General features: G+C 64.6%; 58 protein-coding genes and 1 tRNA gene (2 of these 59 cut by a window edge). 32 read left to right on the top strand and 27 right to left on the bottom strand.

Annotated elements, in window-relative coordinates:
- Together CHB90_RS05935 and CHB90_RS05930 are read right to left on the bottom strand one after the other, a co-directional pair.
- A protein-coding gene (locus CHB90_RS05935; protein WP_089276933.1) for an SDR family oxidoreductase crosses the window boundary here: on the bottom strand, positions 1-642 show its 5' portion. It extends 96 nt beyond the left edge of the window; 642 of the gene's 738 nt are visible here — the first part of the coding sequence; the start codon lies at positions 640-642; its stop codon lies beyond the left edge, outside the window.
- A 94-nt stretch (positions 643-736) separates the two neighbouring features.
- Positions 737-2,518 carry an IlvD/Edd family dehydratase gene (locus CHB90_RS05930; RefSeq protein WP_089276956.1) on the bottom strand — a complete coding sequence of 594 codons (1,782 nt, stop codon included), beginning with the start codon at positions 2,516-2,518 and terminating at the stop codon, positions 737-739.
- 150 nt (positions 2,519-2,668) lie between these two features.
- Here CHB90_RS05930 and CHB90_RS05925 point away from each other — a divergent pair, with 150 nt between their 5' ends.
- Both CHB90_RS05925 and CHB90_RS05920 read left to right on the top strand, forming a co-directional pair.
- Complete coding sequence (locus CHB90_RS05925) at positions 2,669-3,193, top strand: hypothetical protein (protein WP_141135808.1); 525 nt, start codon at positions 2,669-2,671, stop codon at positions 3,191-3,193.
- Positions 3,190-3,888 carry an RraA family protein gene (locus CHB90_RS05920; protein WP_089276931.1) on the top strand — a complete coding sequence of 233 codons (699 nt, stop codon included), beginning with the start codon at positions 3,190-3,192 and terminating at the stop codon, positions 3,886-3,888. Before CHB90_RS05925 ends, CHB90_RS05920 begins: the two co-directional genes overlap by 4 nt.
- A gap of 152 nt (positions 3,889-4,040) precedes the next feature.
- Here CHB90_RS05920 and CHB90_RS05915 read toward each other — a convergent pair whose 3' ends face one another.
- A complete protein-coding gene (locus CHB90_RS05915) occupies positions 4,041-4,931 on the bottom strand; it encodes a phytanoyl-CoA dioxygenase family protein (RefSeq protein ID WP_089276955.1) in 891 nt (296 codons plus the stop codon).
- 90 nt (positions 4,932-5,021) lie between these two features.
- On the opposite strand from CHB90_RS05915, the gene CHB90_RS05910 reads away from it, so the two are divergent.
- Complete coding sequence (locus CHB90_RS05910; RefSeq protein ID WP_170940990.1) at positions 5,022-6,032, top strand: LacI family DNA-binding transcriptional regulator; 1,011 nt, start codon at positions 5,022-5,024, stop codon at positions 6,030-6,032.
- On the opposite strand, the gene CHB90_RS05905 is transcribed toward CHB90_RS05910, so the two are convergent.
- The gene (locus CHB90_RS05905) at positions 6,029-6,952 is read right to left on the bottom strand and encodes an NAD(P)-dependent oxidoreductase (RefSeq protein WP_089276929.1); all 924 of its coding nucleotides are present in this window, start codon (positions 6,950-6,952) and stop codon (positions 6,029-6,031) included. The two genes, CHB90_RS05910 and CHB90_RS05905, sit on opposite strands and share 4 nt — an antisense overlap.
- Before the next feature lie 216 nt (positions 6,953-7,168).
- On the opposite strand from CHB90_RS05905, the gene CHB90_RS05900 reads away from it, so the two are divergent.
- The 18 genes from CHB90_RS05900 (at position 7,169) to CHB90_RS05810 (ending at position 24,696) form a co-directional block, all read left to right on the top strand.
- On the top strand, positions 7,169-7,777 hold the full coding sequence (locus CHB90_RS05900; RefSeq protein WP_089276928.1) for a LysE family translocator: 609 nt from the start codon (positions 7,169-7,171) through the stop codon (positions 7,775-7,777).
- Positions 7,767-9,161 carry an FAD-binding oxidoreductase gene (locus tag CHB90_RS05895; protein ID WP_089276927.1) on the top strand — a complete coding sequence of 465 codons (1,395 nt, stop codon included), beginning with the start codon at positions 7,767-7,769 and terminating at the stop codon, positions 9,159-9,161. The genes CHB90_RS05900 and CHB90_RS05895 overlap by 11 nt, the downstream gene beginning before the upstream one ends.
- Complete coding sequence (locus tag CHB90_RS05890) at positions 9,158-10,084, top strand: sugar kinase (RefSeq protein ID WP_089276926.1); 927 nt, start codon at positions 9,158-9,160, stop codon at positions 10,082-10,084. Before CHB90_RS05895 ends, CHB90_RS05890 begins: the two co-directional genes overlap by 4 nt.
- Positions 10,081-11,043: a D-erythronate dehydrogenase gene (denD, locus tag CHB90_RS05885; RefSeq protein WP_089276925.1), complete on the top strand. Its 963-nt coding sequence runs from the start codon at positions 10,081-10,083 to the stop codon at positions 11,041-11,043. Before CHB90_RS05890 ends, denD begins: the two co-directional genes overlap by 4 nt.
- 897 nt (positions 11,044-11,940) lie before the next feature.
- The gene (locus CHB90_RS05875) at positions 11,941-12,723 is read left to right on the top strand and encodes a 23S rRNA (adenine(2030)-N(6))-methyltransferase RlmJ (protein ID WP_089276923.1); all 783 of its coding nucleotides are present in this window, start codon (positions 11,941-11,943) and stop codon (positions 12,721-12,723) included.
- A gap of 61 nt (positions 12,724-12,784) precedes the next feature.
- Positions 12,785-13,228 carry a tellurite resistance TerB family protein gene (locus CHB90_RS05870; RefSeq protein ID WP_089276922.1) on the top strand — a complete coding sequence of 148 codons (444 nt, stop codon included), beginning with the start codon at positions 12,785-12,787 and terminating at the stop codon, positions 13,226-13,228.
- A gap of 39 nt (positions 13,229-13,267) precedes the next feature.
- Entirely contained in the window at positions 13,268-13,708 is a 441-nt protein-coding gene (locus CHB90_RS05865) for a tellurite resistance TerB family protein (RefSeq protein ID WP_089276954.1), read from the top strand.
- Complete coding sequence (locus CHB90_RS05860; protein WP_089276921.1) at positions 13,705-14,445, top strand: phosphate/phosphite/phosphonate ABC transporter substrate-binding protein; 741 nt, start codon at positions 13,705-13,707, stop codon at positions 14,443-14,445. The genes CHB90_RS05865 and CHB90_RS05860 overlap by 4 nt, the downstream gene beginning before the upstream one ends.
- A 108-nt stretch (positions 14,446-14,553) precedes the next feature.
- Positions 14,554-15,327: an ABC transporter ATP-binding protein gene (locus tag CHB90_RS05855; RefSeq protein WP_089276920.1), complete on the top strand. Its 774-nt coding sequence runs from the start codon at positions 14,554-14,556 to the stop codon at positions 15,325-15,327.
- 61 nt (positions 15,328-15,388) lie between these two features.
- Positions 15,389-16,114, top strand: coding sequence for a transporter substrate-binding domain-containing protein (locus tag CHB90_RS05850; RefSeq protein ID WP_089276919.1), 726 nt, complete (start codon positions 15,389-15,391; stop codon positions 16,112-16,114).
- Positions 16,115-16,154: 40 nt separating this feature from the next.
- The gene (locus CHB90_RS05845; RefSeq protein WP_089276918.1) at positions 16,155-17,036 is read left to right on the top strand and encodes an ABC transporter permease; all 882 of its coding nucleotides are present in this window, start codon (positions 16,155-16,157) and stop codon (positions 17,034-17,036) included.
- A complete protein-coding gene (locus CHB90_RS05840; RefSeq protein ID WP_089276917.1) occupies positions 17,033-17,839 on the top strand; it encodes an ABC transporter permease in 807 nt (268 codons plus the stop codon). The genes CHB90_RS05845 and CHB90_RS05840 overlap by 4 nt, the downstream gene beginning before the upstream one ends.
- Positions 17,840-17,954: 115 nt before the next feature.
- On the top strand, positions 17,955-18,374 hold the full coding sequence (locus tag CHB90_RS05835; protein WP_089276916.1) for an acyl-CoA thioesterase: 420 nt from the start codon (positions 17,955-17,957) through the stop codon (positions 18,372-18,374).
- Positions 18,375-18,511: 137 nt separating this feature from the next.
- Positions 18,512-19,858: a glutamine synthetase family protein gene (locus CHB90_RS05830; protein WP_089276953.1), complete on the top strand. Its 1,347-nt coding sequence runs from the start codon at positions 18,512-18,514 to the stop codon at positions 19,856-19,858.
- A 41-nt stretch (positions 19,859-19,899) separates the two neighbouring features.
- On the top strand, positions 19,900-20,598 hold the full coding sequence (locus CHB90_RS05825; RefSeq protein WP_089276915.1) for a type 1 glutamine amidotransferase: 699 nt from the start codon (positions 19,900-19,902) through the stop codon (positions 20,596-20,598).
- Positions 20,599-20,615: 17 nt separating this feature from the next.
- Positions 20,616-21,998, top strand: a complete 1,383-nt coding sequence (locus CHB90_RS05820) for a glutamine synthetase family protein (protein ID WP_089276914.1) — start codon at positions 20,616-20,618, stop codon at positions 21,996-21,998.
- 15 nt (positions 21,999-22,013) lie between these two features.
- Positions 22,014-23,315, top strand: coding sequence for an NAD(P)/FAD-dependent oxidoreductase (locus CHB90_RS05815; RefSeq protein WP_089276913.1), 1,302 nt, complete (start codon positions 22,014-22,016; stop codon positions 23,313-23,315).
- Positions 23,316-23,490: 175 nt separating this feature from the next.
- Positions 23,491-24,696: a DegT/DnrJ/EryC1/StrS family aminotransferase gene (locus CHB90_RS05810; RefSeq protein ID WP_089276912.1), complete on the top strand. Its 1,206-nt coding sequence runs from the start codon at positions 23,491-23,493 to the stop codon at positions 24,694-24,696.
- 234 nt (positions 24,697-24,930) lie between these two features.
- Here the strand turns inward: CHB90_RS05810 and phaR are convergent, their stop codons facing one another.
- From phaR to CHB90_RS05795, 3 genes are all read right to left on the bottom strand, one after another.
- The gene (gene phaR, locus CHB90_RS05805) at positions 24,931-25,467 is read right to left on the bottom strand and encodes a polyhydroxyalkanoate synthesis repressor PhaR (RefSeq protein WP_089276911.1); all 537 of its coding nucleotides are present in this window, start codon (positions 25,465-25,467) and stop codon (positions 24,931-24,933) included.
- Between the two features lie 102 nt (positions 25,468-25,569).
- Positions 25,570-27,114, bottom strand: a complete 1,545-nt coding sequence (xseA, locus tag CHB90_RS05800; protein WP_089276910.1) for an exodeoxyribonuclease VII large subunit — start codon at positions 27,112-27,114, stop codon at positions 25,570-25,572.
- Positions 27,115-27,180: 66 nt separating this feature from the next.
- Complete coding sequence (locus CHB90_RS05795; RefSeq protein WP_089276909.1) at positions 27,181-27,765, bottom strand: hypothetical protein; 585 nt, start codon at positions 27,763-27,765, stop codon at positions 27,181-27,183.
- A 63-nt stretch (positions 27,766-27,828) separates the two neighbouring features.
- Here CHB90_RS05795 and purD point away from each other — a divergent pair, with 63 nt between their 5' ends.
- From purD to CHB90_RS05780, 3 genes are read left to right on the top strand one after another with little or no spacing between them, the layout of a single operon-like run.
- On the top strand, positions 27,829-29,094 hold the full coding sequence (purD, locus tag CHB90_RS05790; protein WP_089276908.1) for a phosphoribosylamine--glycine ligase: 1,266 nt from the start codon (positions 27,829-27,831) through the stop codon (positions 29,092-29,094).
- Positions 29,087-29,677: a hypothetical protein gene (locus CHB90_RS05785; RefSeq protein WP_089276907.1), complete on the top strand. Its 591-nt coding sequence runs from the start codon at positions 29,087-29,089 to the stop codon at positions 29,675-29,677. The genes purD and CHB90_RS05785 overlap by 8 nt, the downstream gene beginning before the upstream one ends.
- Positions 29,678-29,714: 37 nt before the next feature.
- Entirely contained in the window at positions 29,715-30,665 is a 951-nt protein-coding gene (locus CHB90_RS05780) for a DMT family transporter (protein ID WP_089276906.1), read from the top strand.
- Here the strand turns inward: CHB90_RS05780 and CHB90_RS05775 are convergent.
- A complete protein-coding gene (locus CHB90_RS05775) occupies positions 30,586-31,272 on the bottom strand; it encodes a thiamine diphosphokinase (protein ID WP_089276905.1) in 687 nt (228 codons plus the stop codon). The two genes, CHB90_RS05780 and CHB90_RS05775, sit on opposite strands and share 80 nt — an antisense overlap.
- A 138-nt stretch (positions 31,273-31,410) precedes the next feature.
- Between CHB90_RS05775 and CHB90_RS05770 the strand changes: the two genes are divergently transcribed.
- Complete coding sequence (locus CHB90_RS05770) at positions 31,411-33,723, top strand: hypothetical protein (protein ID WP_089276904.1); 2,313 nt, start codon at positions 31,411-31,413, stop codon at positions 33,721-33,723.
- Positions 33,724-33,799: 76 nt separating this feature from the next.
- Here CHB90_RS05770 and CHB90_RS05765 read toward each other — a convergent pair whose 3' ends face one another.
- Positions 33,800-34,027 (bottom strand): DUF2842 domain-containing protein, encoded by a 228-nt coding sequence (locus CHB90_RS05765; RefSeq protein WP_089276903.1) that lies wholly within the window; start codon positions 34,025-34,027, stop codon positions 33,800-33,802.
- 55 nt (positions 34,028-34,082) lie between these two features.
- On the bottom strand, positions 34,083-35,378 hold the full coding sequence (locus CHB90_RS05760; RefSeq protein ID WP_089276902.1) for an adenylosuccinate synthase: 1,296 nt from the start codon (positions 35,376-35,378) through the stop codon (positions 34,083-34,085).
- A 142-nt stretch (positions 35,379-35,520) separates the two neighbouring features.
- Here CHB90_RS05760 and CHB90_RS05755 point away from each other — a divergent pair, with 142 nt between their 5' ends.
- Positions 35,521-35,916 carry a DUF6524 family protein gene (locus CHB90_RS05755; RefSeq protein WP_089276952.1) on the top strand — a complete coding sequence of 132 codons (396 nt, stop codon included), beginning with the start codon at positions 35,521-35,523 and terminating at the stop codon, positions 35,914-35,916.
- 4 nt (positions 35,917-35,920) lie between these two features.
- Here CHB90_RS05755 and CHB90_RS05750 read toward each other — a convergent pair whose 3' ends face one another.
- The 4 genes from CHB90_RS05750 to CHB90_RS05735 form a co-directional block, all read right to left on the bottom strand.
- The gene (locus CHB90_RS05750; RefSeq protein WP_245823176.1) at positions 35,921-36,442 is read right to left on the bottom strand and encodes a CAP domain-containing protein; all 522 of its coding nucleotides are present in this window, start codon (positions 36,440-36,442) and stop codon (positions 35,921-35,923) included.
- 77 nt (positions 36,443-36,519) lie between these two features.
- Positions 36,520-37,866, bottom strand: coding sequence for an 8-oxoguanine deaminase (locus CHB90_RS05745; protein WP_089276901.1), 1,347 nt, complete (start codon positions 37,864-37,866; stop codon positions 36,520-36,522).
- A gap of 86 nt (positions 37,867-37,952) precedes the next feature.
- Positions 37,953-38,762, bottom strand: coding sequence for a histidinol-phosphatase (gene hisN / locus CHB90_RS05740; protein WP_089276900.1), 810 nt, complete (start codon positions 38,760-38,762; stop codon positions 37,953-37,955).
- 48 nt (positions 38,763-38,810) lie between these two features.
- Positions 38,811-39,182 (bottom strand): helix-turn-helix domain-containing protein, encoded by a 372-nt coding sequence (locus CHB90_RS05735; RefSeq protein ID WP_089276899.1) that lies wholly within the window; start codon positions 39,180-39,182, stop codon positions 38,811-38,813.
- Positions 39,183-39,470: 288 nt separating this feature from the next.
- Here CHB90_RS05735 and CHB90_RS05730 point away from each other — a divergent pair, with 288 nt between their 5' ends.
- Positions 39,471-40,436, top strand: coding sequence for an NADPH:quinone oxidoreductase family protein (locus CHB90_RS05730; protein WP_089276898.1), 966 nt, complete (start codon positions 39,471-39,473; stop codon positions 40,434-40,436).
- A gap of 81 nt (positions 40,437-40,517) precedes the next feature.
- Positions 40,518-42,257, top strand: a complete 1,740-nt coding sequence (locus CHB90_RS05725; protein WP_089276897.1) for a hypothetical protein — start codon at positions 40,518-40,520, stop codon at positions 42,255-42,257.
- Here CHB90_RS05725 and CHB90_RS05720 read toward each other — a convergent pair.
- On the bottom strand, positions 42,254-43,231 hold the full coding sequence (locus CHB90_RS05720; protein ID WP_089276896.1) for a Gfo/Idh/MocA family protein: 978 nt from the start codon (positions 43,229-43,231) through the stop codon (positions 42,254-42,256). The genes CHB90_RS05725 and CHB90_RS05720 overlap by 4 nt on opposite strands.
- A 125-nt stretch (positions 43,232-43,356) precedes the next feature.
- On the opposite strand from CHB90_RS05720, the gene CHB90_RS05715 reads away from it, so the two are divergent.
- The gene (locus CHB90_RS05715) at positions 43,357-44,424 is read left to right on the top strand and encodes a leucine-rich repeat domain-containing protein (protein ID WP_089276895.1); all 1,068 of its coding nucleotides are present in this window, start codon (positions 43,357-43,359) and stop codon (positions 44,422-44,424) included.
- 113 nt (positions 44,425-44,537) lie between these two features.
- Here CHB90_RS05715 and rpoH read toward each other — a convergent pair whose 3' ends face one another.
- The gene (gene rpoH, locus CHB90_RS05710) at positions 44,538-45,434 is read right to left on the bottom strand and encodes an RNA polymerase sigma factor RpoH (RefSeq protein WP_089276894.1); all 897 of its coding nucleotides are present in this window, start codon (positions 45,432-45,434) and stop codon (positions 44,538-44,540) included.
- 288 nt (positions 45,435-45,722) lie between these two features.
- Between rpoH and CHB90_RS05705 the strand changes: the two genes are divergently transcribed.
- Positions 45,723-46,376, top strand: a complete 654-nt coding sequence (locus CHB90_RS05705) for a DUF4386 domain-containing protein (protein ID WP_089276893.1) — start codon at positions 45,723-45,725, stop codon at positions 46,374-46,376.
- Between the two features lie 19 nt (positions 46,377-46,395).
- On the opposite strand, the gene CHB90_RS05700 is transcribed toward CHB90_RS05705, so the two are convergent.
- Positions 46,396-46,761 (bottom strand): cupin domain-containing protein, encoded by a 366-nt coding sequence (locus CHB90_RS05700; protein WP_089276892.1) that lies wholly within the window; start codon positions 46,759-46,761, stop codon positions 46,396-46,398.
- Between the two features lie 57 nt (positions 46,762-46,818).
- On the bottom strand, positions 46,819-47,841 hold the full coding sequence (locus CHB90_RS05695) for an RluA family pseudouridine synthase (RefSeq protein ID WP_089276891.1): 1,023 nt from the start codon (positions 47,839-47,841) through the stop codon (positions 46,819-46,821).
- On the opposite strand from CHB90_RS05695, the gene CHB90_RS05690 reads away from it, so the two are divergent.
- A complete protein-coding gene (locus tag CHB90_RS05690; protein WP_089276890.1) occupies positions 47,840-48,154 on the top strand; it encodes a DUF6476 family protein in 315 nt (104 codons plus the stop codon). The genes CHB90_RS05695 and CHB90_RS05690 overlap by 2 nt on opposite strands.
- 111 nt (positions 48,155-48,265) lie before the next feature.
- Here the strand turns inward: CHB90_RS05690 and hpaH are convergent, their stop codons facing one another.
- From hpaH to CHB90_RS05675, 3 genes are read right to left on the bottom strand one after another with little or no spacing between them, the layout of a single operon-like run.
- Positions 48,266-49,063: a 2-oxo-hept-4-ene-1,7-dioate hydratase gene (gene hpaH, locus CHB90_RS05685; RefSeq protein ID WP_089276889.1), complete on the bottom strand. Its 798-nt coding sequence runs from the start codon at positions 49,061-49,063 to the stop codon at positions 48,266-48,268.
- On the bottom strand, positions 49,060-49,923 hold the full coding sequence (locus CHB90_RS05680) for a fumarylacetoacetate hydrolase family protein (protein ID WP_212591568.1): 864 nt from the start codon (positions 49,921-49,923) through the stop codon (positions 49,060-49,062). Before CHB90_RS05680 ends, hpaH begins: the two co-directional genes overlap by 4 nt.
- Positions 49,923-51,326, bottom strand: coding sequence for a pyridoxal phosphate-dependent decarboxylase family protein (locus CHB90_RS05675; protein ID WP_089276887.1), 1,404 nt, complete (start codon positions 51,324-51,326; stop codon positions 49,923-49,925). The genes CHB90_RS05680 and CHB90_RS05675 overlap by 1 nt, the downstream gene beginning before the upstream one ends.
- A gap of 265 nt (positions 51,327-51,591) precedes the next feature.
- Here CHB90_RS05675 and hpaR point away from each other — a divergent pair, with 265 nt between their 5' ends.
- Positions 51,592-52,080, top strand: coding sequence for a homoprotocatechuate degradation operon regulator HpaR (hpaR, locus tag CHB90_RS05670; RefSeq protein WP_245823175.1), 489 nt, complete (start codon positions 51,592-51,594; stop codon positions 52,078-52,080).
- 50 nt (positions 52,081-52,130) lie between these two features.
- Here hpaR and CHB90_RS05665 read toward each other — a convergent pair.
- From CHB90_RS05665 to boxC, 6 genes are all read right to left on the bottom strand, one after another.
- Positions 52,131-52,207 (bottom strand) — tRNA-His (locus CHB90_RS05665).
- A 126-nt stretch (positions 52,208-52,333) separates the two neighbouring features.
- Positions 52,334-52,771 (bottom strand): acyl-CoA thioesterase, encoded by a 438-nt coding sequence (locus tag CHB90_RS05660; protein ID WP_089276886.1) that lies wholly within the window; start codon positions 52,769-52,771, stop codon positions 52,334-52,336.
- The gene (gene boxA / locus CHB90_RS05655; protein WP_089276885.1) at positions 52,772-53,965 is read right to left on the bottom strand and encodes a benzoyl-CoA 2,3-epoxidase subunit BoxA; all 1,194 of its coding nucleotides are present in this window, start codon (positions 53,963-53,965) and stop codon (positions 52,772-52,774) included.
- The gene (locus tag CHB90_RS26490; protein ID WP_170940989.1) at positions 53,962-54,129 is read right to left on the bottom strand and encodes a hypothetical protein; all 168 of its coding nucleotides are present in this window, start codon (positions 54,127-54,129) and stop codon (positions 53,962-53,964) included. The genes boxA and CHB90_RS26490 overlap by 4 nt, the downstream gene beginning before the upstream one ends.
- Before the next feature lie 63 nt (positions 54,130-54,192).
- On the bottom strand, positions 54,193-55,644 hold the full coding sequence (gene boxB, locus CHB90_RS05650) for a benzoyl-CoA 2,3-epoxidase subunit BoxB (protein ID WP_089276884.1): 1,452 nt from the start codon (positions 55,642-55,644) through the stop codon (positions 54,193-54,195).
- A gap of 111 nt (positions 55,645-55,755) precedes the next feature.
- On the bottom strand, positions 55,756-55,826 hold the final stretch of the coding sequence (gene boxC / locus CHB90_RS05645; RefSeq protein WP_089276883.1) for a 2,3-epoxybenzoyl-CoA dihydrolase. 1,588 nt of this gene lie beyond the right edge of the window; 71 of the gene's 1,659 nt are visible here — the last part of the coding sequence; its start codon lies off the right edge, out of view — the gene reads right to left on this strand; the stop codon is at positions 55,756-55,758.

The following is a 55,826-nucleotide window of genomic DNA, read 5'->3' as shown; positions in this document are numbered from 1 at the left end:
CGCCACGTTGGACACGTCCATCATGGCCTCAGGCTTGATCGAGCCATCAGCCTGCGGCACGCCCTTCTTCATCCGCTCGGACATGTCCGTGACGGCGTTGCCAATGTCGATCTGCCCGCAAGCAATCCCAAATGGCCGCCCGTCCAGCGAAATCGACCGCGTCAGCCCGGTGATCGCGTGTTTCGAGGCCGTATAGGGGGTCGACCCCCAGCGCGGCACATAGGCCGACACTGACCCGTTGTTGATGATCCGCCCGCCTTGCGGTTCCTGCGCCCGCATCCGCGCAAAAGCCGCCCGCGCACAGATGAACGACCCGGTCAGGTTGATGTCTATGGCCCGCCGGAAATCCGCAACCGAGGTCTCGTCGATAGTGCCGCCCATGACCGAAACACCGGCATTGTTGAACAGCGCATCAATCCGCCCCCACTCCGCCATCGCTGTGTCAAAGGCCGCGCCGACCGCCGCCTCATCCACAACATCACACGGCAGTGCCAGCGCATTCGCATGACTGTCGGCCATGGCCTGCACACTCTCTGCCGTCCGGCCCACGATCCCGACGCGCCAGCCCGCATCCAGAAAAACCTGCGCGCAGGCCTTGCCGATTCCGCGCGCGCCGCCGGTTATGATAATCGTCTTGGACATCCGCCCCTCCTTGATTTTCTTCTGTCCGAAAATATCCCGGGGGGTGCCGAAGGCGGGGGGCAGCGCCCCCCTCCAACCTCACCTCCCGCGCCTGTCAGTGATTGTCGCGCGGCAGATCCTTGGCAATCCGCTGATAGGCGGTGGCCAGCTCCAGACACCCGCCCTCGGCCAACTGCCCCACATGGGTGCGATAGATCTCTTCCCATGGCGTCTGATGTACGATCTCCGGTGCCTCCCAGGCATCGACCCGGGCCTGCCAGTCTGCGTCATCCACCAAGGCGTTCAAGGTGCCCGCGTTCAGGTCCAGCCGCACCCGGTCGCCGGTGTGCAAATGCGCCAACCCGCCACCAACCACCGATTCCGGTGAGGCGTTCAGGATCGACGGCGACTCGGACGTGCCCGATTGCCGCCCGTCGCCCACGGTCGGCAAGTGGTTGATCCCGGCACGGATCAGCGCATCGGGCGGCTGCATGTTGACCACCTCGGCAGAGCCGGGATAGCCCACGCACCCGACGCCGCGAATGAACAGGATGGTCTTTTCGTCGATGTCCAACGACGCGTCGTTGATCCGGTCGTGGTAATCCTCCGGTCCCTCGAACACCACGGCCTTCGCCTCGAACACGCCCTCGTTGCCCGGCTCTGACAGGAACCGCGCGCGGAAATCCGGTGAAATTACGCTGGTCTTCATCAGTGCGCTGTCAAAAAGGTTGCCGGACAAGACCTTGAACCCCGCCTTTTCCCGCATCGGCGCATCGTAGCGGCGGATCACATCCGTATCCAGACTGTCGACCCCGGCCAGGTTCGCCCCCATTGTGTTGCCCGTGGCCGTCATCGCCTCGCCGTGCAGACGCCCCGCTGACATCAATTCGCCCATGACCGCGGGCACCCCGCCCGCGCGGAAAAAGCTCTCGCCCAGGTACTCACCCGCAGGCTGCATATTGACCAGCAGCGGCACGTCAAACCCGACGGTCTCCCAGTCCTTGACGTTCAGATCCACACCCGCATGACGGGCCACCGCCTGCAAATGCGGCGGCGCGTTGGTCGACCCGCCAATGGCGGTGTTGACCACGATGGCGTTCTCAAAGGCTTCGCGGGTCAGGATATCCGAAGGCTTCAGATCCTCATGAACCATTTCGACGATACGCTGGCCAGTCTCATAGGCCATGGCCATACGCTCGCGGAACGGCGCGGGAATGGCGCTGTTGCCGGTCAGGGACATGCCCAACGCCTCTGCCATGGCGTTCATGGTGCTGGCGGTGCCCATGGTGTTGCAATGGCCAAGGCTGGGTGCGCTGGAACAGACCCGCGCCATGAATTCCTCATAGTCGATCTTGCCTTCGGCCAGCAGACGGCGGCTTTCCCAAACGATGGTGCCGGACCCGGCGCGTTTGCCCTGCCACCAGCCGTCCAGCATTGGGCCGCCGTTCAACGCAATGGCCGGCAGGTCCACCGTGGCCGCCCCCATCAGCATGGCGGGCGTGGTCTTGTCACAGCCCGTGGTCAGCACCACCCCGTCGATCGGATAGCCGTGCAGCACCTCGACCAGCGACAGATAGGCAAGGTTGCGGTCCAGCGCCGCCGTGGGCCGCTTGCCGGTTTCCTGGATCGGATGCACCGGAAACTTCATCGGCACGCCCCCGGCCTCACGGATACCCGCCTTGATGCGGTCCATCAGGAAAACGTGGATCTTGTTGCAAGGGGCCAGATCGCTGCCGGTGTTGGCGATGCCGATGATCGGCCGCTCGCCCTGCAATTCCTCACGGGTGAACGTGCTGTTCTGATAACGCTCGACATAGAGCGCGGTCATCCCCGGATTGTTCGGATTGTCGAACCACTCTTGTGAGCGAAAGCGCTTGTTCGCGCGGGTATCGGACATGACCATTCTCCCCCTCTGGTGCCCGCCGATTCTGACGGGTCTCAACTCTTGTGTGAGCATTTCAATTTGGTATACCAAATGCAAGCAACCTCGCACGAGACCACAAACGACAGCAAGGGCGCAGACCGCCCTGCCCCGGGAGGAATGATCATGAAATGGCCCCCCGCCACGCGCCGCGCGGCGTCCCTGATGCTGGTGCTGGCCTGCGCCGCACCCGCCAGCGCCGAAGACCGGCTGGATCTGGACACGGTGCGCAGCTGCATCGCAACCGCCATTGATCTGGGTAAGAAACCCACCGGCTGCATCGATGGCGCCCATGCCATCTGTCTGCAAGACGCGACAGAGACACCGGCGGTGGCGACACTTTGTTTTGAGGACGCGCGCGCGCAATGGTCCGCTGCGATCGCAGCGCGCATGGACCATCTGCGCGACGCCGCTCCAGAGCGCATTGCCGCACTGGCAGGGATCGAATTGAAATACGATCTGCTGTCCTCCCTGGTACAATGCGACCGGATGGAGGAACTGGCCATCCTGCGTGAGATCCCCGCCGAAGAGATCCGCACCCAGAAAAGCCGCTGCACCGCCACGGCCTCGGGGCTGGCCTATATCCGTCTGCTGTGGCGGCTGCCCGACCCCGACCCCGACCCGATCACCCCGGAGGACAAACAACCATGATCGAAGAACCGCCCAAGCTGACGCTGGTCAAAGGTGCGCCGCGCCCGACTGCCGAACAGATCGCCGCCTTTCAGGGGGTCGAAACCGCCTTTCTCTGCGATGCCATGGGCGGCCTGGGCGCGATGGATACAAACATCGCGCCGCTGGGCTTTGGCCGGGATCTCGCCTGCGCGGTCGCCGGACCCGCCCTGGTCGCTGACAGCGGACCCGGCGACATCATCGCCACGCTGGCGGCGGTCAACCTGCTGACACCGGGCGACGTGCTGGTGCATGCGGGGCACGGGTATCAGGGCAGCGCGACCATCGGCGACCAATTGTCGGGAATGCTCAAGAATGCAGGCGCTGCGGGCTTTGTCACCGACGGCCCGATGCGCGATTACGAAGGCATTGTCGCGGCGGGTCTGCCGTCGTGGTGCACCGGACTGAACCCGAATTCGCCATGCGTCTCCGGGCCGGGATCACTGGGCGCGTCGGCCAATGTGGGCGGTCGCCACGTCGCGACCGGCGACATGATCGTTGCCGACCGCAACGGCGTGGTGGTGATCCCCTTTGCGCAGATCGACACGGTGATTGGCAAACTGGGAGAGGTCGCCCGGCTGGAGGCCGAGCTGGAGGCCAAGGTCAAGGACGGTTTCTGCACGCCCATGGACATCGACGCCATGCTGGCCGATGGCAGCGCAGTGGAGATCGGGTAAAAGAGGGGGCGCTGCCCCCGTCTCCCTTCGGTTGACTCCCCCGGGATATTTTTTGCCAGAAGAAACGCAGGATTGTCGCTTCTTCTGGCCAGAAACATCCCGGGGTGAATGCGCGCAGCGCAGAGGGGCAGCGCCCCTTTTTTTGCTCGAAATCAGGCGAAGGCGCTTTTGGCGCCGCCGCTTTCCTGCGTCTTGAAGATGGAACTGTTGTCCGGTGCAGGTGGCAGCGGCATCCGAACCGGGACTTGCGCAAGGCGCGGCTCCAGGCAAGGCGTGCCGGTGATCATGCGGTCCTGCAGGTCTTGCCAGAACAGGCGTTGCCCCAGAGAGTGGATGTAGCTTGACGCGCCCAGCAACGGCCAGGCGTCGGCGCTGGCGCATTCGTAAAACAGGATCTGCCGCGCCCGATCCGACACATTTGGGGCCGAGCCGTGCAGGATGCGGACATGATGCACGGTCATGTCCCCGGCGCGTCCGGTCAGGGTCACTGCCTTGTCGCGTTCGAATTGCGGGTCGTCCGGATTGACCGCGCCGCAAAACACGCCGCCTGCATGGTGGCTCAACACAGGCCCCTTGTGGGAACCGGGGATCACCAGAAGCGGGCCGTTGTCCGGGGTGACATCCCGCAGCATCAGGCCAAAGGCCAGCAACGAGTCATTGGTGGCCGGGTAGAACGCCCAGTCCTGGTGCCATTCCACGGCTGCCCCGCCGCCGGGCGCCTTGGTGTTCAGCTTGGAGGTATTGAGAAAGGTGTCCGGCCCCAGCAGATCGGTCAGCACCTCGGTCACTTTCGACTGCTTCAGGATCCGGTCGTAAATCGCGTGCCGCTTGTGTGGCAGCTTGATCCGGGTCAGGCGCGGCTCTTGTGGTCCGTGGCCGCGATCGAGGTCGTAAACCTCGTTGCTTTGCGTCACTTGCCGCGACTCGTCGATCAAACCGTCTGTCACCGCCTGCAATTCGGCCAGTTCCAAAGGTGTCACAACCTGTTCGACCTTCAGATAGCCGTTTGTTTCGTAGAACTCCCGCTGTTCATGGCTCAGCATCCGCGTTTCCCTCCCGCTTGCGTGGTATCGATACCATACTTTTCATGGCACCGATACCACGGCATTCTGGCGCCTGTCAAAGGGGGCAACATGAGCGATCCGCGAAAATGGGTGACGATGGGGGATGTGGCCCGCGCCGCCGGGGTGGGCAAGATCACCGTCAGCCGGGCTTTGCGCACGCCCGCCAAGGTCAGCCCGGACACCCTTGCCAAGGTGCACAAGGCCGTGGACGCGTTGGGATATGTCCGGGACGAAACCGCAGGTGCCCTGTCGTCTCAGCGCTCACGCGTGGTGGGGGCGCTGGTATCGACGCTGGATCGTCCGGTCTTTGCCACCACGATCCGCGGTCTGGAAGAGGGGTTGAGCGCCGGGGGACTGCAACTGCTGCTGGGCAGCACGCGCTACGCACCGGACAAGGAGGCGCGCATGGTTTCGACCCTGTTGGGCCGCCGCCCCGATGCGCTGGTTCTGACCAGCACCGACCACACCCCGCAAACCCGTCGCCTGCTGGAAAACGCCGGGCTGCCGGTGATCGAGCTATGGGAGTTGCCCGATGACCCGATCTTTGCCGCGGTCGGGTTTTCCAACCGGGCGGCGGGGCGCGACATGACACGCCACCTGATCGGCTCGGGACGCAAACACCCGGTGTTTTTGCGGGTTGCCAATGCCAACGACACGCGTGCCGATCTGCGCGAAGCGGGCTATCGCGGCGCACTGGAGGGGTTTGAGCCGCGCATTCTGTCCCTGCCCCCGGATGACGCCCTGAGCGGGCCGGATTTTGGCGCGCAGGGGTTGGCGCAGGCCCTGGCTCGCTGGCCCGATACCGATGCGGTGATCTGCGTCAGCGACGCGCTGGCCGTCGGCGCCTGGTGTGAGGCGATGCGGCGCGGGCTGGACGTGCCGGGCCTGCTGGCGATCACCGGCTTTGGCGACATCGATGTGGCGGGCGACGCGGGCCTCGCGCTGACCACCATCCGCATCGACGGAGAGGCCATCGGGCGCGAGGCCGCACGCCTGACGCTGGCCGCCACAGCCGGAGAGCCGCTGGCCGACAGGATCATCGACCTTGGCTATACACTGGTGCGGCGGGCGACCGGCTAGTCGCGGCCCTTTTTCGCCTCTTCTTCCAGATCAAGCCCGTTCATCCGCGCCACATGGTCGGACAGGAAGGGGACATAGTCCTCGGCAAAGCCCTGCGCCTCGACCTGTGCGAAATACTGCCGCGTGGCAGAGGCCATCGGCGACAGCGCCCCCGCCTCGGCGGCCATGGCCAGCGCATAGCGCACGTCCTTGGACGCATTGGCGATCGAGAACTTGTGCGCGTCCCGATCCCGGTCCACCGCGTAGCTCATGAAGGTATCGAAGAACCCGTTGCCCAGCCGGGACGATCCGATCACCCGCTGGATTGTCACCGGCGGAATGCCCACCTTGGCCCCCAGCGCCGTCACCTCGGAGTAGAGGGCGGCATAGCTCATTGCGATGGTGTTCATGATCAGTTTCATCTTGTGACCCGCGCCGACCGGGCCAACGTGATTGATATTGCCCGCCCAGCATTCCATCACCGGCAGGATGCGTTGGAAAACCTCTGCATCTGCGCCGACCATCGCGTCCAGCGTTCCGGCCTCGGCCTCTTTTGGGGTGCGGCCCAGCGGCGCGTCCACCATGTGCCCGCCGCGCTCTGCCAGTTCTGCCGCCAAGGCCAGCGTCACGTTGGGATCGGAGGTCGAGCAATCCACCACGATCAGCCCGTCGCGCATCCCCGTCAGAATGCCGTCGGGGCCGCGAAAGACGCTTTCGACCTGCGGCGCGTTGGACAGGCAGATGTGAATGACATCGCACTCTGCCGCCATCTCACGCGGGGTTGCGACCTCGGTCGCGCCGCGTGCCAGCAGATCCTCAACCGGCGCGCGGTTGCGGTTGCCCTTGACCACCAGCGGATGCCCCTTTTCCAGCAGGTTCTTCGCCATTCCATGACCCATCAACCCGACGCCGATGAACCCCACCTTGACCTTGTCAGACATGCGCGACCTCCCCTGTTGCGCGCCAAAGACAGGACCGCGCGCGGGACGATGCGGCCCCCGGCCGCAAGCGGCGTCTTGCCGTCCCCCGCACGCCGTTGACTTCCCGTCCCGGCTGGTTTTGACTGCGGATGGTATACCAAATGGACCGCCATGCAAGCGGGTCCAGACACCACGTCCCGGGAGGAACACCATGCATGCACCACGGGGGCCCACCCCATGTTGACCTTTGCGCTTGCGGTGTTTTTCCTGATCATCACCCCCGGTCCCGGCGTGCTGTCGACTGCCGGACTGGGCGCGGCTTATGGCTTTCGTCCGGGTCTGACCTATGTTCTGGGGCTGTTCATCGGCACCAACCTTGTGGCGCTGGCGGTGATCTCGGGGGTGGCGGCGATTGTCCTGTCGGTCCCGGTCATCCGCACGGTCCTGATGGCCGCCTCCATCGGCTATCTGCTGTACCTTGCCGCGCGCATCGCCTTTGCCGGCAGCAAGATCGCCTTTGTCGAGGCCAAGGCCCCGCCTGCCGTCCTGTCCGGTATTCTGTTGCAGGCGATCAACCCCAAGGCCTACGCCGTCAACACCACGCTGTTTGCCGGTTTCCCGTTTGCGCCTGACAGCCTTGTCTTTGAAACCGCCGCCAAGCTGCTGATCGTAAACGCAATCTGGATTCCCATCCACCTTGCCTGGCTCTACGCCGGGGCATCGCTGCACCGGCTGAACCTGTCACAGGCCGCGCATCGCGGTATCAATTATGCCATGGCGGCCTCTATGCTGGCGGTCGTCGTCCTTGCCATCTTCTCTGCCGGAGGCGCTCTTGATGCCAAATGACACCGCCATCGCCGCGCTGGTCCAACTGCTGGGTGACCGCCTGACCACGTCAGAGGCCGACCGCCGCCTGCACGGCCAGAATGAGACCTATTATCCCAATACCCCGCCCGACGCGGTGGCCTATCCCGACAGCACCACTGAGGTGTCGCAGATCCTCAAGATCTGCCATGATCACACTTGCCCGGTGACGGCCTATGGCGCGGCCAGTTCGCTGGAGGGTCAGCACCTTGCGCTGCGCGGTGGCATCAGTCTGGACATGAGCCGCATGAACCGCGTCCTGAGTATCCAGCCCGAGGATCTGACCTGCACCGTGCAGCCCGGCCTGACCCGCAAGCAGCTGAACGAGGAACTGCGCGCCACGGGGCTGTTCTTTTCCGTCGATCCCGGCGCGGATGCCAGCATCGGCGGCATGGCGGCCACGCGCGCCTCTGGCACCACCGCCGTGCGCTATGGCACCATCCGCGACAACGTGCTTGCGGTCGAGGCGGTCATGGCCGACGGCACCGTGATCCGATCCGGCAGCCGCGCGCGCAAATCGGCGACAGGCTATGACCTCACGCACCTGATGATCGGCTCCGAAGGCACGCTGGGCATCCTCACCGAACTCACGCTGAAACTACACGGCCAGCCCGAATGCATCACCGCCGCCACCTGCCGGTTCGAGAACGTCGGCCAAGCCGTCGCCTGTGTCATCGCCACCATCCAGTGCGGCATTCCCATGGCGCGCATCGAACTTCTGGATCACATGATGGTGCGCGGCTTCAACACCTATGCCAACGCGGGACTGCCCGAGGAACCGCATCTGTTTCTGGAATTTCACGGCGCGCCCGGCGCCGTGGCCGAACAGATGGCCAGCTTTGAGGAGATCGCGCAGGACAGCGGCGCGCGCGGCTGGCGCACCGCAACCACGACAGAGGACCGCAACGCCCTGTGGGCGATGCGCCACAACGCGCACTATGCCTCTGCCGCGCTGGGTCCGGGCAAACACATCTGGCCCACCGATGTCTGCGTGCCGATTTCGCACCTGGCAGAGGCCATTGCCCAATCGCAGGCCGACGCCAAACGCCTGAACCTGACCGCCACCATCGTCGGCCATGTGGGCGACGGCAATTTCCACGCCGGTCTGTCGGTCGACCCGAACGACGCCGATGAAATGGCCCGCGCCCATACCTTTACCCATACGCTGGGGGAAACCGCCCTGCGCCTTGGCGGGACGGTGTCGGGCGAACACGGCATCGGCATCGGCAAACAGGACTTCATGACGGTCGAACACGGCCCCGCCCTGACCTACATGCGCGCCATCAAACAGGCGTTCGACCCCAAAGGCATCCTCAATCCGGGCAAGCTTTTGCCCCCTGAATTCCTGCAAGAGGCCGCAGAATGACGCGTTTCCTGACACTTGGCGAAATCATGATCGAAATGGCCCCTGCCCCCGACAGCCCCGGACTGTTCCGCCTTGGCTATGCCGGCGACACGTTCAACACCGCCTGGTACGCGCGCCGACTGCTGCCCACGCCCTGGACGGTCAGCTACGGCACGGTGATCGGGGACGACGCGATGTCCACCGATCTGGCACAGTTCATCGAACGCCAGGGCGTCGCCACCGACACGCTGCGGCGTATCCCGGACCGCACCGTGGGCCTCTACATGATCCAGACCCGCGACGGCGAGCGCAGCTTTTCCTACTGGCGCGGGCAATCGGCGGCCCGGACGCTGGCCGACGATCCCGATTGGCTGGACACCATCTTCAAGGACCGCGCCGTGATCCAGTTTTCCGGCATCACGCTGGCGATCCTGACGCCCGAGGCGCGCAAGACCCTGTGCGCCGCGCTGGGGCGCGCCCGCGCGGCGGGCAGCCACATCGCCTTTGACACCAACCTGCGCCCGCGCCTGTGGGACAGCGCCGAGGCGATGCGTTCCGGCCTGCTACAAGGGGCTGCGGTATCGGACACCGTGATGCCCAGCTTTGACGAGGAACAACTCGCCTTTCAGGACGCCACGCCAGAGGAAACCGTGCAACGCTACCGCGCCGCCGGGGCCTCCTGCGTGGTGATCAAGAACGGAGAGGCCCCGTGCCACGGCTGGTCCCAGACCGATGGCACGGTCACCTGCACGCCGCCGGACGTGGCCCGCGTGGTCGACAGCACGGCGGCGGGCGACAGCTTTGGCGCCGGCTTTCTCGCGGCGCAGGCCATGGGGGCCAACCTTGGCACCGCAATGACCCGCGCCGCCCACCTGGCCGCAGAGGTCATCCAGCATCCCGGCGCGCTGGCGCCACAGATCTTCGAGACAGGAGAAACCTCATGAACATCGTCATCCTCGGCGGGGCCGGACTTGTCGGCCAGAAACTCGCCCGCGCGCTTGCCAAACGCGGCACCCTGCGCGACGCCGAAATCTCGGGTCTGACACTTGCCGACATCACCGATCCGGCCCCGATCGACGCGCCCTTTCCTGTTCAGACGCTGACCTGTGACATCACCGATCCCGCCTCGGTCGCGCAGGCCATTCCCGCAGGCACCGACGTGATCTACCTGCTGGCAGCGGTTGTTTCGGCCCACGCCGAACAGGATTTCGACTTTGGCTACAAGGTCAACATGATGGGCACGCTGAACGTGCTGGAACGCGCCCGCGCGCTGGGAACCTGCCCGGCCCTGGTCTTTACCTCCTCCATCGCCGTCTACGGCGGCGAGGTGCCGCAACCCTTCACCGATCACTCCCTGCCCAACCCGCAAATCAGCTATGGCGCGCAAAAGGCCATCGGCGAACTGCTGGTCAACGACTATGCGCGCAAGGGCTTTATCGACGGGCGTGGCTTTCGCCTGCCGACAATCTCTGTGCGCCCCGGCAAACCCAACCGCGCCGCCTCTGGCTTTATGTCGTCGATCTTTCGCGAACCGCTGCAGGGGCAAACCGCCAACTGCCCGGTGGACAAGGATTTCCACCACTTCTACCTCAGCCCGCGCAAATGCGTCGAAAACCTGATCAAAGGCGCTGAAATCCCCCGCGATGCGCTGGGCCTGAACCCGACCATGACAATGCCGGGCCGGGTCTGGACCATCGGGCAGATGATCGACGCCCTGACCGCCGTTGCAGGCCCGGAACCGGCCAAGCTGATCACATGGGAACCGCAGCCCGAGATTGAGCCCATTCTCAAGGGCTGGCGCAACGACATCCGCCCGCAAAAGGCCGCCCGTCTGGGGCTGGAGGCCGACGCGAGCTTTGAGGACAACATCCGTTATTTCCTCGAAGACGACCTGCCGGCCTGATCCGGCCAACAGCGACTGGTCTGATCAAATACCTCCGGGCGACTGGCGGCTGGCGCTGCAATTGCCAGTCACCCGCGCAGATCCGCCGAGGTCATGGGGCTTGCGCCTGCAAGTCCCGTGAGCGGTCAGGCTGTCCCGGTTGGGCGAACTTGATCCGGTCCGTCCGGCGCGTCGGGCGGGTGTCCTGAACCGATGTCGCCACGGCTTGGCACCCCGTGGCGGATCGGGCATTCCGCCAGACGTCAGCCCGTGAGAGCGTCAATTCAGGGGGGTCTTGCAAAGAAATCACAGGTCCGCACATGTGACTGCGGCCCCTGTCGAGACTGCCAAACGCCCGGATTTTCGCCTGACAGCCGTCCGCCCGCGTCATAGGGGGGCGGACATCCTCGACGACTCTACTGACCTGCATTGGCTTTGGGCCTTCATGTTGGACCCGATCATTTTTGCCCCGCATGGACTTTGTGGCGGCGTGCCTGTCGTCTTTCCGCAGTATTTTTTCCGCAGTATTTTTGGGACGCGGTTTTCGCCCCTCTCCATCCTTGCCTACTCCGAAGGGCGCGCCCGCGCGCAAAGGCGCGCAAAGGAAGGCCGAAAAGACGCTGGTGGGCGACAGTGTCCGGCGTGTCTGACTTCGCCCGCCCCTGCGCCGTCACGCGATGGAAAACACACTGGCGGGGCGGCCTGAACGGCAAAGATCACCCGCAGGCCAAGCGCCCGCAGGGTGCGGCTGTCACCTCACCACGCGCGCCTCAATCCCTAACGCAAAGTAAAACCGTCTCTGTAACCCATTGATTTCAAACACCCCGAACAGTGTCCACATGTGGACAGCCCTCACCCCGCTGCCAGTCGCGTGCAAGCGCCCTTGCCAGTGACCTGCCAAGGCCTTAGGCGACGATCATGCTGTCGTATCAACACGCCTATCACGCCGGAAACCTCGCCGATGTCCACAAACACGCGGTCCTCGCGTGGTGCCTCGATTACCTGACCCGCAAGCCCAAGCCGATCACCTATATCGAGACCCACGCCGGGCGGGGCCTGTATGACCTGTCGGGGGCCGAGGCGCGCAAGACAGGTGAGGCCGCCAAGGGGATTACCCTTGCCTCCGCATGGTTCGCCCCGGATCATCCCTATGCCCGCGCCCTGGCCCAGGTGCAGGACACCCACGGCGCAACCGCCTATCCCGGCTCTCCCCTCATCGCGCAAAACCTCCTGCGCGCGACCGACAGGCTCCATCTCGCAGAGCTTCACCCGCAGGAACACGCCGCCCTGAAACAGGTCGTGCGCGCGCCAAATACGCGGGTCTACCTCGAGGACGGCTTTGCCCTGATCCAAAGCCTGTGCCCCCCCGACCCCCGCCGGGGCCTGGTGCTGATCGACCCCAGCTGGGAGATCAAGACCGACTACACCACCGTCCCCAAGGCGATGGCACAGGTCGCCCGCAAGTGGAACGTCGGAGCGATGATCCTGTGGTATCCACTGCTGAACGACGCCCCCCATGCCCCGATGCTGCGCACCTTGCAGGATCATTTCCCCGACGGGCTGCGCCATGAGGTCACCTTTCCCCCGGCACGCGACGGCCACCGAATGACTGGCTCTGGCCTGTTCATCGTCAACCCGCCCTGGGGGCTGGATGAGGCGTTGAAAACACTGTCGGCACAATTCGCCAAACTGGCCGCTTGAGGCGCGTGGCGCCGTTGCGCGGACCATGTTACCCAAGGCCAAACCACGCGGAGTGCCGCCCATGTTCGACCGATTGAAAGCCTTTTTTCACCACGGCCCCCGCAAGCCGGAACCACTGCCGGAACCCGACGCCAAACTGGCATTGGGGACGCTGCTTGTGCGGGTCGCACAGGCCGACAACACCTACCTCTTTGAGGAAATCAGCCAGATCGACCGGACCTTGTCCAAGGCATTTGGCCTCAACCCGGTGGAGGCGGCCAAGATGCGCGCCACCTGTGAACGGCTGGCGCATGAGATCACCGATGATGCCCGGATGTCGGCGCTGATCCGTGAGAATGTCGACTATGCCCACCGGGTCGAGACGGTGCAGGCACTGTGGCAGGTGGCCTGGGCCGACGGGATCACCGATGCCCGCGAGGCGTCGCTGGTTCAGCTGATCGAAGACGCGCTTGGCGTGGCGCCTGCCGACAACGAGGCCGCCCGCAGCGCCGCTGTCATTCCCTGAGGGTTTGTGTCCGCCGTCGTGCGGGCCTATATCAACGCCATGTTTGCAGATTTTCTCAAGCGCCTGACCGCGCCAGACCCCGCCCCGCTGCCCGATGCGGATGCCCGCCTTGCGCTGACCGCCCTGCTGGTGCGGGTCGCCCGGTCCGACGGCGATTTCGACGACGCCGAAAAGGCGCGCATCGACCGGATCGTCGCCACCCGATACGGACTTTCCCCGTTCGAGGCGACCCGGCTGCGCAGCGAGGGCGAAACGCTGGAAACAGAGGCCCCCGACACCGTGCGCTTTACCCGCGCGATCAAGGATGCGGTGCCCTACGACGACCGCATCGGCGTGATAGAGGCGCTGTGGCAGGTTGTGCTGGCAGACGGCGTGCGCGAGGCCGAAGAGGACGCGCTGCTGCGCCTGGTGTCCAACCTGCTGGGCGTCAACGACCGAGACAGCGCGCTTGCGCGGCGACGAGTGGACAAAGACGGATGATTGCCAGCCTTCCGATGTACTGGCAGCGCGAGACGGCGCAGCATTGGGCGTTGTTCTGGGATGCGGTGCAGCAACGCCTGCCGCATTTGCCACCGCTGACCACCCCCGATGCCCTGCCCGAGGACTGGTATGCGCACTGGATGGCGCCGGATCTGATTCTGTCACACACCTGCGGCCTGCCGTTTCGGGACAGGCTGCGCGACCGTGTGACCTATGTGGCCACTTTCGACTATGCGCTGCCGGACACGCCGCCGGGGTACTACCATTCGGTCGTGCTGGCCCGCCGTGGCGAAACCCGCGACCAAGGTGACCTGCGCCTTGCCTTCAACCAACCCGACAGCCAGTCCGGCTGGGGATCGACACGGGCGCGCGGTTTTGCCGGATACCTGGAAACCGGCGCCCACCGGAAATCTGTCAGCGCGGTCATCGACGGGCGCGCAGACGTGGCCTATGTCGACGCGGTGACCTGGCGCATCCTGTGCCTGCTGGACCCGACCATCGCAGAGGCATTGCAGGTGATAGACCGCAGCACACCGACCGCCGGTCTGGCGCTGATCACTGCAATCGGAAACGATCCCGCCCCCCTGCACGACGCATTGGCCGCGGCGCTGGACGACATCCCCGCAGAAACCCGCACCGCGATGGGGGGGCCTGTCGGGCTGACCCGAATCAGCAACGCCGATTACCTGGCCGTCCCGATCCCGTCGCCGCCGCCGCAGACCCGCGCCATCGCCTGACCTTTGGTCATCATGGTCTCCCAAGGCCGCCTCCGGGCGATTTCTCGATTGCAACCCTGTCGTCTTGCCGCCAATCTGTTGCAGATCTGAGCAACAGGCAGGAACTGCATGGCGACCCAGCCAGTTATCGAAATCCGCAACCTGCACAAGGCCTATGGGTCGCTTGAGGTTATCAAGGGTGTCGACATCACCGCGCACAAGGGTGACGTCGTCTCACTAATTGGGTCGTCCGGGTCGGGCAAATCCACGCTGCTGCGCTGTTGTAACCTGCTTGAAGACAGCCAGCAGGGCGAAATCCTGTTCAAGGGAGAGCCGGTCCTCTGGAAGGGCACCGGCCACAACCGACGCCCTGCCGACGCCAAACAAGTTCTGCGCATCCGCACGAATCTGTCGATGGTCTTTCAGCAGTTCAATCTTTGGGCCCACATGACGATCCTGCAAAACGTCATGGAGGCGCCGGTGACTGTGCTGGGCCGCGACCGGGCAGAGGTAGAACAGGCGGCGCGCGGCTATCTGGACAAGGTGGGGATCGGCGACAAATGTGACGCCTACCCGGCGCAATTATCAGGCGGCCAGCAACAACGCGCCGCCATTGCCCGCGCCCTGTGCATGGAGCCCGAGGCGCTGCTGTTCGATGAGCCGACCAGCGCGCTGGACCCCGAACTGGAACAGGAAGTTGTCCGCGTCATCAAATCGCTGGCGCAAGAGGGGCGCACGATGCTGATCGTGACCCATGACATGAAAATGGCCTCGGATGTGAGCAATCATGTGGTCTTTCTCCATCAGGGCCTGATCGAGGAACAGGGGCCGCCGGAAACACTCTTCGGCGCGCCCAAGTCGGAACGACTGCAGGGTTTCCTGAAGTCGACCGTACACGCGTAGGCCAAAGGTCTGCGGAAAGACAGGCGGCGAACCGGCCGTCGAAACAACAGGGAGTAACGATATGAAAAAACTGATGATCGGAACGGCGGCGCTGGCGATGCTTGCGGGCGCGGCCTGGGCGGAAAGCCATTCGGTTGTGCGGATGGGCACCGAAGGGGCTTATGCGCCTTACAACTTCATCAACGACGCCGGCGAAGTGGACGGGTTTGAGCGCGATTTGGGCGATGAGCTGTGCAAGCGCGCCGAACTGACCTGCGAATGGGTCACGAACGAGTGGGATTCGATCATCCCGAACCTCGTGTCGGGCAACTACGACACCATCATCGCGGGCATGTCGATCACCGACGAACGCGACGAGGTGATTGATTTCACCCAGAACTACACCCAGCCGGACCCGTCCGCCTTTCTCGCCCCCGAGGGCGCGGAACTGGACATGGAAGGCGGCATTTTCGCTGCGCAGTCCGGCACGATCCAGGCCTCCTACATCGCCGAGATGGGTGCCACGCTGGTAGAATTCGCCACGCCGGATGAAACCATCGCCGCCGTGCGCAATGGTGAGGCCGACGCGGTTCTGGCCGACAAGGCGTTCCTGTCGCCAATCGCCGAAGCGGACGCCGAGCTTGCCTTTGCCGGGGACGATGTCCTGATCGGTGGCGGCATCGGCATGGGCCTGCGCGAAAGCGACGGTGAGTTGCGCGCAAAGTTCGACGCGGCGATCCAGTCCATGAAGGACGACGGCACGCTGAACGACCTGATCACCAAGTGGGAGGTTGGCGAAACCTTCTGATGCACGGGCCGGGCGGGGCAATGCCCCGCCCGCTTACGCGATGTTCAGCTTTTGCACTGACCCAAGTATACTCGACACTCCGGCATGGATGGCCTGCTACCTGACCACGGGCAAGCATATGGCGATCTACTGGTCGGTGGGCACCGTCCTGCTTTTGCTGGCGATCACCGCGCCGGTTGCGCTGGCCTTTGGCTTTGCCGGGGCGGCGGCGGCGCGGTCGCGGTTCTTGCCGCTCAGCCTTCTGGGGCGGGGGTATGTCGCCATTGTGCGCGGCGTGCCCGACATCGCATTTTTCCTGTTCTTTGTCATCGCGCTGGACCAGTTTTTTGAGTGGATCCGGCACGAGGTGAAATGCCCCGACTGGGATCAGCCGATCCGACAGGGCAATGACTTTGTCGTCTGCGCGGCAGCCAAGCTGCCGCAGGGCAATTCGGCGCAATGGATACATGAGACCTATGGGTTCTTTCTGGCGGTTCTGACCTTTGCCATCGTCTTTGGCGCCTTCGCGGCCAACGTTCTGTACGGCGCGATGCGGGCGGTGCCGCGCGCGCAGCTGGAAACGGCCGAGGCCTATGGCATGAGCCAGCGCCAGTGTTTCTGGCGCATTCTGGTGCCGCAGATGTGGGTCTTTGCCCTGCCAGGCCTGTCCAACCTCTGGATGGTGCTGATCAAGGCGACGCCGCTGCTGTTCCTGCTGGGGGTCGAGGATATCGTGTATTGGGCGCGCGAGCTGGGCGGTTCCAAGACCCCGCGCTTTACCGACTATCCGCACGGCGATTGGCGGATGTGGTATTTCCTTGGGTTGCTGGTGTTTTACCTCGCCTTCACCCGCGTCTCCGAGGTGGCACTTGACCGGATCATGAAACGTCTGACCAAAGGCCAGGCCACCACCGGCGGCGAAGCGCAGAGGAAGACGGCATGAGCTGCTGGGAGACCATTGCCGACTACAGCCTGCGCTCCATCGGGATCGGTGAGCGGTTGCTGCCGAGGGAAAATTTTACCCTGTGTCAGCAGGTGGTGCTGATCGGCTCCGGGATGATCTGGAACATCTATTTCGGGGTGATCGCGCTGGTGTCGGGGTTCTTTCTGGCGACCGCCGTGGCCCTGGGCAAGGCGACGGCGAATCCGCTGCTGCGCAAACCCAGCGAGTGGTTCATCTTTGTCTTTCGCGGCAGCCCGTTGTTCATCCAGTTCTTCTTTGCCTATTTCGCCTTTCTCAGCCTGAAATCGGTCTCGCCGATCTTTGATCCCTTCACGGCAGCGTGGCTGGGTGCTGCGATCGTGTTGTTTCTGAACACTGCCGCCTATTCGGGTGAGATCTTTTACGGCGCGCTCTTGTCGATCCCCAAGGGGGACTTGGACGCGGCGGATGCGTATGGGTTCTCGGGCTGGACAAAATTCCGCAAGATCACCTGGCCGACGATGCTGCGGCTGGCTTGGCCGGCCTACACCAATGAGGCGATCTTTTTGTTTCATGCGACCACGCTGGTCTATCTGTCGGGTTTTCCGGCGTGGCGGCAAAAGGGCGACGCGCTGTATTACGCCAGCTATTTTGCCGACAAGACCTTTAATCCCTTCGTGCCCTACCCGATCCTTGCGGGGTATTTCATCCTTGTGACGCTGGTGATCATCAGCCTGTTCGGGCTGATGAACCGGCGGCTCAATCGGCACCTGCCGCAGGACGTTCGGGGGCGGATCAGGCTGCGGATGAACCTGATCCGCTGAGGGGTGTCCACGCGTGGACAGCGTTTGGCACACGCAATATCAATGGGTTACAGAGACGAATTTACGTCTTGTTAGGAAATGACTGCCCCCCGGCGACGCCCAGAGGAGCCCCGAGATGCCCGCCATGACCACCTTTCGCGCCGCTGTCGATCCGTCGCACTGTGACTTTCTGGGTCACATGAATGTCTCACGCTATTTCGCGGCCTGTTCGGATGCGGTCTTTGCCCTGCAGGCGGAACTGGGCCTGACGCCGGATGACATGCGCAGCGGGCGGCGGTTGTCCTTTGCGGTGGTCCATGCAGAGAGCGATTTTCGCGCCGAACTGCTGGCTGGCGATCTGTTGCGGATGGAAACCGACATTGTCGCAATCGGGACCAAATCCATGAGCTTTCGGCACCGGCTTTATCGCTGCCCCGATGAAACGCTGTCCTTTGAGGCGACGTTCAAGGGCGTGCTGCTGTCGCTGGACACACGACGCGCGGTCGAGGTGCCGCAAGATCTGCGCGACCGGGCGGCGGCGTTTTTGGCCGGTTAAGGACGCCCGACCCAGGACCGCACGCCCATTTCTCAGACATTGTTTCGGCTTGTCAGCCCCCTGCTCTACGCCCCCCCTTGCCGGATCGCCGCGTCTGGCATATGAATTTGATCAAATTTCAAACATACGAGTCTCAAATGACCGCCCCCAGCGCCGACTGGCTGCACGACCGCCCGCAAATCCGCACCATCCGAGCCGCCGCCTGTGACGTGAACGGCGTCCCCCGTGGCAAGCGGATGCCCATTCCCAGCGCGATCAAGGTGCTGACCGATGGCACCCGTTTTCCCTTTTCGGCGCTGAACGTCGACATCTGGGGCGAGGACATCGAGGACAGCCCGCTGGTCTTTGACAGCGGCGATCAGGATGCCATCCTGTACCCGACAGAGCGCGGCTTTGTCCCGATGCCGTGGCTGGGCGCGCCCAGTGCGCTGCTGCCGATCTGGATGTTCCACGAGGATGGCCGCCCCTATGGCGGCGACCCGCGCCATGCACTGTCCGCAGTTCAGCAACGCTTTGCCGAGCACGGGCTGACGCCCGTGGTTGCGGTGGAGCTGGAATTCTACCTGATCGACGACAGCGCGCGACGCCTGCAGGTGCCGGTGTCGCCGCGCACCGGCAAGAGGCGCAACGCCGCCGAGGTGCTGTCGATCCGGGCGCTGGACACCTTTGACGTGTTTTTCACCGACCTCTACGAGGCCTGTGAACTGATGGACATTCCCGCCGGCACGCTGATCTCCGAGGCGGGTCTGGGCCAGTTCGAGGTCAACCTGATGCATCAGGCCGACCCGCTGAAGGCGGCGGATGACGCCTGGCTGTTCAAGATGCTGGTCAAGGGACTGGCGCGCAAACACGGCTTTGCCGCCAGTTTCATGGCAAAACCCTATGACGACTATTCCGGCAACGGGATGCACGCGCATTTTTCCGTGTTGGACAAGGACGGCAAGAACATCTTTGACAACGGCGGCCCCGAGGGGACAGAGGCGCTGTTGCACGCCATTGGTGGCTGTATCGCGGCGCTGGCCGACAGTGCGCTGATCTATGCGCCGCATCTGAACAGCTATGAGCGGATCGTGCCCGGATCACACGCGCCGTCAGCGATCTGCTGGGCCTATGACAACCGCACCGCAGCGGTGCGCGTGCCATCGGGGCCGCCAGCGGCGCGGCGGATCGAACATCGCGTGGCGGGGGGCGACGTGAACCCCTATCTGGCGCTGGCGGCCATCCTTGGCGCGGCGCTGATGGGGATTGAGGACAAGATCACCCCGCCAGAGCGCATCACCGGCAACGCCTACGATCAGGACCTGCCGCATATTCCGCGCGATTGGGGCGGGGCTATCGACGCCTTTGACGCCAGCCCCTATATGCCGCGCATCTTCCCCAAGGAGCTGATCCGCAATCTGGTGCTGACCAAGCGGCAGGAAATGCGCGACATGGATGAGCTGACCAAGTCGGAACAGACGGAAATCTATCTGGACACGGTGTAACCTTGGGACGCCGACACCAGACGCGCAGACATAGGTGAGACATGAAGATCGGTATTCTTCAGACCGGGATCGTGGTGCCGGAACTGGCCGAAACCTATGGCCAGTACCCGGAAATGTTCATCGACCGGCTGGCCCACGCGGGTTTCGAGTTTGAAACATGGTCGGTGGTGAACGGCGAGTTCCCGCCGGGACCAGAGGCGGCGGACGGCTGGCTGATCACCGGATCGCGCCACGGCATCTATGAGGATCACGACTGGTTGCCGCCGCTGGAGGCGTTGATCCGGCAGATCGTGGCGGCGGGCAAACCGCTGGTCGGCATCTGTTTTGGCCATCAGGTGATCGCGCAGGCCCTGGGCGGCAAGGTTGGCAAATTCCCCGGCGGCTGGTCGATCGGGCCGCAGGTCTATGACTTTGCCGGGCGCGGGCCCAGGACCGTGATGGCCTGGCATCAGGATCAGGTCTTTACCCCGCCCGAGGGTGCGCAGACCGTGGCGCGCAGCGATTTCTGCCCCCATGCGGCGCTGCTGTATCCCGGTCAGGCCTACACGGTGCAGCCGCATCCCGAGTTCAAGCCCGATTTCACCAAGGGTCTGATTGAAAAACGCGGCCCCGGCGTGGTGCCGGAGCCGCTGCTGGCGCAGGCGGTGGCCGAGATCGAGACACCGCTGGACAGCGCCGAGATGATCGACGACCTGATACACTTCCTGAAACACAAGCGGCTGCCAGAGCGCGCCGCCTGACACGCAAAGGACATTCCGTGGACAAACCTGCCAAACCTGCCGCGAAAGACTGGACCGACAACCTGCCCGAAGCCGCCCACGCCTACCTGGAGGGGCGGCGTCTGGACGAGGTCGAGTGCATTGTCTCGGACCTGCCGGGGATCGCGCGGGGCAAGGCCGTGCCCGCGTCGAAATTTGCCCGGCAGGAGTATTTCCACCTGCCCGATTCGATCTTTTTCCAGACCATCACCGGCGACTGGGGCGAGGCGGCGTCAGAAGAGGGGTTCATCGAGCGCGACATGATCCTGCGCCCGGACATGAGCACCGGCACGGCGGCGCCCTGGACCGGGGACTGGACCCTGCAGGTGATCCACGACGCCTATGACCGGCACGGGACGCCGGTGCCCTTCAGCCCGCGCAACGTGCTGAAACGGGTGGTGGCGCTGTATGAGGCCCAAGGGTGGAAGCCGGTTGTCGCCCCGGAGATGGAGTTCTTCCTGATCGCGCGCAATCTGGACCCGGCCAAGGATATCGAACCGATGGTGGGCCGCTCTGGCCGCCCGGCGGCTGCGCGTCAGGCCTATTCGATGACGGCGGTGGACGAATTCGGCCCGGTGATCGACGACATCTATGATTTCGCCGAGGCGCAAGGCTTTGAGATTGACGGCATCACGCAGGAGGGCGGCGCCGGGCAGCTGGAGATCAACCTGCGGCACGGCGATCCGGTCAAGCTGGCGGATGAGGTGTTTTTCTTCAAGCGGCTGATCCGCGAGGCGGCGCTGCGCCACGATTGTTTCGCCACCTTCATGGCCAAGCCGATCGCCGATGAGCCGGGCAGCGCGATGCACATCCACCATTCGGTGCTGGACAAGGCGACCGGGCAAAACCTGTTCTCCGGCCCGCAAGGGGGCGAGACAGATGCGTTTTTCCACTTTATCGGCGGGTTGCAGACGCATCTGCCCTCGGCCATCGCGGTCATGGCGCCTTATGTGAACAGCTATCGCCGTTATGTGAAGGACCACGCCGCGCCGATCAATCTGGAGTGGGGACGCGACAACCGCACCACCGGCATCCGCATCCCACTGTCCGGCGCAGAAGCCCGACGCGTCGAAAACCGGCTGGCGGGCATGGATTGCAACCCCTATCTGGGCATCGCCGCCTCGCTGGCCTGCGGCTACCTGGGCCTGATGGAGGAACGCAGGCCCTCCAAGCAGTTCAAGGGCGATGCCTATGAGGGTGAGGGCGATATCCCCCGCGTTCTGGGGCAGGCGTTGGACATCTTTGCCGAGGCCAAGGCGCTGCACGAGGTTCTGGGGCCAGAGTTCGCGCGGGTCTATGCCATCGTGAAACGCGCCGAATACGATGAGTTCCTGCAGGTGATCTCTCCGTGGGAGCGTGAGCACCTGCTGCTGAACGTGTAATCGCGGAGCGGACCCTTGAACCTGTTATTCAGCAACGACCAGCGCGGCGCATATCCCGACAGCTGGTATGCGGCCGTCACGCCGCCCCTGCCGCCGTTCCCGGTGCAAAAGGGCGACATGCGCGCCGATGTCTGCGTGGTGGGCGGCGGCTATACCGGCCTGTCGGCAGCACTGCATCTGGCAGAGGCCGGGCTGGACGTGGTGCTGGTCGAGGCGCATCGCGTGGGCTTTGGCGCGTCAGGGCGCAACGGCGGGCAGCTGGGCTCTGGCCAGCGGCAGGATCAGGTCACGCTGGAAAAGATGGTCGGGCAGGATGCGGCCCGCGCCATGTGGGATCTGGGGGAGGACGCCAAGGCGCTGGTGCGCGATCTGGTGGCGCGTCACGGCATCGACTGTGATCTGCGCGAGGGGATCGCATGGGCCGGGTCGTCGGCCGGGTCGGTGCGCGGTCTGCACGACTATGCCGCCCATATGGGGCGGGTCTATGACTATCCGGTGGAGGCACTGAGCCCGCAAGACTTCGCCGCGCTCTGCCCCTCACCACTGTACCGGGGCGGGATTGTCGACCGGGGCGCAGGGCATCTGAACCCGCTGAAACTGGCCAAGGGGCTGGCACAGGCGGCACAGGCCGCAGGCGTGCAGATCTATGAGCGCAGCCTTGTGCTGGATGTGTCCGAGGGGGCCGAGGTCACGGTCAAGACCGAGTCCGGGCGGATCACGGCGGATCACGTCGTGCTGGCCTGCAACGGCTACCTGGGCCGATTGAACCGGCGTGTGGCCGCCCGCGTCATGCCGATCAACAACTTTGTCGTCGCCACCGAACCGCTGGGCGCGCGCGCCGCCACGGTGCTGACGCAGGACGTGGCCGTCTCCGACGACCGCTTTGTGGTCAACTACTTTCGCCTGTCGCCGGACAACCGCCTGCTGTTCGGCGGCGGCGAAAGCTATGGCTACCGCTTTCCATCCGACATCCGCGCCACCGTCCACAAACCGATGGCAGAGGTGTTTCCCGCGCTGCGCGACGTGGCGATCGACTATGCATGGGGCGGCACGCTGGCGATCACGCTGAAACGCCTGCCGCATCTGGAACGGGTGGCCCCCAATGTCCTCAGCGCCTCGGGCTATTCCGGGCACGGGGTCGGCAACGCGGTGCAGGCGGGCAAACTGATGGCCGAGGCGATCCGCGGGCAGTCCGCCGGGTTCGATGCCTTTGCCGCCCTGCCCGCTCCGGTCTTTCCCGGCGGCCCCCATCTGCGCGCGCCGCTGCTGACGCTGGGGATGACATGGTACGCGATGCGCGACCGACTGGGCATCTGACCCCCCTCAGCACGATCCCCCTATTTTTCCCGAACCTGCGCCGCGGTGTCCGCGCGCAATAGCGGTGCCCGCGCGGCTGTATTTCGCTGTCAGGTCGCCGGAGTCGCATTTGGGCTTCCCCGGCGCGCACTTCTGATTTACATTTTTGAAAACCCAAATTCAGGATTTCGAAAACATGCTTCCGAACATGCACGACGCCGACCCAATCCCGGCCGAGGCCCGCATTGAGATCGACCGCCTTTTGCAGTCCGGCGACCTGTTCCGCTACACCGCCCCCCAAGATGCCCCCGTTGCCCTGCTGGAACGGGAATTTTCCGCCTTCATGGGGGCAAAATACGCGCTGGCGGTGTCCAGCTGCTCTGCCGCGCTGTTCCTGTCGCTGGAGGCGCTGAACCTGCCCAAAGGCGGGCGGGTGATGATCCCCGGGTTCACCTTTGCCGCCGTGCCCTCCTCGGTCATTCACGCCGGGCTGGTGCCGGTGCTTTGCGAGGTCGGGGAAAACTACCGCATCGACATGGCGGATTTCGCCGCCCGCCTGCCGCAGGTCGACGCCGTCATCGTCAGCCACATGCGCGGCCATACCTCGGACATGGACGCTATCCTGACCCTCTGCGCCAAGGCCGGTATTCCGGTGATCGAGGATGCGGCGCACAGCCTTGGCACCACATGGCACGGGCGCAAGATCGGCACCCTTGGTCGGGTCGGCTGTTTCAGCTTCCAAAGCTACAAACTGGTCAATGCGGGCGAAGGTGGCATTCTGGTCACCGACGACGCCGATCTGGTGGCGCGCGCCGTGATCCTGTCGGGCGCTTATGAACACGCCTGGACCAAACACCTGTCCCCCGGCGACAACACCGCCGAACTGGAACAGGCCTTTGCCCGCTGGCAGAACAAACTGCCGCTCTACAACCTGCGCATGTCCAACCTGTCAGCAGCGGTGATCCGGCCGCAGATCCCGCACATCGACCAACGGGTGGCCAGTGGCCGCCGCAATCATGACCAGGTCGCCGCCATCCTCTCGCAAAGCCCATGGATCGAGGTGCCCGCAAAACTGCCCCCGGAAGAGCGCGCACCGGATTCGCTGCAATTCAACCTGACCGGCCTGTCGGACGCAGAGGTGCGCGCCTTTGTGGCCGCCGCCGAGGCCGAAGGCGTCAAGGTGCAGGTCTTTGGCCTGAGCCGCGACAACGCGCGCGCCTATTGGAACTGGCAGTTCCTGCCCGAGATGCCGGATCTGCCGCGCACACGCGCCATGCTGATGCGCGCCTGCGACACCCGGCTGCCAGCGCGCCTGACCAGCGCGGACTGCGATGCCGTGGCCGCGATCCTGATGCGCGCCGCAGAACAGGCCGCAACACCGACACGCGCCTACGGGACATAAATCCCGCGCCACCGGCTGCCGCGCCGTCCGGCAGCCAATGGCAAACCGTGACACCCATCCCGCAACACAAACGCACCACTTGCGTTTCTTCTGTCCAAAAATATCCCGGGGGGTGAGGCCAAAGGCCGAGGGGGCAGCGCCCCCTCTTGCAACGCTCAGCACACAACACCCAGCACTTGGCGCTCAGCTCACATCAGACCGATTGAGACGGTCAGGCCCCCAAACAGGGGACCGTCACTTGTCCAGCTTGGACAACTGGCTTTGCAGTTCGGTCAACTGCCGCTTGATCGATTCAAGGTCTTCCTTGCCTTGCGACGCAGGCGTCTTGCCCTCCGCATCGGCAGCCGCCCCGGACATCGCCTTCATAAAGGCCTCTTGCTGGGCCTGCATCGCCTCCAGGCTCTTGGCCATCGGGTTCATCGAGTTGACGTTTTCCAACCATTTCGACTGGCTGTCGCGGAACATCTCGAAACTGGCGGCCAGAAACTGCGGCACGGCGCTGGTGGCATGGGTGGTATAGCTGCGCACCAGGTCGGTCAGCACGTTGATCGGCAGGACACTTTGGCCCTTGCTCTCGTTCTCGGCCACGATTTGCAGCAGATACTGCCGGGTCAGGTCATCGCCTGACTTCAGGTCGATGATCTTGACCTCGCGTCCGTCGCGGACAAACCCGGCAATGTCCTCAAGTGTGACATAGTCGGAGGTTTCCGTATTATAGAGCCGCCGGCTGGCGTAGCGCTTGATCAGAAGCGGTTTTTCACTCTCGGCCACAGGCTCCCCTCCCTTGCCAATGATGCATTGCAGCAATCCTATGCGAGCGCAGAACAAAAGGAAAGTCCAGCAGTGTCCATCGTGAAGATGGCTGCCATGCGCTCAGAACAGGCTGCCCTGTTCGGGCGGCTTGGCCCTGGCCGGTTTGCGGGATGAAGAACCGCCGCCAAGTTTCAGCCTGCCATCGGCAAATTCGATTTCCAGGCCAGTGGCGTTCTCCGCAGCCCCCTTGGTGGTCACCACATGGCCATCGCCGCGCACCACCGCATAGCCGCGCCGCAGCGTCTCGCGGTAGCCCAGCGTCTCGTGCAGACGGGTCAGCGCGTCCAGACGGCTGCGCAGATCGGTCTGACGCGCCTCCTGCCCATCCGCCAGACGGCGGGTCAGATCGGCCAGCCGGGCCTTTTGCACCTCGATCTCACGCAGGATCGGGCGCGCGCTCAGCCGGTCGGCGCGGTGTCCCAAGGCCTCGCGCCGCGCCTGCACCAGACGGTCCAGCGCCGGCGTCAGCCGCGCCGCCCTCTCGGACAGGCGACGCTGTTCGACGGCCATCGCGCGGGTCAGGACGGCGGGGCGCAGGCTGCCTGCGATTTCCGACAGCGCCAGCTTGCGACGGTCGACACTGCGCGTCAGCGCCTGCGGCAGCCGTTCGCCCATGACATCCAGCCGCTGGCGCGGCCCGTCCAGCAGCTCATCCACACGCGGCAAGGCGCGCGACAGGTCGCGCAACCGCTGGCCGCGCACCTCCAGCCGTTGCACCATGGCGCGGTCCATCCGCAGGCCGAAATCGCGCACCGCGCCGATCAACTCCATCCGCACCGGCACCGCCAGTTCCGCCGCTGCCGTGGGCGTGGGCGCGCGCCTGTCGGACACAAAATCGATCAGGGTGGTGTCGGTCTCATGCCCCACCGCAGAGATCAGCGGAATATCAGACGCCGCCGCCGCCCGCGCGACCACCTCTTCGTTGAAGCCCCACAGATCCTCGACAGAGCCACCGCCACGCGCGACAATCAACAAATCCGGACGCGGCAGCGCACCACCGCGCGACAGGGCGTTGAACCCCTCAATAGCGCGCGCCACCTGCGGCGCGCAGCCCGCGCCCTGCACCGCCACCGGCCAGATCAGCACCTTGCGCGGAAACCGCTCGCGCAGCCGGTGCAGGATGTCGCGGATCACCGCCCCGGTGGGCGAGGTCACAACGCCGATGATCTCTGGCAGATAGGGCAGCGGCCGCTTGCGGTCGGCCGCAAACAACCCCTCGGCCTGCAACATCGCCTTGCGCTTTTCCAGCATCGCCATCAGCGCGCCCGCCCCGGCGGGGCGGATCTCTTCGATGACGATCTGGTACTTGGACTGGCCGGGGAAGGTGGTCAGTCGCCCGGTGGCGATCACCTCCATCCCCTCTTCGGGCATGGTTTGCTGACGCGCGGCGACGCCTTTCCACATGATCCCGGCGATCACCGAACGGTCGTCCTTGAGGTCAAGGTACACATGCCCGGACCGGGGACGGGTGACGCGCCCGACCTCTCCACGCACTCGGACAAAGCCGAATTCCCCCTCGATCACCCGTTTGACCGCGCCCGAAAGCTCGGACACGGAAAATTCGGGCACATTGCCGGTGCTGTCGTCTTCGATCAGGTCTGACATGGATCGAGTTAGCCCAATCGCCGCGCCGGGTGCAATGGCCCTGCCCCGGTTTCCCCAATCTGCCGACTAGACCTTGGGGATGTGCCACTGGTCATAGCCTATGACCGAGATCAGCCCCGCCGCCAGCGGTACGAGGCACGCGATCAGAAAGGCCGGGGTGTCGGGCTTGGCCACGGTCACGATGATCCCGCCCAGCAATCCCAGCAGGAACGCCCAGCGCAACACGCCGGTGACGATGCGCCGTCTTTGCGACGGCGCAATGCGCGGATGCGGATCCTCGCCATAGGTCGCGCGGTAGCGGGCGAGGCCAGCTTCATAGGCAGGGTCGCGCAGCGGCAGGCGGCGCGGGGGCCCCAGACTGACATGTGTGCCCAGCCGGTCATCCAGCGCGGCCGGGGTCTGCGCCTCTCGGCTGTAGATCGCGTGAAGGTTGGCCAAGGAGGCCGAGACCGTCAGCGTTCCCTCCGGCGTGTCGGCCGCCAGCGCGAGGAACCGGCGGTATGCCTGCATCATCGCCACCGTGCGTTTGCGGCAGCCGCCGACGTCGCTGTCCTCGTTGGACCGGCGTTGAATCGCCTGTTGCAGCAACAGATCGTTCGACAAGGGGAAATGGAAATCGCCAAGAGCGTTCAGGCTGTCGCGGACGGTCAAACTTGCTCCTGCGGTGCGGTTTGGGTATGCGTTCCGCCGATCCTAGCGGAAGGGAATCCCGGCGTGAATATCCTAATCCTCGGCGGCGGCGGCCGCGAACACAGCCTCGCATGGGCCACCCTGCAAAACCCCAAGTGCGACAAGCTGATCGTGGCGCCGGGCAACGCGGGCATCGAACAGATCGCCGAATGCGCCCGGCTGGACATCGAAGACCCGGGTGCCGTGACCGAATTCGCCGGCGAACACGCCATCGACCTGGTGATCATCGGCCCCGAGGCCCCTCTGGCGGCAGGTGTGGCCGACCGCCTGCGCGAGGCGGGCATTCTAGTCTTTGGCCCCTCTGCGGCGGCGGCCCAGCTGGAGGCCTCCAAGAAGTTCACCAAGGAGATCTGCGATGCCGCCGACGCGCCGCAGGCCGGTTGGGTCGCCTTCAACGGCGCCTCGGGCGCGCACCACTATATCGAGGCCGTCGGTGCGCCCATCGTGGTCAAGGCAGACGGGCTGGCCGCGGGCAAGGGCGTGGTTGTGGCGATGGATGAGGCCACCGCCAAGGCCGCGGTCGATGAGATGTTCGGCGGTGCCTTTGGCGAGGCCGGGGCCGAGATCGTGATCGAGGATTTCATGACCGGCGAAGAGGCGTCTTTCTTTGTGCTGGTCGATGGCGAAACCTGCCTGCCCATCGGCACCGCGCAGGATCACAAGCGCATCGGTGAGGGCGATACCGGCCCCAACACCGGCGGCATGGGGGCCTATTCCCCCGCCCCGGTGGTGACCCCCGAGGTCACGCAAAAGGCGCTGGACCAGATCGTGCGCCCCACCATGGCCGAGATGGTCAAGCGCGGGATGCCCTATCAGGGCGTGCTGTATGTGGGCCTGATGATCGAGGACGGGGAACCCCGGCTGGTGGAATTCAACGCGCGCTTTGGCGACCCGGAATGTCAGGTGCTGATGCTGCGTCTGGGCGCGCAGGCGCTGGACCTGATGCATGCCTGCGCCGAGGGGCGGCTGGCAGAGGCGCAGGTCACCTGGGCCGACGACCACGCCATGACCGTCGTGCTGGCCGCCGACGGCTATCCGGGTGCCTATGACAAGGGCACGGTGATCGGCGGGTTGGACGCCCTGCCCGAGGACAGTTTCCAGATGATGTTCCACGCAGGCACCAAGGCCGAAGGCGGCAAGGTTATGGCCAATGGCGGACGGGTGCTGAACGCCACCGCGCGCGGCGCCACCCTGCAAGAGGCGCGTGACCGGGCCTATGCCATGGTCGATGCCGTGGACTGGCCGCAGGGGGTGTTCCGCCGCGACATCGGCTGGCGCGCCCTTGACTGAGGACTTCACGTTCCGGCTGGCCCCGATCGGGAAAACCGTCACCTGGCGTCTGGAGGGTGATCTGTTGACCGGCCCGCAAGGCACCTGTGACCTGACCGGGATCGAAACGGCGAATTTTGTCGACACGACGGTCCAGCTGATACGGATGCGGCGGCTTGACCTCAGGGGGGCCTCGGGGCTGTGCCGCATTTCGGTCAACACCCGCCTCGGCCTGCCCCCGGACGATCCGAACCGCGCCGCCCACCGCGCCCTGTGTCGCCGGGTGTCCGAACACCTGTCCAGCCGCGCCCCGGACCTGCCGGTGAAAATCGGCGAGGCCGGCGCAATACGGGCGCTGTGGTTTGGCATCGGAGTCCTGTCGCTGGTCATGGGTCTGGGGATCGGCATTGCGGCGCTGGCCACTGGCGTCAGTTCCGACCGGTTGCTCGGCATGATTGTCCCTGTGACCCTGCTGGCGCTGTTCGGCGCTGTACTGATGCATCGCCATGCGCTGTGGCGCACACCGTTGGAGATCCCGGTGTCGGCGCTGCCCGCCATTGTCGATCTGCTCGACCTGCCAAAAGCCCCTGACCAGCGCGTTTGACATTTCACCCGCCCGCGACGCCCGCTAGGGTCGCGCCATGAGCACCTCTGACCACGACAAGCCGCTGCTGGGCATCACCCTGATGCTGGGCTTTTGCCTGCTGGCACCCTTTGGCGATTCCCTGGCCAAGCTGTTGGGCCCGGAGATGGCGGTGGGTCAGCTGGTCACCCTGCGGTTTGCCTTTCAGGCGCTGATCCTTGTGCCTCTGACACTGGCCACCCGGCGGGTCTGGCGGATGAGCCGCGTCGAATTCGGCTTTGTCGTGTTGCGGACCCTGCTGCACATCGCGGGCATTTCGCTGATGTTCAGCGCGCTGCTCTACCTGCCGCTGGCCGACGCGGTGGCCATCGCCTTTGTGATGCCCTTTATCATGTTGCTGCTGGGCTACTGGTTTCTGGGCGAAGAGGTGGGCGTCCGACGGTTCACCGCCTGCGCGGTAGGCTTTGCCGGGACGCTGCTGGTGGTGCAGCCCGCCTTTACCGACATCGGCTGGCCCGCGCTGTTGCCGCTGGGGGTGGCGCTGGTGTTTTCGCTGTTCATGCTGGTGACGCGGCGCATTGCCGGGACAACCGACCCGATCGGGATGCAGGCGGTCTCGGCGCTGATTGCGCTGGCCTTGCTTGTGCCGGTGATGGCGTTGACGCCTGCGGGGCTGTTGCCAGAGCTGGACTGGGTCGCCCCGAACGCGCGCGGCTGGACCCTGATCGTGATGATGGGCACCGCCGGAACCTTTGCGCATCTGCTGATGACATGGTCGCTGCGCTATGCGCCCGCCTCGACGCTGGCCCCGATGCAGTACCTGGAGATCCCCTTTGCCACCGCCGTGGGCTTTGCCATCTTTGGTGACCTGCCCGGCGCACTGGCCACGGTGGGCATTGCCATCACCATCGGCGCGGGCCTGTACATCGTTATCCGAGAGCGGGCCATGTTTCGGGCGCGTCCGCCAGCCCCGCAAGCAATGCACTCAGGCACGCCACCGGCAGGATAAGCAGCATAGCAGGCCCGTCCATGTGCAGCCGCACCGGGCCGTCGACCGTGTTGGAGGTGCCGATGGTGCCTGCGGGCGTGAACGCCAACCCGTCGATGGGCCAGTGCAGGCCGTTCGACCGGCCTGTGACCGGCGCCATCGGATACAGCGAGAACCGCGTGCCCCCCGGCAGGTCCAGCGACAGGTGCGGCGGGCAGACCATCACGACATCCTCTGCCCCGATCAGCAGGCAGCGCCGGTCGGGGTGTTTGACAAGCACGGTCATCGCGGCAAGCTGATGGTCCAGCCTGTGACCCAGAAACCCGTAGCCAAAGACCAGAGGCGCCTCGATGTGGCGCAGGCATTTGTCGAAATCGGTGCTGTTCTGTTCCGGGATCGCGCGCAGCACGCCGTCGTCCAGCTGCGCCTGCACCTCTGGCGCCAGCGAATCCATGTCGCCGTAAACGGCGTCGGGCATCCGCCCCAGCGCCAGCACCTGCGCCGCGCCGCCGTCGGCGGCCACTACCTGCCCCGCTGCGGGCAGGGCCGCCGCCAGAACCTGCTGGTCGACCTCTCCGCCACCGACCAGCAACACCGGCGCATCGTCGTGAACAATTTTAACTTTCATGGCCGATTAATGACGGTTTGGGAAACAGATCACAATCCGGTCATGAAATGATACCGTTGACGGCACAGATTCGAACAGCTTTCGTCTCGGTCAACGTGGTAAACACACTGTTGCAGAACGAATGAAAGTGAGCAGACCATGGTGAGTTCGAGCAAGATCCTGACCGTGTCCTATGGCACCTTCTCCTGTACCGCCGAAGGATTTGACGATCCAATGGAAGTGGTCAAGGAGACGACGCATTTCTTTCGCGGCGTTGTGGGCGAGGATCGGTTTTTCGGCGCGGAACCACCGCAATTCGATCCTGAACTGGCCACCGAATACCTGCGTGACCGGATGGCCGACACCGGCGGCACCCTGTCGCTGGGCAGCCCGCCACGGGTGATGGCCGCCGCGGCCTCTGCCGGGGCCATGGCCGCCGCGATGAGCAGACCCGCAAGCCATGCGGATGAACTGCTGCCCGATGATGACACCATCGAGGCCACCGCCGTTCTGGCAGAGACTTTGGCGCCGGACGCCGCCGACCTCGACCATGAGGCCGTGCTGGACGACCTGGTGCCCGACGGACCGGAGGCGGCGCCTGCTCCGCACGCCTCCGCTCCGGACGGAATCGCCGCCAAGCTGGACCGCATCCGCGCCGTTGTCGCGCAGATCTCCGACACCGACGCCGAAGATGACGCGCCGGATATGTCAGCGCGGGTCGAGAACACGCTCACCGATGCGGCCGAGGTCAAGGAACCGCTGTTCGATGAGACGCCCGAAGAGATGTCGCTGATCGAAGAGACACCGGAAGACGAGGTTCCCGTCGAAGAGGCCCGCATCGACGAGCCCCTTGTCGAAGAAACCCGCGACGACGCGCTCGAATCGCTGCTGGACGAACTGGTGGTCGAGAGCGGCGATGCCGAGTCTACTGACCTTGGCGACGATCTGGACCGCGAAGACGACGACTACGAAGACGACGACAATGACAGCGTGCTCGACGCCGCCGTGGCCAGCCTGATGGCCACCGACGACGACAAGGACGAGAACGATGCGCCCGCAGACGCACTGCCGCTTGCTGCCGCAGTATCCGCCGTCGCAGCGCTCGCCACCGGCCAGACCCGTGACGACGACGATGTCGGTTACGATGATGACGACGCGTTTGAACCGGAAACCGCCGCGCGCGACAGTGCCGAGATCGACCAAGACGACCACGACGACACCGACACGATCGAAGCCGTCGAAGCGGCCCTTGGCCGAAGCTGGTCTGCCGAAGAAGGGCCGTTGACGCCCCGGTCCGCCCCAAAGGCCGAGGCGGCTGAACCGCCCGAACCCGCCACACAGGCCGCCCCCCTGCGCGCCCGCGTGGTCAAGGTCAAGCGCGCCGCCTTTGAACAGGCGATCGACGACGGCATGTTGGAAGAAGTGCCCGAAGTCGCGCCAGAACAGCTGTCGCCGCCGCCGGTGGCAACGTCGGACATCAGCAGCCTGTCACCCGATGAAGAAGAGGAACTGGCCCGCGAACTCGCCGCCGTAAAGGCCGAACTCGCCAGCGATTTCGGCGCGTGGGACGACGACGATACCGCGCCGGACCCGACCTTTGCCTCGACCATGCCGGGCATGGAGGATGCCGCCCCGGACGACACCGACGACACCGCTGTGTCCGGTCATGCCGCGCCGCTGCGGCTGGACAATCCTATCGCCGCGCCCCAGGCGCCTGCCGATGCGGACCCGGACAGCGACATGCAAAGCAGCGCTCGCAAGGCCGTCAAACTGGCCAGCCCGGCCCGCGCCCTGCTGACCGAACATGAGGTCGAGGACGGCGACACCTCGCGCCTGATGGACCAGACCGACAGCGCGATGGACGAACCCGAAGGCAACCGCCGCCGCAGCGCCATTGCGCATCTGCGCGCCGCTGTCGCCGCGACCAAGGCCGACCGCCTGCTGGGCCAAAAGGCCGACGCCGCCGACGAACAGGAACCCTACCGCGAGGATCTGGCCAGCGTGGTGCGTCCGCGCCGCCCGCAAAGCGTGACCCGCCCCACCGAACGCCCCGAAACCCATGTTCCGACGCCGCTGAAACTGGTGGCCGAACAGCGGGTCGTGGCCACCGAGGACAGCGGACCCGACGCCGGGCCGGTCCGTCCCCGCCGCGTCCGCCGCACCGACCCGGTCCCGCAAACCGCCACCGAGGAGTCAGGCTTTGCCGCCTTCGCCGCGGATGTGGGGGTCAAGGGCCTGCCGGAACTGCTGGAGGCCGCCGCCGCCTACATGTCCTATGTCGAGGGCCGCGACCAGTTCTCGCGCCCGCAGTTGATGACCACCCTGCGGCAGGCCGAAGTATCCGACAGCTCGCGGGAGGACCGTTTGCGCAGCTTTGGACAGCTGTTGCGTGAGGGCAAGATCCGCAAGACATCCGGCGGGCGTTTCACCGCCGCCGAGACCATCAGCTTCAAGCCCGCCGCCACCGGCTGAGCCTGTGACAGCGCACCAAAAAGCCCCCCGCGACCGATGTCGCGGGGGGCTTTTTCTTGTCCAAGTACGACAGGGATCAGTCCCTGGCGTCCGGGTCGGGCTGGCCAACGCCCTTGAAGATCGGTTTGAGCGGAAAAATCCACGCAACGCCAAAGAATACATAAACCACCAGTTCCACCAACAGCGGCAATTCCCACAGGTTCATTCGGCTCAGGATGCCCCAGGCCAGAACGATATACAGCGGGAATCCCACCAGCAGCACAAACAGAGACCACCGCTTGCGCGCCTTGTAGCTGAGTGCCATGTTCTTGCTCCTCTCGACCGCACGGCGGGACAAACCCTCGCCCTTGCCTGCGGATTTAGTCCTCGAAGGGGTCGGTGACCAGAATCGTGTCGTCGCGTTCCGGCGAGGTCGACAACAGTGCCACCGGACAGCCGATCAGTTCCTCGACCCGGCGGACGTATTTGATCGCCGCCGCCGGCAGATCGGCCCAGCTGCGCGCGCCCTCTGTCGACTCGGCCCAGCCGTCCATTTCCTCGTAGATCGGCACACAGCGCGCCTGCTGTTCGGACGCAAACGGCAGATAGTCCAGTCGCGTGCCGTCCAGATCGTAGCCGACGCAGATCTTGAGCGTCTCGAACCCGTCCAGCACGTCCAGCTTGGTCAAGGAGATGCCGTTGACGCCCGAGGTGGCGCAGGTCTGGCGCACCAGCACAGCGTCGAACCAGCCGCAGCGCCGCTTGCGCCCGGTGGTGGTGCCAAACTCATGCCCGCGTTCGCCCAGCCGCTGGCCGTCGGCGTCCAGCAGTTCGGTCGGGAACGGCCCCTCACCGACGCGGGTGGTGTAGGCCTTGACGATGCCCAGCACAAAATCAATCGCCCCCGGCCCGATCCCGGTGCCGGTCGCCGCCTGTCCCGCGATCACGTTTGACGAGGTGACAAAAGGATAGGTGCCAAAGTCGATGTCCAGCAGCGCGCCCTGCGCGCCCTCGAACAGAATGCGGTCCCCGGCGCGGCGCTTTTCGTTCAGGATCTTCCAGACCGGCCCGGCGTATTCCAGAATTTTCGGAGCGATCTCACGCAGTTGCGCGATCAGTGCGGCGCGGTCGACCGGGGCGATCCCCAGTCCCCGGCGCAGCGGATCGTGGTGTTGCAAGGCGCGGTCCACCCGCGCCTCCAGCGTGGCATCATCGGCCAGATCCGCGACGCGGATCGCCCGGCGACCCACCTTGTCCTCATAGGCGGGGCCGATGCCGCGCCCGGTGGTGCCGATCTTGGTGCCCTTGCTGGCGGCCTCTTCGCGCGCGCGGTCCAGCTCGCCGTGGATCGGCAGGATCAGCGGCGTGTTTTCCGCGATCATCAGCGTTTCGGGCGTGATTTCAACGCCCTGCGCACGCACGGTTTCGATTTCCTGCATCAGGTGCCAGGGGTCCAGCACAACACCATTGCCGATCACCGACAGCTTGCCCCGGCGCACAACGCCGGACGGCAGCGCGTGCAGCTTGTAGACCTTGCCATCGACGACAAGGGTATGACCCGCATTGTGACCGCCCTGAAAGCGGCAGATCACATCCGCCCGGCTGGACAGCCAGTCGACGATCTTGCCCTTGCCCTCATCACCCCACTGCGCGCCCACGACGACCACATTTGCCATGGTTTTCCCCTTTACCGGCGTTGCAAACCCGCGTGTGTATACGCGCGCAATCCCGCCTGCGAAACCGCAAAAACGCCGCAAGAGGCTGGACAGGGGCGGCTTGTCAGGGCAGCAAGGCACCAAACCCCGGGAGGCCACCAAAATGAGTTTCTTTCTGCGCTGGCTCTTTGCCTTTGTGCTGCTGGCAGCGACGTTCAATCCGACGCAATGGAACTATGTCCGCTGGGCGTCGGCCAATTTCGACACGCAAATGCCGGTTGTCGTGCTGCTCGGCCTTGTGCTGCTGATCGGCTACATCATCTATCTGCGCGCCACGCTGCGGTCGATCGGCCTGTTCGGCATGGCGCTGATCCTGGCGCTGGTGGCAGCGATTCTCTGGGTGCTGATCTTTTACGGCGTGGTCGATCTCAGCAATCCAAAGCTTGCCACTTGGGTCGGAATTTTCGCGCTCTCGCTGGTTCTGGGGGTCGGCCTCAGCTGGTCGATCATCCGGCGCAAGCTGTCGGGTCAGGTCGATATGGACGACGTCGAGGAATAGCGCCTCAGCAGCTGCGCCCCAGCACCATTACCCAGTTGTCACCCGCGCCGCGCACCAGCGCAAATTCCGAGGCGCTATCGCTGAGCATGTTGCGGCGGTGCCCCGGCGAATTCGCCCAGGCCACCATGACCTCTGACAGAGAGCGTTGGCCGCGGGCGATGTTTTCCGAGACATAGCAGGCGCTGTAGCCTGCCCGCTGCACCCGCACCAGCGGATCGCTGCCATCCGATCCGCGATGATCAAAGATCCCGCTGCGCGCCATGTCGCGCGCATGGCTCTGCGCCGCCTTTTCAAGTTGCGGATTGGTCGACACCGGGCCCAGCCCGTTTTCGGCGCGGAAGGCGTTCAGCGCCTGCCGCGCGCTGGCGGGACTGAGCGGAGCAGCGGGTGCAGCCACGGGGCTGGCCTGCGCCCGGCTGATCTGTGAACGCGGGAAAGGCTGCCACCCGCCCCGGTCCTGCGTGCGCCACCCGCCGCAGGACGCAAGAAGGGCGCAAAGCGCCACCATTGAAACCAGCCGCATCATGTCCATGTTCTCCCCCGCCAGACTGGCCCGCCGGACGGCCAGACCAGACCGTCAGACCAGACCGTCAGACCAGACCGTCAGACCTGTTCGGACAACCGCCGTGCCAGCCTGTTCTGCGTGGCAATGGCACGCTCCAGATCGAAGCTGACGATTTGCCCGTCCTCGACCACCGTGCGGCCCTCAACCAGAAGATATCGCACCCGCTGCGGTCCGGCCAGAAGCAGGGCCGCCGGGTCCCAGCTACCGGCGCTTTCCGGCCCATTCATGTCCCACAGTGCCAGATCCGCCCGCTTGCCCACCGCGATCTGACCGCAATCGTCGCGGCCCAGCACCTCGGCCCCCCCGCGTGTCGCAATCCACAGCGCCTCACGCGCGCTCATGGCGTCGGCCCCGCGTGTGACCCGCTGCAACAGCATGGCCTGCCGCGCCTCGGCCACAAGGTTGCCGATATCATTGCTGGCCGATCCATCGACGCCAAGCCCGACCTTCACGCCTGCGTCCCGCATCGCCCGAACCGGCGCTATTCCACTGCCCAGACGGCAGTTGGAACAGGGGCAATGGGCCACGCCGGTCCGTGTGCGGGCAAACAGGTCAATCTCCTGCGCGTCCAGTTTGACGCAATGGGCGTGCCAGACGTCCGTCCCGGTCCATCCCAGATCCTCGGCGTATTGACCGGGGCGACAGCCGAACTGCGCCAGAGAATAGGCGATATCCTCATCGTTTTCCGCCAGATGGGTGTGCAGCATCACCCCCTTGTCGCGCGCCAGTAGCGCGGCGTCGCGCATCAGATCGCGGCTGACGGAGAACGGGGAACAGGGCGCGACGCCCACGCGCACCATGGCCCCCGGTCGCGGGTCGTGGTGCGCGTCGATCAACCGGATGCAATCCTCCAGAATCGCGGCCTCATGCTCGACCAAACTGTCGGGCGGCAGGCCCCCGGCGCTTTCGCCGATGCTCATGGCGCCGCGGGTCGGATGAAACCGCAGCCCCACCTCTGCCGCCGCCGCGATGGTATCGTCCAGCCGCGCGCCATTGGGATAGAGGTACAGGTGATCCGAGGCCAGCGTACAGCCCGACAGCGCCAGTTCCGCCAGCCCCACCTGCGCTGAGACAAACATCTCTTCGGGGCCAAAGCGCGCCCAGATCGGATACAGCGTCTTGAGCCAGCCAAACAACAGCGCATCCTGCCCGCCGGGCACCGCGCGGGTCAGCGTTTGGTACAGATGGTGATGCGTGTTCACCAATCCGGGCGTGACCAGACAGGTGCCCGCGTCGATCACCGTGCCGTCGCTGGTCAGACCCGCGCCGATCTCTGCGATCACGCCACCCCGCAGGCGCAGATCGACGCCCGTCAGTTCGGACCGCGCGTCATCCATGCACAGGACGGTGCGCGCATTACGGATGAGAATTTCGGTATGTGCCATATCAGCCTCTCACAAAACCCCGTTTCGGTGAGAGATCCGCCGGAACGCGCCAGAAAGGGGAAGGACACGCGCTCTGCACGTCGGTCTTACCCTTTTGTGTGCAACAGGTCCAGCGCGGCGGCGTGCACCTGCGGCGTGGCGGCGGCCACCGCGCGCCCGCCCTCATGCACCGGGCCGCCCTCCCAGTTGGTGACAATGCCGCCTGCGGCCTCGATCACCGCGATGGGGGCCATGATGTCATAGGTTTGCAGCCCGGCCTCGATCACCAGATCGATCTGCCCCGCCGCCAGCAGCGCGTAGGCGTAACAATCCATGCCATAGCGCACCAGTTTCACCTGCGCCGCGACCCGTTCAAACCCGGCGCGATCATCGAGGGTTCCGACCTCGGGGAAGGTGGTGAACAGAATCGCCTGATCCAGTTGCCCCGTGGTACGCGTGCCCAGCGCGCCTGCGCCATGCGGCCCGGCGAATTCTGCCCGACCCAATCCGCCGCGAAACCGCTCTTGCGTATAGGGTTGATCGATCACGCCATAGAGCGGGCCTTGGGCGTCACGCACCGCAATCAGCACCCCCCATGTGGGCGTGCCGGACATGAAACCCCGTGTGCCGTCGATCGGGTCCAGAACCCAGGTCAGGCCGCTATCGCCCGCGCTGGTTCCATATTCCTCACCCAGAATCGCGTCGTTCGGTCGGCGCTGCGCCAGCAGATCGCGCATCGCGCGTTCCGCTGCCCGGTCCGCAACCGTCACCGGATCGAATGCGGCGCCGGTTGCCTTGTTTTCGGTGGCCAAACCGTGTTGACGAAAATAGGGCAGAATCACCTTACCCGCCGCATCGGCCAAGGCCTCAGCGGTTTCGATCACCTCGGTTACAAGGTTGGCTGCGATCCGGTCCATATGTCCCTCCTGTGCCCGTCACCGGGCTACAGCAGGGACAGGACCGGCTCAAGCCACCTCGGACAGCACGCGCGCCAGTTCAAACAGGCGGCGGCGCTGGTTTTCCGGGATCGCATAGTAAGAACGCACCAGATCCAGTGCCTCCTTGTCGCCCATGATGTCTGCCGGAACGGTTTCGCCGGTCTGTGATCCGGCGCCTTCGCTCTCGATTCCCTCAAAGAAGAAGTTCACGGGCACATCCAGTGCATCCGCAATATCCCAAAGCCGGGACGCGCTGACGCGATTGGCACCGGTTTCATACTTCTGAATCTGCTGAAACTTGATACCGACGCGTTCCGCCAGTTGCTGCTGGGTCATACCAACCAGCCACCGGCGATACCGAATGCGTTTGCCGACATGAACATCAACGGGATGCGCCATCTGAGTCTTCCTGTACAATGGGTGTGACCAGATGCGCCGGGATCGAACCCCATCCCCCCAGGACCAGCATCATCCTGCACTTACATATTAGAATTGCTACATCATAACGGGTCTTCAAATCAAGTCGCACGACCACCCAATGATGGAAAGTGAAACAGGAAAACACGACAAAGTTGAACGGGGATCTTATCCCTTTGGATACCTTTGCGGCACAAACGTGGGTTTCGGTGGCTTTGCCTTTGGCCCGATCTCGGCTAACCAGCGGCCAGATCATCAGCGGAGACTGCCATGCGCGCCTACTATCTGACCGACCACAACAGCCCGCCTTGCCTGACCGATATCGCGGTGCCAGAGCCCGCCTTGGGTGAGATCCGGCTGCGCATCGCCGCCTGCGGGTTGAACTTTGCCGATCTGCTTATGCAGACGGGCACCTATCAGGACACCCCCGCCCTGCCCTTTACCCTGGGGATGGAGGTTGCCGGTACCGTCGATGCATTGGGGCCGGATGTTGAGGGGTTCAAACCCGGTGACCGGGTGGCGGTGTTTGGTGGCCAAGGCGGACTGGCGGACTACGGCTGTTTTCCGGCCGCCCGCGCGGTGCATCTGCCTGACACGATGGGCTGGGTCGATGCGGCGGCCTTTCAGATTGCCTATGGCACCAGCCATGTGGCGCTGGACCACCGCGCCCGCCTGATGCCCGGTGAGACGCTGCTGGTGCTGGGGGCTGCGGGCGGTGTCGGCCTGACGGCGGTGGAGATCGGCAAGCTGATGGGCGCGCGCGTCGTCGCCTGCGCGCGCGGCGCGGACAAGCTGGCCGCCTCCAAGGCGGCGGGCGCCGACCACCTGATCGACGCCACCGATGCCGACATCCGCGCCGAGATGAAGGCGCTTGGCGGCGCGGATGTGGTCTATGACCCGGTGGGCGGCGACCAGTTTCAGGCCGCGTTCCGATCCTGCCGCCCCGAGGCGCGCATCCTGACCATCGGCTTTGCCTCTGGCGAGGTGCCACAGATCAAGGCCAACCACCTGCTGGTCAAGAACCTGTCGGTGATGGGTCTGTACTGGGGCGGGTATCTGGGCTTTCGCCCCGAGGTGCTGACCGGATCGCTGGCGCAACTGATGGCATGGCACGCCGAGGGGCGCATCACCCCCCATGTCAGCCATGTCCTGCCATTGGACCGCGCGGCAGAGGGGATGGAGCTGCTGCGCACCCGCAAATCCACCGGCAAGGTGGTCATCACGCTGGACGCCTGACGCCAAACTTTCGCCATAGGCGCGGGTTAACCACGGCGCAGGGGCCCCGGCCCCAGAGTGCGCCATCCCGGAAGGCCAGCCATGACCCGAACCGCCAATGCCTTGCTGATCTTCGTGGCGCATCTGCTGTTGTTGGCGCTTGGCGGCGCGGCGCTTGCCGTGCCGGAGATCATGCTGGCGCGGGTCGCGCAACTGGCCGGCCCGCTGGACACGCGCGACTGGCTGATGCGCGGTTTTGGCGCCGGGATGATCGCGCTGTCGCTGGCGCTGTGGATCGACACCCGCCGGGCAGAGGGCCACCCCGTGACCGGGCTGCTCTGGCTGATGGGCGCGGGGCTGACCGCCTGTTTCCTGCTCTATGCGCAACAACTGGGCGGATGGTGGATCGACGACGCGGGCATCACCTTTTCCTACGCGCGCTCCTTGGCCGAGGGCGCGGGCCTTACCTTTCAGCCCGGCCAACCACCGACAGAGGGCTATTCCAGCACGCTCTGGATGGCGACACTGGCGCTGGCGCATCTGCTGACCTTCGATATCCCCATGGCGGCCAAAACCATCGGCCTTGCGCTGACGGTCCTGACGCTGTGGATCAGCATGACATGGGTCTGGCGCGTGACCGAAAGCGCTCTGGCCATGGTGCTGAGCGTCGCGGCGATTGGCACCGCCCCCACCGTGGTCTGGGCGACCTCGGGGCAGGAACACGCGCTGCAAGCGCTACTCTTGCTGCTGATCGCGGTCGCCGCCCATCTGCGCCTCTGGCGGCTGCCGGTGGCGCTGCTGCTGTCGCTGCTGGTCTGGACCCGGCCAGAAACGCCGCTGATTGTCATCGCCGTCTTTGTCACCGCCCTCTGGATGACCCACCGGCAAGAGGGGCGCATCCGGCTGTGGCGCAACCTGATCCTTGCCGCCCTGCCCTTTGCCGCCTTTGTCGGGCTGATGGCCTTCAGGCTGCACTATTTCGGCGATCCCTTTCCCAACCCCTACCATGCCAAGACCTCTGCCAGCAGCCTGGCCGGGCTGATCAATCCCTTTGGCGGCGGCTGGCGCTATGTCTGGGCCGGGGTGCAGGACAGCGGGGTGCTGCTGCTGTTGCCGCTGGTGCTGGTGGTCGGCGCGGGCGACAGCCTGCCGCGCCGCTGGCTGATCTTTGCCGCGCTGGCCGGGCACATCGGCTTTGTCGTCTGGGCCAAGGGCGACTGGATGGGGCAGTATCGGTTCCTGATGCCAGTGCTGCCGCTGATCGTGCTGCCAGCGGTCATGGCCATCGACCACGCCTTTTCCCTGCGCGCGCGGGCTTGGCTTGCCACGATCGCCTCTATCGCGCTGTTTGCCAACACGCTGACTCAGCTGGACAGGTTCGACGCCGACCCGACCACGCCGCTGGCGGTGGTGTCAGAGATCGGCCAGAACTTTGCCAAGGTGGCCGAAAAAATGACCATCCAGACCCCGCTGCTCGCCCATCACGACGCGGGCGCAATCAGCTATGAACGCTCTATCGGGCTGGTCGATCTGGGCGGGCTGGTGGACCGCGACGTGGCCAGGAACATGGCCAACGCGGATTTCCTGCGCGCCTATATCTTTGAGCAGACACAGCCGCATTTCATCTTTGGCGCGCGCAACTTTGCCGCCGCGTCGGGCTTTCTGGACGGCCCGGAACTGGCCCGCGACTATGTCCCGCTGCGTTTTCCGAACCATCCGATCATGGAGAGCGACTATTCCCACATCCGCCGCGACGCGGTGCAAGAGGCGGATGGCATCACCCTCACCCGCGCCCCCGACGGCACCCTGACAGCGGTCATCGTGACCGATCTGGCCCCTTAGCCCGCCTGTTCCTTGGCCCAGACCATGTCGATCATCGCCTGTGTGCCACGGCTGAACTCCAGCGGGCAGGGATAGTGTACCCGGTCCAGCACGCTGGCGTTGAACGCCTCAACCTGATGGACATAGTGATTGTCCGACGGAAAGCGATAGGCCGTCTCCACCAGATCCTTGGACTGCACCAGCACCCGCGCCTCACCGTAAACGCCTGCGTTAAACGGCGCGGTCAGCTTCATCACGCCGTCCTCACCGTGAAAGACCACCTCTTGCCACGGCGCCATCCGCATAGAGACGATGCCGGTATAATGGTACGAGGGAAAGCGCGCGGTGATATGCGTCCAGACATCCACGCCGTTTTCACGCACGACCTCTGCCGACAGGATCTTTTCCGGCTCCTCGCCGGTCACAAACCGGGTTGCGCCATAAATATAGACGCCGATATCCGGCACCGCGCCGCCGCCGGTGTCCGCGCGGTTGCGGATGTTGTCCCCATCGGTGCGGTTGTCATAGGAAAACGCGGCTGACACGCGCACCAATTTGCCAATCGCGCCCTCCTGATACAGTTGGCTGGCCTTTTGCCACTGAGGGTGGTGGACAATCATAAAGGCCTCAGCCGCCAGCAGGCCGGTTTCATCGCGCTTGGCAATCACCGGGTCAAACTCTGCCGCCGCCATCGCCAGCGGCTTTTCCACCAGAACGTGTTTGCCCGCCTCCAGCGCCTTCAGCGCCCATTCGACGTGCAAATGGTTGGGCAGCGGCACATAGACCGCGTCGATCTCCGGGTCCGCCAATAGCGCGTCATAGCTGTCGTGCACCCGCAGCCCCGGTGCCAGCGCCGCAAAGGGCGCGGCCTTGTCCGGCGACGATGTCGCCAGCGCCGCCAGCCGCCCGCGTCGTCCCATGTGAAGGGCCGGTCCCATGTGTTGGCGGGCGAATTTCGCCGCTCCCAGAATCCCCCAACGAACGTGATCTGTCATACTGTGCTCCCCCAGTCGTTAGCGCCAACCTTACCGCATGTCGGCCTACCTGCAACTAGCGGCTTGATCCCGTTGACGCGCAATGGCATCAGCCGGAAAACCGCCGCCAACAACAGGCCAGATCCATGTTTCGTTCTCTAAGTTTCGCCTTGGCCGTCTCCGCCTTCGGGGCCGCCGCGCAGGACTGTGTGCCGTTGGGCGACGTCTGCCTGACGCCCGACGACACCGAGGTCAGGCTTGGCCCCGACACGCTGGGCGACCTGCACAAACTGGCGCAGACCCCGTGGGTGACGGCCGTCAGGCTGAAAGGCGATGGCGACGCGACGCGCGCCGTCGACCTGACGCCGATAGGCGACCTGCCGTCCCTGACCTACCTCAGGGTCGACGACCTGCCCGGCGCCCGCTGGGACACGCTGGACCAACCCGGCATTGTCGCGATCCGGCTCAAGGACAATGGCATCACGGACTTCGGCTTTCTCGCCGGAATGCCCCTGCTGAGGGGCCTGTGGATCAAGGAAGATCTTGGCCTTTCCGACCTTCCGCGCGAGACGCTGGGCACGGTCGAAAACCTGCGCCTGAACGGGCCTGACCTGCGAGACCTCAACGCGGACGGCGCGCTTGTGAACCTCAAGATCCTCGGCTTTGGGAATGTCTCCCTGCCCGACCTGCAAGGGCTGGGGCCGACCCCGGCGCTGGAAGTGCTGAATGTCGAGGGCGAACAGATCGACAGCCTCGACGGGTTGATCGTCGGCCCCGCCTTCAAGGACTTGCTGGCCAAGGAGTCGTCCCTGACCGATATTTCCGCGCTGGCACCGGCAGAGAACCTGACCACGGTTCACGCCAAGAACAGCCGCATCAACGACATCTCGGCACTCCGGGGCAAGACCAAGCTGTTGACGCTGTTCCTGACCGGAACCCAAGTGCAGGACCTGTCGCCCGTCAAGGATATGACCGCGCTGCAACTGCTCAGCTTTTCCGACACGCCGGTGACGGACATTTCGCCCTTGGCCGGTCTTCCGGAACTGGTGGCGATCTACATGAACGTGACCCGTGTCACCGATTTCACGCCGCTGCTGCAAAGCCGCAAGGACATCATCCTGCGGATCAACTCGGACCAGATCCTGGCCAGTGGCTTGCTACCGGATTTCATCGCCAACGAGGGCTGGAAGCGCGGCCCCCTCTACGAAAACTGACCAGCCATGAAAAAGCCCCCACCGGAGAACCGATGGGGGCCAACCCGTGCCTTTGAACAAGTGAGGGAAGCCTTGGGCCGGGTCTGAGAACCGGTTGCTCAGCCGGTCCTGTTTCAGGCGCTGGCCAGCATGCCTTGATCCTTGGCCAGTTCGCGCATCCGCTTTTGCAGTTTCTCAAAGGCGCGCACCTCGATCTGGCGGATGCGTTCGCGCGACACGTCGTATTGTCCCGACAGATCCTCCAGCGTGACCGCCGACTCTGCCAGACGGCGCTGGGTCAAGATGTCCTTTTCGCGGTCGTTCAGCACATCCATCGCCTCGGCCAGCAGGGCGCGCCGCGCCTCCAGCTCATCGCGTTCGGCGTAATCCCCGGCCTGATCGGCGTCTTCGTCCTCCAGCCAGTCCTGCCATTGCATCGTGCCCTCGCCCTCAGAGCCGACGGTGGCATTCAACGACGCATCGCCGCCCGACAGACGCCGGTTCATGCTGATGACTTCGGTTTCGGTCACGCCCAGATCGGTGGCGATCTTCTGTACATGTTCGGGGCGCAGGTCGCCCTCTTCCAGCGCACCGATGCGCGCCTTGGCCTTGCGCAGGTTGAAAAACAGCTTTTTCTGCGCGCTGGTGGTGCCCAGCTTGACCAGCGACCACGACCGCAGAATGTACTCCTGGATCGACGCGCGGATCCACCACATCGCATAGGTCGCAAGGCGAAAGCCTTTTTCCGGGTCAAACCGTTTGACCGCCTGCATCAGACCCACATTGGCCTCTGAAATCACCTCGGCCTGCGGCAGTCCGTAGCCGCGATAGCCCATGGCGATCTTGGCCGCCAACCGCAGGTGCGACGTGACCATCTGGTGCGCTGCCTCGGTGTCTTCATCCTCGACCCAGCGTTTGGCCAGCATGTATTCCTGTTCCGGCTCCAGTAGGGGAAATTTCCGGATTTCCTGAAGGTAACGGCTCAGGCCCGCTTCCGGCGAGGGTGCCGGCAAATTTGCATAGTTCGACATGATTTTTGTCCCTCCGTTCGGACCCGCATGTTACGGGGTTTAACATTAGTTAGGGAACTGAACGCTTCAGTTCAAGTCCTGATGGTCTCGGCGTTTCCTTTGACATGCAGCTATGACCGGCCACGGGTGGTGTCACGCTTTATGTCACAGCGTCACGAAGACGTGCTTCGTTCCACAAATCCCGTAATACATACAACAATGCATACTTGTACTGCAAATCCCGCCAATATTCAAGCGTTTCAGCATGAGTTACAACGCATTCGACCCGCCATCGGAAAGGAGCCTCTCATGCACGCCACCGCCCACAACCCCACCCAGAACCCTGCCCTGACCCGCAGCGCCGGAGCGCTGTACCTCGTGATTATCCTGTGCGGATTGACCGCCGAACTGGCCCTCAGAGGCCCGCTTTTGCAAGGCGCCCCCGATCAGATCGCCGCCGCGATGGCCGCGCAGCTGCCGCAACTGCGGCTCAGCCTCTTGGCGGATGTCATCATGCTGCTGGCGGACATAACGCTGGCGCTGGTGTTCTTCAGCCTGCTGCGGGACCGCGCCCCGGCGCTGGCCCGAGCCGCACTGGTGTTTCGTCTGGGTCAGGCGGTGCTGATCGGGGCCAGCCTGATGGCGCTGGCCAGCGCCCCTGCCCTGCTGGACGACCTGCCGCGGATGGCCGTCCACATGACCGACATGCACGCGCTTGGCTATGACATCGGCCTGATCCTGTTCGGCGTGAACAGCCTGATCATGGCGCGGCTGCTGGGCCTTGGCGACACGCCCCGGATCATTGCCGGGGGTATTGCGGCCGCAGGTATCGTCTACCTCACCGGCAGCCTGCTGCGCCTGACCGCCCCCGGCCTGTCGGCGGCGTTCGAACCCGCCTATCTGGTCTGTATCCTTGCGGAAAGCGCGCTCTGCCTGTGGCTGCTGATCACCGGACGGCTCTGACCGCCCCCCTTATCGTGCCTCAATCAAACTGCACGATCACACAGTCGAAATCCTCTTCGCTGATCACGCAGGTATGATGGCCGGTGCCATGGGTATCCTCCATCCGCCAGACGTCGCCGGGGCCAAAGTCGCGCGCCTCGCCGTCGCTGGCGGTTACGCGGATGGTGCCGGACAGCGGGATCAGGGTCTGGCGTTTTGGCGTCGGGTGGATCGGCTCATTCCAGCCCGCCACCAGCCGCAGGAACACCGTGGCCTTGGCGGCCTCACCCTCTGACACCAGAATACTGCGCGCGGGCGGCGCAAATTCGGTCTCGGTCAGCGCCACGCCCACGGCGCGCCAATGGCTTTCGCCCGCGTCGTCACAATACAACAGGTGATAGTGCATCAATCGCGCCCCCGGAAAACCCGGAGGATGCCACCGAAACCGCAATCGGCCAAGCCCTCAGATCGCGCGCAACGCCGCCAACAGGTCTGCCATATCGCCGGGCAAGGGCGACTCGAACATCAGCGGCTCGCCTGTCACCGGATGGTCAAAGCCCAACTCAGCCGCGTGCAAGGCCTGCCGGGCAAAGCTGCGCGCAGGCTCATAGGCCGCGCCCAGCGCCTTTTCCGACAGCTTGCGCCGCCCGCCATAGACCGGATCACCAATCAGCGCATGGCCCGCATGGGCCATATGCACCCGGATCTGGTGCGTGCGCCCGGTTTCCAGCCGACATTCCACCAGACTGACGCAGGCAGGTTGCCCGAACCGTTCCAGCAGTTTGACATGGGTGATGGCGTGCCGCCCCTGCCCGTCGAAATAGACCGCCTGCCGCTGGCGCTCGGTCTTGTGCCGCGCCAGCCCGCTGGTGATCGTCACCCCGCCGTCGGGACCGGGTTTGACGCCGCGCGTGTTCACCAGACGCGGGTCGGCGATTTCCGGCACCCCATGCGCCAGCGCCAGATAGGCCCGCCGCGCCGTGTGTTTTTCGAACTGCGCCGCCAGACCGTGATGCGCCCGGTCGGATTTCGCCACCACCAGCAGCCCGCTGGTGTCCTTGTCGATCCGGTGGACAATGCCGGGGCGCTTTTCGCCGCCTACACCAGACAGTTTGCCACCGAAATGATGCAGCAACGCGTTCACCAGCGTACCGTCCGGCGTTCCGGGTGCGGGATGCACCACCATGCCGGCGGGCTTGTCGATGACGATCACGTCATCGTCCTCCCAGACCACCACCAGCGGGATGTCCTGCGCCACCACGTCATAATCCTCGGCGGGCGGCACGGCGATGTCCAGCACGTCACCTACCGCCACCTTGGCCTTGGGGTCGGTCAGCACCACGCCGTCCCGGCTGACAGCGCCGCCTGCGATCAACCGCGCAAGCCGGGTGCGCGACAGCGCCGCCTCCTCTGGCACATCGCGTGCAAGCGCCTTATCAAGGCGCGGCGGCGGGTTGTCCGCGATTTCGACCCGAAGGATGTCCATGGTCTCTCCCGAACCCGAAGACGACAATTTGCCCGAACCGGCTGGCCTGCGTTTCCTGCGCGTGCTGGTCACGGTTCTGACGGTGGTGATGATGGCCGGGATCATCGGGATCCTCGGCCTGATCTGGCACCGCTATAGCAATGCCCGCGCGCCGCTGCCAGAGGTCATCACCCTGCCGGACGGCACGTCGGCCACCGCCTATACCCAAGGCAGCGATTGGTACGCGGTTGTCACCGGCGACGACCGCATCCTGATCTTTGACCGCGCGACGGGCAAACTGCGGCAGGAAATGCGGATAGAGACGGCCAAGTAGCCGGGCGCGTTGTGGCTGTACGGCGCGACCGCAAAACCTAAGCCTTGGTTAAAATGCCTCTGCAAGCCATTGAAGACGCTACGTCACCTTCCTGTCCACGCGTGGACAGGCCTATTCAAAGGCAATGGCAACGCTGCCGAAATCCCCAAAGTCCGCCTCGATCATCGACCCCGCCGGACACTCCACCGGCCGGATGAAAGACCCCGATAGCACCACATGCCCGGCCTCGATTTTCTGCCCATATCCGGCCAGTCTCTCGGCCAGCCAGACGATGCCCATGACCGGATCATTCAACACACCCGCGCCCAGCCCGGTCTCTTCCACCTCACCATCGCGGGCCAAAATCGCCCCGACCCAGCGCAGATCCACCAGCCTTGGATTCATAGGACGAGTCCCCAGAACGATGCCCGCATTGGCCGCATTATCGGCGATCGTATCGCAGACATTTCGCGCCCGCCCCGTCGCCGGATCCTTGCGCAAAATCCGCGTATCGAGAATTTCCAGCGCAGCACAGACATGGTCCGTCGCAGCCACCACATCCTCGCGCGTCACCGCCCCCTCCAGCGGCCCTTTCATCACAAAGGCGATCTCCGCCTCGACCCGAGGCTGAATGAACCGCCCCTTGGGCACCGCGCCGCCCGTCTCGAACACCATATCGTCCAGCAGAACGCCGCTGTCCGGCGTGTCGATGCCCAAGGCGTCCTGCATGGCGCGTGACGTCAGGCCGATCTTCCACCCCACCTGCCGCCGCCCCGCCGCCAGCTTGGCCGTCACCAATGCGGCCTGCACCGCATAGGCGTCTTCCATCGTCATGCCCGGATGCGCCAGCGACAGCAGACCGATCTGATCCCCCACCGCCTCGGCCCGCACCAAAGCATGGGCCGCCGCGTGTACCTCATCCTCTGTCACGCCTCGTCCTCCACCCCGTTGCGCAGGATGCCGATGCCCTCTGCCTCGACCTCGATCACATCGCCGGGTTTCAGCCAGACAGGCGGGTCCAGCCGCGCGCCCGCACCCGTCGGCGTGCCACAAACCAGCACATCCCCCGGCACCAGCGTGCAAAAGGTCGAGACGTAGTTGATGATGTAGCGAAAGTCATAGATCATCCGCGAGGTCCGGTCCCGCTGCCGCACCTCACCGTTCACCCGGCATTCCAGCGCGATATCATCCAGCTGCGCCGCATTGGTAAACGGCACCAGCCAAGGGCCAATCGCGCCGGACCGATCCCAGTTCTTGCCCTGCGTGACGTTGAACTTGGCGTGCCGCACCCAGTCGCGGATCGTGCCCTCATTGCACAGGGTCAGCGCCGCGACGTGATCATAGGCATCCTCGACCGGAATGCGCCGCCCGCCCTTGCCGATCACCAGCGCGATTTCACCCTCATAGTCCAGCTGCGGGCTTTCGGGTGGCCGAACAAGGTTTTCGCCATGCCCCACAAAGGTTCGCGGAAAGCGGATAAACAGCGAAGGCCGCCCCGCCGCCGCCTGCCCGTCCTTGTATTCGGCGTTGCGGTCCGGAAAGTTCACGCCGACGCAGATGATCTTTTCCGGCGCGGGGATCGGCGGCCGCAAGGTCACCGCCTCCAGCGGCAGGTCCGCCGGCCGTCCCGCCGCCTGCATGAAGACATCCTTCAAACCATCCGCCGCGATCACCTCGCGCAGGGTCGGCCAGTGCGGATTTGCCGTGGACAGGTCGATCACGCCGTCGCCGGTGTGCAGCCCGTAGGCCAGTTTGCCCGCATGGCGGTAGGTCACAAAATGCGGTGTCATCATGCCAGATCCCTCGCGATTTCGGTTATGACATCAAAGGCCATGGCCACATCGGCCTCTGTCGCGCCAAAGGCCCCGGCCTGAAAGCGGATCACCACCTGCCCGTCCACCTTGGTCTGGGTCAGATAGATGCGCCCGTCCGAGTTGATCGCCTCGACCAGTGCCAGATTATGCGCATCGTCGCCTGTGTGTCGAAACGTGAACAACGACAAAACCGGCGCGGTCACGATCTCAAAATCCGGCTCTGCCGCCAGCCGCGACGCCAGGTTCTGCGACCAGGTCACATGGTTGCGGATCACCTGCCGCAGTCCGTCCAGCCCATAGGATCGGATCAAGAACCACAGTTTCAGCGCGCGAAAGCGACGGCCCAGCGGGATCGACCATTCGCTGTAGTCGGTCACGTCCTCCGCGCCCAGCGTCTTGAGGTATTCCGGGCGGATCGCCAGCGTCTGGCGCAGCGCATCCGGGTCGCGGATGAAATGCGCCGAACAGTCGAACTGCGCGCCCATCCATTTGTGCGGGTTGAACACCATGCTGTCGGCCCGCTCGACACCCGTCCAAAGGACCCGGTTTTCGGGACAGATCATGCCCGCCCCGGCCCATGCCGCGTCAATGTGCAGGTACAGGTTTTCGGCCTCGGCTACGTCGGCCAGATCCCCCAGCCGGTCACAGGCGCCCATGCCGGTGGCCCCGGTCACGCCGATGATCCCGGCGGGCAGATGCCCTGCCGCGCGGTCCGCCGCAATCGCCGCACGCAACGCCGCCACGTCCATGGGGCGCAACGGGTCGTCCGCGACGACGGGCAATTTCACAAGGTTCTCCTGCCCCACACCCGACACCCAGGCCGCCCGGTCGATCGAGGTATGCACCTGATCCGAACAGTAGATCCGCACCGCCGGCCCGCCCGCCAGCCCCTTGGCGTTGCCCGCCCAGCCCAGCGCCCGTTCCCGCATCACCAGCACCGCCGCCAATGTGGCCGAGGACGCCGAGTCCTGTATCACGCCCTGGAACCCCTCCGGCAGGCCCACCGCCTGCCGCAGCCAGTCCAGCATCACGCCTTCCATCTCTGTCGCGGCCGGAGAGGTCTGCCACAGCATGCATTGCGGGGCGAGCATCGTGACCAGCATCTCGGCCAGCATCGAGGGCGGCGCGGCGTTGGCCGGGAAATAGGCAAAGAAACGCGGGTGCTGCCAATGGGTCAGCCCCGGCATCACGATCCGTTCAAAATCCTCAAGGATCGCCTCCATGCCCTCGGCCCCTTCGGGCGGGGACGCGGGCAACAGCGCCGCAATCTGACCCGGCACGACACGCGGCCGCACAGGGCACTCACGCAGGGTCTTGTGGTACTCCGCGCCAAACGCCACGGCCTTTTCACCCCATTGGGCGAATTCATCCCAGTCCATCTTGTCCTTCCTCTCAGGAAATTCCCTACTTGCCTGTGCCTCGTCGAGGCAGAGCCGCCGCCCTCGACCACGCGTCTGCCAGCGGAAATGCGCCGGTTGCGGCGCGCATCGCGTGCAGCGGAACACTCATGGCCTGTATAAACGGAACGGTATACACCGCCGGGTCGTGCCCGCCCCATGCCCCCGATCCATGTCGCGCCAACCTCGGCCTTCCTCCGACGGTTAACATGTTAAATACCGATCTGACTGTCAACAGGAGAAATCCTTGTCCCTGACCAAACACAGCCGCGAGGCCATTGCGCCTTTCGACACGCCGCGCACCTTGCCCAACGCGCTGCTGCGCGCGCGCGAGGCCGTCATGGACCGCTATCGGCCGATGTTGCGCGGGCTGGATGTCACCGAACAGCAATGGCGTGTCCTGCGGGTGGTGCAGGAGGCCGGCGAGATCGACGCCACCCACCTGGCCCGCACCGCGTTTGTGCTGGCACCTACACTGACCCGTATCCTCAAGTCGCTGGAAGCGCGCGATCTGATCACCCTGCGCACGGATGCAGCAGACCGCCGCCGCACCCAGGTCAGCATCGGCACCACGGGCCAGGCGCTGTTGCAGGAGGCGAGCCAGACACGCGCGCAGATTCTCTCGGAAATAGAGGCACGTCTTGGCGCGGATCGCATTGCCGACCTGCTGGAAATGCTCGAAAGCGTCACCCGTGATCTGGCTGCGTCACATACGGATGCACCCGACGACAAATGATCGACGCGGGTCAAGTCAAGCATCAGAGGGCAAGTATCAGGGGGGGAGAGTGGTACCACCTCCTGGTCTCGAACCAGGGACCTCTTGATCCACAATCAAGCGCTCTAACCAACTGAGCTAAGGCGGCACAGGGCGCTGAACAACAAGGTCCGGCGCCGAACGTAGGGCTATTTAGCAAAGCCAAAATCCAAGCGCAAGCCCCACGATCCCCCCGTTGCGGTGGAATTCCGGTGCGTCAAACCTGCGCCGAAAATCAACCCGCGTCGGGCAACTGCCGCTCTATCATCGCGCGCATGTCATCCGGCGGCGTTCGCTTGGTAAAACCCGCCGCGTCGATGAAAACACTGACCGTCCGAGACGAAAAACACAGCGTCCCATCCTGCAGACCATCGACGCGAAAGGTGATCGAGGTTTCCCCCAGCCGCACCGGCCAGACGTGGCAGACCAGCGGATGGCGCGGCGTGATTGGGGCGCGAAAATCCATCTCCAGCCGGACAAAGGGCGTGCCGACGTTGCGGTCCAGTTCCATCTGGAACCAGCCATCCCCGCCCAGGTTTTCGACCCACCAACTGTTGATCGCATCCAGCGCAAACCACGGGATGCGCCCGGTGTAGACGATCCTCGCCGGATCGCAGTCCCCCCATGTCACGCGGATTTCATGGCGGTGGGCGGTGCCGGGACGCGGCTCCACCTAGTAGGTCTCGACGTGATAGCGGCCCTCTTCGCGCAACACGTCGCGAAGATTGCGCCACTGATGCCCGATGCTTTCGGCGATGTTGGTAAAGGCGCGCTCTACGCCCTCTTCCATCTCTTTCAGGCCGCAGATGTAGATATGCGTCGCGGGGTCTTCCAGCATGTCGGCCACAATGTCCTCTTCGATGCGCATTCGGTCCTGCACATATTCCTTGTCCTGTCCGGGCATCCGGCTGAACACCAGATGCTTTTGCAGCACGCTGGACGGCACCTTGTTGAGCGGTCCGAAATAGGGCAGCGATTCGGGGGTGCGTGCGCCAAAGAACATGACCATGCCGCCGGATTTCTTGCCCACCGTGCGCTGGCGGGCCATGGTAAAGGCGCGCATCGGCGCCGATCCGGTGCCGGTGCAGATCATCAACAGCCGTGCGTCCGGGTCATTGGGCATCAGGAAGGTCGCGCCAAACGGTCCCGTCACCTGCACAGTGTCGCCCTTTTTCAGGTCGCAGACGTAGTTCGAACAGGTGCCACCGTCCTCACGTTTCACGGTCAACGAGACGTTGTGATAGCCTGCCCGCTCACCATCGCGCGGGCTGGACACGGAATAGAGCCGTGGCAGATGCGCCTTACCCTCGGCATCGGTGCCGGGGGCGATGATGCCCAGCGACTGCCCCTCCAACGCCGGAAACGGTTTGCCCTGAAAATCGAGGATGATGTGGCGCACGTCGGAATCCGATCCCTCGGCGGTCAGGCGATAGTTGCCCTGCACCACTGCCTCGACCGGGTTGCCAAGGTTGTAGAGGTTCACCGTGGGTTTCGTCGCCGACACGGGGGCGACCGCCTTGCCGCCCGCACCCTTGTGCGCCTCTGCCAACAGGGCGGCGACCGGGTCTGTGCCGCTCTCGACACCGGCATCCGCGCTGTCGGCCACGGCAACCTCACCCTGTTCGGGCAGTTCCATCCATTCATATTGCTCTTCGAGCGAATAGGGCGTGTCGACCACCCGCCATTCGTCGATAGAGCCGGTGGGACAGACCGGAATGCAATCCATGCAGAAATTGCAGGTCTCGGCATTCACCACCACATTGTTGTCATCATGTTCGATGGCGCCCACCGGGCAGGTCATCTCACAGGTGTAGCACCGGATGCAGATTTCGGGGTCGATCAGGTGCTGCTTCAATGGCGTGTTCATCGCGCCCCCCGGTTCAGAACGGCCTTGGGAAGGGCGATTGCCTCTATGAGGGCCTGACACAGACCCCGGCAATCCTCGCACCCGATGCAGCAGCCGATTTCACCCAGTTCGCGGGCGACCTCGGTGACACGCGGTGCGTGACCTACGTTGCGTTTGGTGATCATCGCGTTTCCTCCTCCGGCAATGCGGCCCGGCGCGGGCCTGTTCCCCGCGCCGGGCCAGATGTCTCACGCCATGTGCAGTTTGACGTATTCAAAATCGCCCGGCTTGTTATCAATGCCCACCTTTGGCGGCGCAATCCAGCTGGCGAATTTGCCCGGCTCATAGCACGGCTTCATCAGCGACTGGATGAAATCGCCGTCGCCATGGGTCGGCAGCCAGTTCGGCAGGCCCTTGTCGAACGCATCGCCCGAAACATGATTGCCATCGGGGTCAAAGTTATGCCCCGCGAACACACCGATCTTGCGGTTGAAGGACTGGTGCGGCAGCTTCAACTCAAACTCGATTCCGGTCTTTTCGATCAGCTTGTTCCAGCGCCCGACCCCGCCCGAGGCATCGCGGACATAGTCGTCGCGCAGACGCATGTTGATCGCGGTCAGCGCCGGCACGTCCTTTTCGACGATCTTGCCGTCCTCCAGATCCAGCACCTTGTAAGTGTCGTTCTTGAGCTGGTGATCGTCGTCGATCCGGCCTTCCATGTAGCGGCCCTTGATCCCTGCGTTGAACGCATTGGCCGCGTTGGTCGAGATTTCCTGACCAAACAGATCCAGCGACAGCGTGTAGTGCAGGTTCAGCTTTTTCTGGATGGTCGGCAGGTCGATCACACCCAGATCGCGGATCTTGTTCACGTCATAGGGGTCGCTGATGCCCGCCTTGTTCATCGCCTCGCAGGTGGCCTGAATGGTGCGCCCCACGCCGGTTTCGCCGACAAACATGTGGTGCGCCTCTTCGGTCAGCATGAATCGGCAGGTGCGGCTCAGCGGATCAAAGCCAGACTGCGCCAGAGATTCCAGCTGCATCTTGCCGTCGCGGTCGGTGAAATAGGTGAACATGAAGAACGACAGCCAGTCCGGCGTTTCCTCGTTGAACGCGCCCAGCATGCGCGGCGCCTCTTCGGACCCGGACGAGCGGATCAGCAGGTCATCCGCCTCTTCGCGACCATCCTTGCCGAAATACTTTTGCAGCAGGTAGACCATCGCCCAGAGGTGGCGGCCCTCTTCGACGTTGACCTGGAACAGGTTGCGCATATCGTACAGCGACGGCGCGGTCAGACCCAGAAAGCGCTGTTGCTCGACCGACCCCGGCTCTGTGTCGCCCTGAATGACGATCAGGCGCTTCATCAGGTTGCGGTATTCGCCCGGCACTTCTTGCCATGCCGGTTCGCCCATATGCTCACCGCAAGGGATCACACGACCCTCGACTTGCGGGGCCAGCAACACACCCCAGCGGTATTCCGGCATCTTGACGTAGTCGAACTTGGCCCAGCCCTTGGGGTCGACGCTGACGGCGGTGCGCAGGTAGACCATCGATTCCTGAAAGTTCTGCGGGATCAGCTTGTTCCACCAGTCGATATAACCGGGGTGCCATTTTTCCAGCGCCTTCAGCACCTTCTTGTCCGAGCTCAGACCCACGTTGTTGGGGATCTGGGTGTCGTAGCTCACGTTGATCAGATCGAGCATGTCTCACTCCCTTTGTGGTGTGGCGGGACATAGCCCGCCCTGTCGCGTTCAACGGGACCGACACGCGGCCGGGGCCCGCAGGGTGGGTTTTCAACCCACCACGGATGCGCGTCAGACGCGATCCATGTTGTAATCGCCCCGAATGCCGGTGCCATAGCGCTGCAGTGCGCCATCCGCGCCGA

The sequence above is a fragment of the Antarctobacter heliothermus genome (assembly GCF_900188425.1).
Lineage (GTDB): Bacteria > Pseudomonadota > Alphaproteobacteria > Rhodobacterales > Rhodobacteraceae > Antarctobacter > Antarctobacter heliothermus.
The sequence above is the reverse complement of the archived record's forward strand: the minus strand, read 5'-3'. Positions and strand labels throughout refer to the sequence as shown.

Bases quoted from the DNA above. Each gene is read 5' to 3' on its own strand.
- xseA (WP_089276910.1), bottom strand. From the start codon at position 27,114: ATGTCAGACCTGATCGAAGACGACAGCACCGGCAATGTGCCCGAATTT.
- CHB90_RS05855 (WP_089276920.1), top strand. From the start codon at position 14,554: ATGGCGACCCAGCCAGTTATCGAAATCCGCAACCTGCACAAGGCCTAT.
- CHB90_RS05735 (WP_089276899.1), bottom strand. From the start codon at position 39,182: ATGGCGCATCCCGTTGATGTTCATGTCGGCAAACGCATTCGGTATCGC.
- CHB90_RS05850 (WP_089276919.1), top strand. From the start codon at position 15,389: ATGAAAAAACTGATGATCGGAACGGCGGCGCTGGCGATGCTTGCGGGC.
- boxA (WP_089276885.1), bottom strand. From the start codon at position 53,965: ATGAACACGCCATTGAAGCAGCACCTGATCGACCCCGAAATCTGCATC.
- CHB90_RS05770 (WP_089276904.1), top strand. From the start codon at position 31,411: ATGGTGAGTTCGAGCAAGATCCTGACCGTGTCCTATGGCACCTTCTCC.
- CHB90_RS05910 (WP_170940990.1), top strand. From the start codon at position 5,022: ATGAGCGATCCGCGAAAATGGGTGACGATGGGGGATGTGGCCCGCGCC.
- CHB90_RS05715 (WP_089276895.1), top strand. From the start codon at position 43,357: ATGTTTCGTTCTCTAAGTTTCGCCTTGGCCGTCTCCGCCTTCGGGGCC.
- CHB90_RS26490 (WP_170940989.1), bottom strand. From the start codon at position 54,129: ATGATCACCAAACGCAACGTAGGTCACGCACCGCGTGTCACCGAGGTC.
- CHB90_RS05865 (WP_089276954.1), top strand. From the start codon at position 13,268: ATGTTTGCAGATTTTCTCAAGCGCCTGACCGCGCCAGACCCCGCCCCG.
- CHB90_RS05705 (WP_089276893.1), top strand. From the start codon at position 45,723: ATGCACGCCACCGCCCACAACCCCACCCAGAACCCTGCCCTGACCCGC.
- hisN (WP_089276900.1), bottom strand. From the start codon at position 38,762: ATGGACCGGATCGCAGCCAACCTTGTAACCGAGGTGATCGAAACCGCT.
- CHB90_RS05875 (WP_089276923.1), top strand. From the start codon at position 11,941: ATGCTGTCGTATCAACACGCCTATCACGCCGGAAACCTCGCCGATGTC.
- CHB90_RS05930 (WP_089276956.1), bottom strand. From the start codon at position 2,518: ATGTCCGATACCCGCGCGAACAAGCGCTTTCGCTCACAAGAGTGGTTC.
- CHB90_RS05775 (WP_089276905.1), bottom strand. From the start codon at position 31,272: ATGAAAGTTAAAATTGTTCACGACGATGCGCCGGTGTTGCTGGTCGGT.
- CHB90_RS05690 (WP_089276890.1), top strand. From the start codon at position 47,840: ATGGTCTCTCCCGAACCCGAAGACGACAATTTGCCCGAACCGGCTGGC.
- CHB90_RS05750 (WP_245823176.1), bottom strand. From the start codon at position 36,442: ATGATGCGGCTGGTTTCAATGGTGGCGCTTTGCGCCCTTCTTGCGTCC.
- CHB90_RS05915 (WP_089276955.1), bottom strand. From the start codon at position 4,931: ATGCTGAGCCATGAACAGCGGGAGTTCTACGAAACAAACGGCTATCTG.
- CHB90_RS05825 (WP_089276915.1), top strand. From the start codon at position 19,900: ATGAAGATCGGTATTCTTCAGACCGGGATCGTGGTGCCGGAACTGGCC.
- CHB90_RS05755 (WP_089276952.1), top strand. From the start codon at position 35,521: ATGAGTTTCTTTCTGCGCTGGCTCTTTGCCTTTGTGCTGCTGGCAGCG.
- CHB90_RS05720 (WP_089276896.1), bottom strand. From the start codon at position 43,231: ATGACAGATCACGTTCGTTGGGGGATTCTGGGAGCGGCGAAATTCGCC.
- CHB90_RS05870 (WP_089276922.1), top strand. From the start codon at position 12,785: ATGTTCGACCGATTGAAAGCCTTTTTTCACCACGGCCCCCGCAAGCCG.
- CHB90_RS05730 (WP_089276898.1), top strand. From the start codon at position 39,471: ATGCGCGCCTACTATCTGACCGACCACAACAGCCCGCCTTGCCTGACC.
- denD (WP_089276925.1), top strand. From the start codon at position 10,081: ATGAACATCGTCATCCTCGGCGGGGCCGGACTTGTCGGCCAGAAACTC.
- boxB (WP_089276884.1), bottom strand. From the start codon at position 55,644: ATGCTCGATCTGATCAACGTGAGCTACGACACCCAGATCCCCAACAAC.
- CHB90_RS05675 (WP_089276887.1), bottom strand. From the start codon at position 51,326: ATGGACTGGGATGAATTCGCCCAATGGGGTGAAAAGGCCGTGGCGTTT.
- CHB90_RS05810 (WP_089276912.1), top strand. From the start codon at position 23,491: ATGCTTCCGAACATGCACGACGCCGACCCAATCCCGGCCGAGGCCCGC.
- CHB90_RS05895 (WP_089276927.1), top strand. From the start codon at position 7,767: ATGCCAAATGACACCGCCATCGCCGCGCTGGTCCAACTGCTGGGTGAC.
- CHB90_RS05920 (WP_089276931.1), top strand. From the start codon at position 3,190: ATGATCGAAGAACCGCCCAAGCTGACGCTGGTCAAAGGTGCGCCGCGC.
- CHB90_RS05830 (WP_089276953.1), top strand. From the start codon at position 18,512: ATGACCGCCCCCAGCGCCGACTGGCTGCACGACCGCCCGCAAATCCGC.
- CHB90_RS05695 (WP_089276891.1), bottom strand. From the start codon at position 47,841: ATGGACATCCTTCGGGTCGAAATCGCGGACAACCCGCCGCCGCGCCTT.
- CHB90_RS05860 (WP_089276921.1), top strand. From the start codon at position 13,705: ATGATTGCCAGCCTTCCGATGTACTGGCAGCGCGAGACGGCGCAGCAT.
- CHB90_RS05905 (WP_089276929.1), bottom strand. From the start codon at position 6,952: ATGTCTGACAAGGTCAAGGTGGGGTTCATCGGCGTCGGGTTGATGGGT.
- CHB90_RS05840 (WP_089276917.1), top strand. From the start codon at position 17,033: ATGAGCTGCTGGGAGACCATTGCCGACTACAGCCTGCGCTCCATCGGG.
- CHB90_RS05925 (WP_141135808.1), top strand. From the start codon at position 2,669: ATGAAATGGCCCCCCGCCACGCGCCGCGCGGCGTCCCTGATGCTGGTG.
- CHB90_RS05745 (WP_089276901.1), bottom strand. From the start codon at position 37,866: ATGGCACATACCGAAATTCTCATCCGTAATGCGCGCACCGTCCTGTGC.
- CHB90_RS05780 (WP_089276906.1), top strand. From the start codon at position 29,715: ATGAGCACCTCTGACCACGACAAGCCGCTGCTGGGCATCACCCTGATG.
- CHB90_RS05700 (WP_089276892.1), bottom strand. From the start codon at position 46,761: ATGCACTATCACCTGTTGTATTGTGACGACGCGGGCGAAAGCCATTGG.
- CHB90_RS05765 (WP_089276903.1), bottom strand. From the start codon at position 34,027: ATGGCACTCAGCTACAAGGCGCGCAAGCGGTGGTCTCTGTTTGTGCTG.
- CHB90_RS05680 (WP_212591568.1), bottom strand. From the start codon at position 49,923: ATGACACCGCATTTTGTGACCTACCGCCATGCGGGCAAACTGGCCTAC.
- CHB90_RS05890 (WP_089276926.1), top strand. From the start codon at position 9,158: ATGACGCGTTTCCTGACACTTGGCGAAATCATGATCGAAATGGCCCCT.
- rpoH (WP_089276894.1), bottom strand. From the start codon at position 45,434: ATGTCGAACTATGCAAATTTGCCGGCACCCTCGCCGGAAGCGGGCCTG.
- CHB90_RS05845 (WP_089276918.1), top strand. From the start codon at position 16,155: ATGTTCAGCTTTTGCACTGACCCAAGTATACTCGACACTCCGGCATGG.
- CHB90_RS05760 (WP_089276902.1), bottom strand. From the start codon at position 35,378: ATGGCAAATGTGGTCGTCGTGGGCGCGCAGTGGGGTGATGAGGGCAAG.
- CHB90_RS05835 (WP_089276916.1), top strand. From the start codon at position 17,955: ATGCCCGCCATGACCACCTTTCGCGCCGCTGTCGATCCGTCGCACTGT.
- CHB90_RS05725 (WP_089276897.1), top strand. From the start codon at position 40,518: ATGACCCGAACCGCCAATGCCTTGCTGATCTTCGTGGCGCATCTGCTG.
- CHB90_RS05900 (WP_089276928.1), top strand. From the start codon at position 7,169: ATGTTGACCTTTGCGCTTGCGGTGTTTTTCCTGATCATCACCCCCGGT.